The following is a 57,671-nucleotide window of genomic DNA, read 5'->3' on the forward strand; positions in this document are numbered from 1 at the left end:
GCCTTCGCCGTGGCCGTCGGCCTCGCCTACGCGTTCCTGCCGGCCGTCAACGAACTCCCCGCCGACTTCCCCGCCCTGCTGCTCTGGAAGTTCCGGCTCTCCGCACTCGGCATCCAGCTGACCCTGTGGACCGCTTTCGGCCTGCTCTTCGGCGAACTGGCCGAACGGGCTACCGGGGTTCGGGGGGCGGGAGTTTCTCGCGAGGTGGATGGGGGTGTGGTGGCGTCGGGGCGTTGAGGGTGGGTGTTTAGGGCTCGGGGGCGCCGGTGCCCGGGGGTGTTGGCGCCCGGGGAGCTCGGGGGCGCTGTTTCCGGGTGTGGGTATGGGCGTGGGCGTGTGTGTGGGCGTGTGTGTGGGTGTGGGTTCGGGTGTGTGCTTGCGTGCGCTGGTGCGCAGGCCCGGGTCCGGGTCCGGGTCCGGGTCCGTACGGCGTAGCCATACGGCCTCACATGGGGCGGGCCAGCAGCAGCGTCCACCACGGGCCGCGGTCGTCGGTTCCGCTGTTGATGCCCACGCCCGCGTGCCGGAAGGCGCAGTCGGCCAGCACCACTCGGTGCTCCGGACTGCGTGCCCACGCCCGTACCACCTCAGCGGCCCCGCGCTGGCCGCGCGCGATGTTCTCGCCCGCGCGGCGCCAGTCGTACCCCACGGCCGAGAGCCGGCTGCCGGGCCCCGAGCCGCCGCGCTCCCGGTGCGAGAGCGAGCCGTCGCGCGCCATGTGGTCACTGTGCCGCTGAGCGGCCTCGGTGACCGTACGGTGCGCCCGTACGGGACGGCAGCCGGCCTTCGCCCGTTCGCGGTTGACCAGCCGGATGACGGCGGCCCTGGTCGCCGTGACGTTACGGGGAAGGGCCGGCACCCGGAGCCCGTGTGACGCCAGGGCCGCTTTGGTGCTGTCGGGCAGACTCGGGCGCGCGCCCGGAGGCGTGGCGACGGCGGGGCCGCCCGCCGCGGGCCCCGCCAGGACCAGCACGGCCACCGTTGCCGCCAGCACCACCCGTACCGCGTTCCCCTTCGCCCGCCGGTCCGCTCGGCGTACCCGCCACCCGCTCGCTCCCGCCGCCGTGTCCCGGCCCGCGATCCCGTCCGCGCTCCCGCCCATTCGGCCCCTGTCCCTCGGCTGTCCTCGGCTGTCCTCGGCGGTGGCGGTCCGTTGCCGCCACCAGGCACCGGCGCCGTTCCCGGCAGCCGGCCCGGTGACAGTCTTGCCGTCCGCGCCCCCGCCTCTGTCGTCCGCGGCCGATACCCGACCCGTTCGGCTGTACCGGTCGCCCAGGCCGCTGACGTACGCCAGATCCACCCCGCCCCGAACGGGTACCCGCCCGCACATGACCACCCGTACGCCTGACACGCCTGACACCGACCCCAAGGCCGACACCGGCCGTACGCCTGAGACCGGCCGCATGCCTGGCACCGGCCGCACGCCCGGCACCGGCCTCGGGCTCGCCAGCGGGCCTTCCGTCTCCTCCGTCTCCTCCGTCTCCTCCGTCTCCGCCGACTCCGCCATCTCCGCCGTCCGCGGCCCCCTCGTCCGCTTCCGGGCCGACCCCTTCCGCACCGGCAACGCGGAAGCCCTCGTCCACGACCCCGACGGCCTGCTGATCTGCGAGGCCGGCCGCATCACCGCCGCCGGCCCGTACGCGGCGCTCCGCGACCGGCTGCCGGCCGGCACCGAACCCGTGCACTACCCCGGCCACCTCATCAGCGCCGGATTCGTCGACGCGCACACGCACTACGTGCAGCAGGACGCCATCGCCAGTTTCGGCGCTCAACTGCCCGACTGGCTGGACCACACCTACGTCGCCGAGGAACGCTTCGCCGACACCGCCCACGCCCGCCGCGTCGCCGCCGCCTTCTGCGACGAACTGCTGCGCAACGGCACCACCACCGCCCTGGTCTTCGCGTCCGTGCACCCCGGCTCGGCCGACGCCCTCTTCGAAGAGGCCACCCGGCGCGACCTGCGCATCGCCGCCGGCAAGGTACTGATGGACCGCAACGCCCCCGACAGCCTGCTCGACACCGCACAGCGCGGCTACGACGAATCCCTCGACCTGATCCGGCGCTGGCACGGCAAGGGCCGCAACCTCTACGCCGTCACCCCGCGCTTCGCCCCCACCAGCACCCCCGCCCAGCTCGAAGCCGCCCGCGCCCTACGCGCGGCCCACCCCACCACCCTCCTGCACACCCACGTCTCGGAACACCGCGACGAGATCCCCTGGGTCCGCTCCCTTTTCCCCGACCGCGACGGCTACCTGGACGTCTACGACCATTACGGCCTGCTCGGCCCCCACACCGTCCTCGCCCACGGCATCCACCTCACCCCCTCCGAACGCGACCGCTGCGCCCGCACCGGCACGGCCGTGGCCCACTGTCCGTCCTCGAACCTCTTCCTCGGCAGCGGCCTCTTCCCCCTCCGCGAGGCCAAGGAAGGCGACCACCCGCTCACCGTAGCGCTGGGCACTGACATCGGCGCCGGCACCAGCTTCGCCCTCCTCCAGACCATGCGCGACGCCCACTACGTGGCCAAGCTGCGCGACCACGCCCTGGACGCGGTCAAGGCCTTCTACCTCGCCACCCGCGGCGGCGCCGAGGCCCTGGGACTGGCCGACACGATCGGCTCCCTGACCCCCGGCCAGGAAGCCGACTTCACCGTCCTCGACCCGCGCGCCACGCCCCTCCTGGCCGACCGCACCGACCGCGCCGAGGACATCGAGGACCTGCTCTTCGCCCTCAGCATCCTCGGCGACGACCGGGCCGTGCGGGCCACCTATACGGGAGGCCGCCTGGCGTACGAGCGGGACGCGGCGCGGTGACCCACCAGTTCACGAGTTCACGACGTCACAACTGCGGCACCTTCCGCGCGTCACAGCTCTCCACCGAGCCGAAGTACCGCCCCAGCCAGGCACGCCGCCGCTCGTCCCCCATGGACGCGAGGTGGCGCAGAGCCCGGTCACCGGCCTCCGCGGCGGCGACGGCCGCCTGGTCGCCCTGCTCCCGTGCCGCCCGCGCCCAGAACGCCCGGCGGCGCTCGCTGAGGCCGTTCGACACCAGCCAGTCGCGCACGGCGTCGTCGACACGGAGGAACGGTTCCGTACCGCCGCACTCACGCCGCCCGGCCAGCCCCGCCGCGGCCTCCCAGGCGAACCGTTCCGGATCGGCCAGCCGGCCCCGTACGACACTCTGCCCCCGGAAGAGCTGCGGCAGCTCGGCCTCGTCGTGGTGCGGCCCGCGCGGCAGGTCCTCGAACCGGCCCGGTGCGTTCGGCACCCCGGCCAGGCGGCCCGTGACGCCGGACAGGGCCCGGGACACCTGCGGCAGCAGGTCCTTCTCCAGCGCGTTGACGCACACCTGCGGTGCCCCGCCGTCGCACACCTGCTGCCCGGCGACCGGGTCCGGGTGCCACGCACGCTGCCCCGCCTGCACGAGCACCACGGCGGCGCCGGCCGCGACAGCCAGCGGCAGCAGCGCGGCCCACCGCCGGCGCGCCGGACGCGCGGTGTACGCGACGACCGCCGCCGCGGCGAGCCCGCCCGTCCACCCGGCCATCGCCACCGGCTGCCACCAGGCGGGCAGCGCCTCACCGACACCGCCGTCGACAGCCGGGCTCAGGAAGCGGACCGCCTCGTCCCGGTAGGAGGGCAGGCCCAGGGCGACGTACGTGAGGCCGGCCAGCGCGGGTGCCGCGGGCCGCCACCGCACGAGCCGCCCGGCGACCATGGCCGCGGCGGTGGTAGCGGCCAGGAACACCGCGTCCCCCGCCATCGGCAGGAAGAGGGGCCGCCCGGCCGACACGTAGGGCGCCGACGCCAGCAGCGCGCAGGCCGCGGCGAGTACGTAACCGAGCACCACGGCGAGGACGACGGGCAGCACGGCGACCACGAACTGCGCGAGCGGACTCCTGGCTGCGGTGACCCGGAGGCCGGCCGTACGGGAACGGTGCTCCCGGCCCCCGTGCAGGCAGCCGACGGCGGCGGCGAGGGGGCCGCCGAGCAGGGTGGCCACGGCGTGCAGTTCGAACCGCGTCTCACCCCAGCTGCCCTGCCAGCGCTCCGCCGTCACGGCCATCGCCGCCGCGAGGGTGAGGAACACGGCGAGCCCGGCCCAGGGAGCGACACTGCCGCGCGCTTCGGCGCGGAGGGGGTGGGGGGTCACTGGGCTGCTCCCGGGACGGAGCGGGGTGTGCCGCGGGACGCGCCGACGGGCGCGGCGCGGTGCTCACGCAGTACGGCCAGGTACCCGCGCTCGACGGGACCACCGCTCAGGCCACCCGCCGCACCGCGCCCCGCCGCCGCGAGTGACTCCGGCGTACCGCGGTAGACCACCCGACCGCCTTCGAGGAGCGTGACCCCGCCGCACGCCAACGCCACGTCCTCCACCAGGTGGGTCGAGACGATCACCGTCGTCCCGACCCCCAGCTCCCTCAGCAACTCCCGGAAGGCGACCCGCTGTTCCGGGTCCAGCCCGGCGGTCGGCTCGTCGAGCAGCAGCAGGTCCGGATCGTTGACGATGGCCTGCGCGATGCCGACCCGCCGCAGCATGCCGCCGGACAGCGACTTCAGCTTCACGTCGATACGGCCGGCCAGCCCGGCCCGCGCCACGGCGCGCTCGACCGCCGCCTCCGCCGAGCTGCCCGGCACCTGCTTCAGCCAGGCCACGTACGCGACGAAGTCCCGCACCGTGAACCCCGGATAGTACCCGAAGTCCTGCGGCAGATAGCCGATCCGGCGGCGTACGGCGGTCGGTTCACGGTGGCCGGCCAGGTCGTCGCCCAGCAGGACGACCCGCCCGGAGGCCGGGCGGGAGACCGTCGCCAGCACCCGTATCAGGGACGTCTTCCCGGCGCCGTTCGGGCCGAGGAGCCCGTGGACGCCCGGACCGAGAGCGAGATCGACCCCGTCGAGGACGACGGCCTTACGCCGCCGGACCACTAGCCCGGAGACGCGCACGGTGTTCCCGTTGCTCCCGTTGTTCGCGCTGCTCGTACTGCCGGCGCTCCCACTGCGGTTGTTCATACGCGTACGGCTCCTCACAAGTTCCCCAACCGGTCGCGGCGCAGCAGGACCAGCCCCGCGCCCAGCACGGCGGCCGCGGCCCAACTGCCCTGCGCCGCAGCTCCGGACACGTACCGGGCCAGCTGCTCCGCGAGCGCCGCCACCGGAAACGCCCCGGTGCCGCCTCCGCCCCTCGACTGCGCGGCGAGCACCGGCAGCAGTACGGCGGCCGTCCAGCCCGCCGCGACCACCCCGGCAGCCGTACGGCACCCGACGTACGAGCCGAGCGCCAGCGCGCCCAGCGTCAGTGCCAGCCCCGGCAGCAACCAGGCTGGAGCGGCCGGCAGGCCGGGCGTGCCCGGCAGGAAGGAACTCACCGCCGTCAGCAGCGGCAGGCTCACCCCGAGGACGGCCGCAGTCCTGATCAGCAGCAGCCGCAGCCCGCCGGACGGCGACGCGGCGCTGATCTCGTGCATCGGGTCGGCGTGGCGCCCGTACGAGAAGGCCACTCCCGCCACCGGCAGTACGGGCGCGAGCGCCAGCAGCAGCGGCCGCGCCCCGGCGAACCCGGCCCCGTACGCGAGTCCGGCGGCTCCCCCACACACCACCAGCAACGCGACCAGCCAGGATCCACGGAGCGCGGGCCCGGCCGACCAGAGGGCGCGGGTGAGGCGCCGGGGGAGCGGGGCGGTGCCGCGTGCGCGGGTGGCGGCCTGGACAGCGGGTTCAGCCTTGACCGCGGTATTGGCCACGGTCTCGGCCTCGACCGGGATCTCGGCTTCGAACGCGGTCTCGGCTTCCACCGCGGTCTCGGCTCCGACCGCGGCCAGCAGGGCCCCCCGTATCTCCGCCAGCGCCGCCCCGGCAGGCACCGTGGCCCGGACCGCGGCCGACACCGCGTCCGCGCACCGGGCGCAGCCCTCCACATGCTTCTCCAGGGACCACGCCTCGGGTTCCGGCAGCGCCCCCTCGGCATACCGCGCCCCCATCACCACATCCACATGCCAGGAGGCGCACGCGGGCACGGCCCCCTCCGGGCCTCCGGGGTCTTCGGGAACGCGAGGGCCTCCGGGGCCTCCGGGAACTCCAGGGCCGCCGGAGCCTCCGGGGTTTTCGAACACCTCGCCCATCACGCGAGCCCTCCCAACGAAACATCGCTGCCGTGCAGCTGGGCCAGCGCGGCGCGCAGTTCGCGCCGGGCGCGCATGGCGCGGGTCTTGACCGTGCCCTCCGGTATGCCGAGCAGGTGAGCGGCCTCGCGGGTGGTCAGGCCGTCGATGACCGTGGCGCGCAGTACGTCGCGCAGTTCGGGCGAGATCCGGCGCAGGGCCGTGCCCACGTCCCCGTACTCGACCCCGGCCAGAGCGTGTTCCTCGGCGGACGGAACGGGCTCTGACGGCCCCTGCCCGGCCGGCCCGGCACTCTCGGCACGCCGGGCGCGCGCGTGCGCCCGCTGCGCGTCCACCAGGCGGCGCGCGGCGATCACCCACAGCCAGCCGCCGGACGTGCCCTCGCGGCGCGGCCGGCGGTACGAAGCCGCGGACCGCCACACCGTGACGAAGGTGTCCTGCAACACCTCACGTACGGTCTCCGGATCCGCGCAGCGCCGTGTCAGCCGCGCGTGCAGCCATCCGGCGTGCCGGTCGTAGTACGTGGCCAGCGCGCGCTGATCCCCGTGCGCGACGGCGCGCAGCAGCACGGTGTCGTCATCATCGGCACCTGTGCCGGCACCGGCATCCTGGCTGCCGGTGCCGTCTCGGTCTGCCCCCACGGGGCGGAACAGTCTCACGCCCCTTCTATCGCCCCGGCGGGCCTGCCCGGTTCACGACCACCCGTGCCCCCGTATCCAGGTGCCCCCGTATCCCTGTGCCCCGTATCCCCGTACCTCCGTCCCTGCGTAACCGTCCGCACATCGGCCGGAATCAGGCCAGCAGCGCCGCCGCCTGCCCCCGCGCCTCCCGCAGCCACGCCTCCCGCTCCGCCTCGGCCGAGTCGGAGACGGTACGGAAGACATGCCGCCGGACGTCCGTGACCCCCACGTACGGCAGGACGCATGCCGCCCAGATCTGCTGCAACGGGTCGCCGAACTCCCGCTGCTCACGCTCGGCGGGCGTGTCGGACGTGTTCAGCACCAGTGCGCGGCCGGCCCTCAGCAGGCCGACCGGCTCACCGTCCGCCGTCCCCAGCTTGTAGGCGACGCCGGGGACGAACACGCGCTGGACCCACCCCGTCAGTACGGCCGGCGGCATGCCCCACCAGTTCGGGTGGACGAAGACCATGGCGTCGAGCGTCGCCACCTCGGCACGGTGGCGCGCCGTCCAGGCGTCGTCCGGTTCCCCGGATGCCCGTACCGTCTCCGTGCCGTCCGGGGGCAGCAGCGGATCGAACCCCTCGGCGTACAGATCGTGCGTGACGACCTGGCAGCCCCGGCTGCCCAGCTCCGCCGCGACGGCGTCGGCCAGCGCGTGGTTGAAACTGCCCGGACGCGGATGCGCGAGATAGATCGCAGCCTTCACCGATATCCCCCTCAAGAAAACGAACACCCCTGCCTACGCGCCCTATTACACCCGCACTCCGGGGCCACGAGTCCCCGGTCCCCCGGCCCTGGGATCCCAGTCCCCGGCCCCCGTGTCCCGGCCCCCGGCCCACCGGCGGCCCAGGACAGACCCAGCGCCCCTCCTCACCCCTCCCCGGCCGCGGCCCACCTCTTGAGCGCCGCACGGTCGTCGAACCGCGCGACATTCTTGTCCAGCGGACGGTTGGTGTGCTGGTGAATGAGCCACTTTCCCTTGATCCGCGGTTTGCCGGGACTGACGTAATCGGCGATCCACAGACCGTCCGCCGCGTACGACGTGGAGTCGTGCCCTTTCCAGAAGGACACGTTGGTGTAGAGCAGCACGCGATGGTGTGGCGCCAACTTCTTCACCGCCCGCAGGAACTGGTCCTTCTGCGCCCCGCTCGCGTGCGTGCCGGCACTCGTCGTCTCCCAGTCGGCCGCGAGCAGGTCCCCCTCTTTCGCCCCGCATTTCTCGACGAAGTACTTGGCCTGGGCTTCGATGTTCCCGGGCCACAGGAAGTGGTAGAAGCCCACCACACACCCGGCTTTCCGTGCCTTGTCCGCCTGTTCGGCCCGGTGCGGACTGGCATAGGAACGCCCCTCGGTCGCCTTGATGAACACAAAGTCCAGGCCCTGTGCGTCATACGAGGACTGGTGAGCGGAAATGTCGACGCCATGCAGCATGAGATGCCTCTCGACGGACGGTCGTTGGGAATCGAGGCGCCGCATCACGCGAGCCCCCCCGCCCGCCTCAGTACGCCCTCTTCATACATTCCCCTCATCGCCCGCGCGTCATCCCCACGACCCCGCGCAACCGGTAGCACTCACGCGCGCCCCCCACTCCACCCACCCCCGCTCCACCCACTCCCGGCACCCCACCCCACCCCGTGCCCTACACCTGACCAAGCACCTCCCGCATCAACTCCGCAGCCCGTACCGCCGCGTCCGCACAGCAGTTGTTGAACAGCACGTGCACCTCGCCGGCCCGCTCCGCCATTCCCCGGAGCCGCGGAACCCACTCCGACAGCTCCTCCTTCGCATACACGTACCGGAACCGCTCTTCCTTGCTCCCGGACCCCCAGGCCGCATTACGTCCGTGGAAACGCACTACCGCCAACCCGTCATCCGTGACAGGAGCGACCGGGGGTATCGACACCGGCAGCGTCTGCACCATGTCCACGGCCACCGTGGCCACCCCCAGCTCGGCCAGCATCTTCGCCGTCGAGGCCTGCCGTTCTTCGTCCCGCCACCACTCCGGGTGGCGGAATTCGACGGCGACCGGCCACCCTTCCGTACGCTCCCGGCACCGCGCGAGAAACGCCTCCGCCCGCGCGCCCGGCGCGAACCACGGCGGGAACTGAAACAGCAACGTACCGAGCCGCCCGGCCTCCCGCAGCGGTTCCACCGCCGTACTGAAACGCCGCCACACCTCGTCCAGCAATCCGCCGTCCTCCGCGTCGGCGAACTCCCTGCGCCGTACGAATGCGGTCCGCAGATCCACGGGCAGCGCGGCGGGGCGGGTGGGATGTCCGGTGAGCAACGAGAACGCCTTCACATCGAACCGGAAATCCTCCGGCGTCCGCTCGGCCCACAGCCGGCTGTTGCGCTCACTCGGCAGCGCGTAATACGTCGCGTCGACCTCCACCACCGGAAACCGTCCGGCGTAATGCCGCAACCGCCCCTCGGCGTCCCGCCGCCCCGACGGATACCACCCACTGGAGACCAACGCCCGATCCGTCCACGAACACGTCCCGACCAGAATCTCACCCATGCCCCCCGGCTACCCCGTCCCGCCGCCCCCACCAGAACGGGCGGAGGTGTCCGGCCCGGCTCGCTCCTAAGATCACGCCATGACGGTTACGTACGCATGGCGGGGTGACGTCGACGACGAGCTGACCCCCGTCCACTTCGACGCCTGCGGCTTCCCCCCGACAGCCGCCGAAGTGCCCGAACTCTGATTCCCACACCCCACCGCCCCTCCCCCTCACCGCAGCCTGCGCGCCCCAGCCGTCCGGCGACATCAACGCGCCCCCGCCGCCCAAGAGCCGCGCCGACGCGCTCGCCTGGGCGAAGCGCTACACCTCGACCATGGCCACCTGCCCCGCGCAGACCACATCGCGGCCGTACGGAAGCTCCGCTCAGCCCTGAAGGAACGCGACGTGGACGTCTCCGACTACACGACGGAAGAGCCGGCAGAAGCCCAGCCCCAGCCCCAGCCCTGAACCGGCAGGAAACCGGAAAGCGGAAAGCGCTGAAGCCCCCGACACCACACCGGGGGCTTCATGCGTTCCGGAAGGGACCGTGCGCGGTCCTCGCCGGGGTCAGTTGGCGATGCCGACCGGGTGAACCTGGATCTTCTCGTCGTACGGGCCGGCCAGCTTCTGCGCCTCCGCGGGCCACTTCAGGGACACGCTGTGGGTCTCGTTCGGCGGCGTCACGATGATGTTGGTCGGGCTCGCGAGGCTGTCACCGCTGGAGTCGACCTTGTACGAGATGCTGAAGGTGGCGGTGTCACCGGGCATCAGATTGGTGGTGCGGGGCTGCTCACCGCCGCGGTGGACCGGGGCGGAGGTGCCGTCGGCGTCCTTCAGGTCGACACCCGCGAAGCCCGTCACCGAGCAGGACCTGCTGCCCTTGTTCGTCATCTGCACGGTGACGTCGCCCACCGTCTGGTCCGGGGAGCTGTCCACGGCCTCCATGTTCAGCTCCGTCGTCCGGCAGAACTTGTCCTTCCCCGCACCCTTCGCCGTACCGCTCCCGGAACCGGCCCGGGACGGGGCGGTGCCTCCGGAGCCACCGGTCCCGCCGTGGGACGAGCTGCCACTGCCGGCGTTCGGCTTGGCCTTGTCCGTCTGGCCGGCGGAGCCCGCGCCATCGGCACCGGTACCGGTATTGGCACCGGCCTCCGCGGAACCCGCACCGCCGGCCTCGGCGGCAGCGCTCGTGTCCGCCTGGCCCCCGGCCTTGGGGGCGGCGGCGTCCGAACCGGAGCAGGCGGTCAGGGAAAACGCGGCAGCTGCGGTCAGGGCCGCGGCGGCAACGCGCAGGGTGCGGCGACGGGTGGCGCGGGCGGTGGTGTTGGCGCTCATTTCGGGTTCCCCCCGGGAAGTTCGGTGTCGGTCTCTCTGCCGTACGACACCCACTCTGACCACACCCACTACCGCCGCACTGCCGCCCCGCTAACGTCCAACTAATACCCCCGTGACCAGCCCGAACCCACGACCCCCGACCACCCGGAGCCCCCCACGGAACGCGACGAAGGCCCCCACCGCGAACGGTAGGGGCCTTCGACGTAGTGCCCGGTGAGGCACTGGCGGAGGATACGAGATTCGAACTCGTGAGGGGTTGCCCCCAACACGCTTTCCAAGCGTGCGTATAGGTGTGCGCGACTGTTCGTGGATGTTTGTGCAGCAGGCCAGAGAGCATGCGGGAACGCCTGAGGACAGATGAGACCGCCGGCGAACTGAACAACGACCGGGGACAACGAGGCCATCAGGACTCCATCAGATCCGTAAGCGGGTGCGCACCTGTCGACCACGCAGCGCCCAGGTGTCTGCTCCACAACCGCCGCGCTTCTCACGCGGGCGCGGGGCCTTCGACGTCCGTTGTTGTGCGTCGAAGTTGATGTCACCGGTTGATGTCAAGCAGCTCTGATTGCCGTTCTGCCTGTGTCTGTCACTGGCATGGTCTACCGTCCGTTACAACGTCGCCTCGCTAGCTCCGCCTAGGTCATCCCCGCACCGTGCCTCCAGACGTCGCGTGAACGGGGCGCTGCACCCTAAGAGACAGACTAGAACGGAAGTATTGATGAGTTGGGTTACGTGGGTTTTCAGTGGGGTGGGCGTCGCGGCCCCCATCGCATTTGTCGGTTGGTTCTACTTTGACCGAAACAAGAAGGAGGGGCGACAGATCCAGAGATCTGGAAATAATTCAATCAATTATCAAGCAGGGGGAAACATGCGGGTCGACGGGAACAGCGAGACCAACCGGCGGAATTGATGAATCAGCGCCAGACAAGTGGAGGCAACTCCACCAATTATCAAGTTGCCGGAAATCTGCATACGGGAATCTCTTACCGTGACGCCAAGGAGATTGCGGCGGACGTGTTCCGTCAGAACTACATGCACCTCGCCTCCGAGGCTGCGAGCCTCGCAGAGGAGCGCGCCCGGGAGGTATGCGACAAGTTCCTCAATAAGCTTACCGAAGAGTCCCCCGAGTCGCTGAACAATGCGCGAAATCCCGATTTTCAACGCGCCCTCTTCCGGGTGCAGGAGGAGTTTGCCACAACCGGAGACGAGGACCTCGGGGACCTCCTTGTCGATATGCTCGTCGACCGAGCAAAGCAATCCGGCGGGTCGTTCAGGCAGGTAGTGCTGAATGAGGCACTCAAGACGGCTCCCCGCCTCACCAGCGCGCACGTCGCAGTGCTGGCTGCAGTATTCATGGCTCGCTACGTAAACGTGAATGCCGTAAGTATTCCCCAGCTTTACGACACCGTTCGCGAGTACTGGATTCCCTTGGTCAAGGGCCTGAATCATCCGTCAGATGCCAATATGGGGCACATGGCGTACGCGGGATGCGGGTCGATTAGCCTGGGTGTTGTGACTTTCACTCAGCTCTTCCTCGGTAGGTATGCTGGACTGCTTACGTTGGGGTTCGAGGAAGAGCAATACCCATGGGCAACTGACCTCAAGGATAAAGGGGTCGTAATGTCATGCTTGCGCGATCCATCGAAGTTGCAAGTGGCTGCCGTAAGTTTAACCGACCTCGAAAATAAACTGTCGACTATAGGTGTCGGGGTGCATGCTGGCGAGCTTAAGCGGCTCCTCGAGGCAAACCCTATCGCTGGGGAAACAATCCGCGACGAGATCAGTTCCCTTGGTCCAGAGATTAAGAGATTTTCCGAGATCTGGGAGAATTCCTCTATGAAGAGTTTCGACTTGACTAGTGTCGGCATCGCTATCGCTCATGCTCACTGTCGGAGAATCCTTGGGTCCTCCGCCATGCCGCCCGTTGATATTTGGCTGAGCTGATCGCATTTTAGTGACGTGCTTGATTGTGCGCCAAGTAATGTCCGGATACTTTTCCGGAGTGAGCGGTTTCATCCGCGAATCCGTGAGCGGCAGGGCCTGTGGGTCGCTGCGCGAGCCATCCTTAGACCCTGGGACCGCCATTCACGGCGAAACCTTGGTGAACGGTCCGGACGTGTTGAAAACCGTGGCGCAGGTAGTACGACTGCATGCTGACATTGGTTGTCCACGCATCCAGATGCATCCACTCGGCACCTGCTCGATAACCACGGTCCCCGGCCCAATCGAGGAGGCGGCTACCAAGAGCTTGGGCATGCACCGCCCTGCCCGCCACCCGAACCGTGCCAACCACCCGCGGTGAACACTGGATCTACCGGGGCGCGATGCGCTCCGTGAACGCGGTCCGCCCCGGCGTCGACATCAAGTCGACCATGGCCTACGCCCGCTACCTCGGGCCCGGCACCGGTGCGACGGTCGACCTGCCAGACGCCGTGCGCGCGCTGGCGGTCAAGGAGCCTGCCCGGCACCGCATGCGGTCACCGTGCCTGCCGGTGCCGGGGCGAAGAGCGCCTGCACCGCACGCCCGTCCAACTGGAACGCGGTATCCCCATGGCAAGAGCAGCGCATCACCGAGGCATCCAGTCCGGGACGGGCGTCTGCGCGACGCACGGCACGCAGCGGGCACCGTGCTGATGCTGCTCGGGATCCCGGATCGGGTCATCGACCAGATCATGGGTTGGGAGCCGGGCGGTGCCGCGCGGATGCGGGCGCGGTACCTGGACGTGACTGATCCCATGTTCAAGGAGCAGCCCGGAAGATCGAGCGCGCCATCTGGGAAGCCCCGGAGAATCTTGCCGTGGACAAAGATGCAGGACGACGAGCCGTAGGGACAACGTCGAAGGGCCCCACCTTGCGGTGGGGCCCTTCGACGTTAGTGCCCGGTGAGGCACTGGCGGAGGATACGAGATTCGAACTCGTGAGGGGTTGCCCCCAACACGCTTTCCAAGCGTGCGCCCTAGGCCACTAGGCGAATCCTCCGCCGCAAACAATACAAGACGTTGAGGGGTGCTCGCGAACATGATCCGGCGGAGGGGGGTGTGAGTGATCGCGGAGAGGGGTGGAAGTGATCTTGGGGTGGGGCGGGGTCGTGCGGAGGGTGGGGGATCCGCTAGGGTTGGGCACAGCCCCTCACGTGGCGCTATCTCACCGAACTCCCCCAGGGCCGGAAGGCAGCAAGGGTAAGTGAGCTCTGGCGGGTGCGTGGGGGGCGTCTGCGTTCCGGGGATCGGGGGCGGCCCGGTTGTCAGTGCGGGCCGATATCGTCGTATGCGTGTCGTCCCTCGCGCTGTACCGCCGCTACCGCCCCGAGACCTTTGCTCAGGTCATCGGGCAAGAGCACGTGACCGATCCGCTGCAGCAGGCCCTGCGGAACAACAGGGTCAACCACGCGTATCTGTTCAGTGGCCCGCGTGGCTGCGGCAAGACGACCAGTGCGCGCATCCTGGCGCGCTGTCTGAACTGTGAGAAAGGTCCCACGCCCGATCCGTGCGGGGAGTGCCAGTCGTGTGTGGACCTCGCCAGGAACGGGCGGGGGAGCATCGACGTCATCGAGATCGACGCCGCTTCGCACGGTGGTGTCGACGACGCGCGTGAGCTGCGGGAGAAGGCGTTCTTCGGGCCGGCCGGCAGCCGGTACAAGATCTACATCATCGACGAGGCCCACATGGTCACGTCGGCGGGCTTCAACGCGCTGCTCAAGGTGGTCGAGGAGCCGCCGGAGCACCTGAAGTTCATCTTCGCGACGACCGAGCCCGAGAAGGTCATCGGGACGATCCGGTCGCGTACGCATCACTATCCGTTCCGGCTGGTGCCGCCGGGGACGCTGCGTGACTACCTGGCTGAGGTGTGCGGGCAGGAGGACATCCCCGTCGAGGAGGGTGTGCTGCCGCTCGTCGTACGGGCCGGGGCCGGGTCCGTGCGTGACTCGATGTCGGTGATGGACCAGCTGCTCGCCGGGGCGGGCGACGCCGGTGTGACGTATGCCATGGCCACGGCCCTGCTCGGGTACACCGACGGGTCGCTGCTGGACTCGATCGTGGAGGCGTTCGCGGCGGGTGACGGGGCGGCGGCCTTCGAGGTCGTGGACCGGGTCATCGAGGGCGGCAACGACCCGCGGCGGTTCGTGGCCGACCTGCTGGAGCGGCTGCGGGACCTGGTGATCCTGGCGGCGGTGCCGGACGCGGCGGAGAAGGGCCTGATCGACTCGCCCGCCGATGTCGTCGAGCGGATGCAGGCCCAGGCGTCGGTGTTCGGCGGCGCGGAGCTGGCGCGCGCCGCGGACCTGGTCAATGCCGGGTTGACGGAGATGCGCGGGGCCACGTCGCCGCGGTTGCAGCTGGAGCTGATCTGCGCGCGGGTGCTGCTGCCCGCCGCGTACGACGACGAGCGTTCGGTACAGGCACGCCTCGACCGCCTGGAGCGCGGGGCGAGCACGGCCGGGCTGAACCTCGGCGGGGCGGTGGCGACGGGTGTCGGCGGTCCTGAGGTCGAGTACGTGCCGGGGCCGGGGGCGCATCCGGCCATGCCGCCGTCGGCGACCGGTGGTGCTGCGCAGGCTGGGCAAGCTGGGCAGGTTGGGGCTGCGGGGTCTGCGGGGGTCGGTGGGGCTGCGGGACCTGCCGGGCCTGCTGCTGCGCGTGCTGCGGTGCGGGGGATGAGCGGCGGGGGAGGAGGTGCTGGGGCCGGTGCCGGTGCTGGATCCGGTGCTGGAGCTGGGGGCGGCGGAGGTGCCGGGGTCGGCGGAGGTGCCGGGACCGGCGGAGGTGCTGGGGCCGGTGCTGCGGGTGGTGTGACTGCCAGTGATGTGACTGCCGGTGGTGCGCAGGTGGAGTCGGCGGGGGCGGAGGCTGCGGCCGGTGCTGCGCCGGGTGCCTGGCCGGGGGCCGCGAATGCCGGTGCCGGTGCCGGTGCTGGTTCGGGGGCGGCGCAGCCGGCGCCTGGGGCCTGGCCCGGGCAGGGCGGTGGTCAGAGCGCGGCCGGGCAGCGGCAGCCCGGGGCCTGGCCGGGGCAGCAGGCGGCGGGTGGCGCGACCGGGCGGCAGCCGGGCGGGTGGCCCACGGCCGTGGCGCCGGGGCAGGGCGGTCCGGGAGGGGCCGCGGGCTCCGGTGCGCCTGGCCCCGGTGGCGGCGCGCCGGCCGCTGCGGGGCAGTCCGTGCCCGTACAGCCCGGGCAGCAGCCGCAGCAGCCGCAGCAGGCCCAGCAGCCCGCGCAGGGCGGCGGGAACATGGCCCAGGGTGCCGCGCAGGTACGGCAGCTGTGGCCGGAGATCCTGGAGGCCGTGAAGGGCCGGCGGCGCTTCACCTGGATCCTGCTCAGCCAGAACGCGCAGGTCGCCGGGTTCGACGGCACGACGCTGCAGATCGGCTTCCCGAACGCGGGGGCCCGCGACAGCTTCGCCAACGGCGGCAGCGAGGACGTGCTGCGGCAGGCGCTGGCCGAGAAGTTCAACGTGCAGTGGAAGGTCGAGGCGATCGTCGACCCGTCCGGGGGGACCAATCCGCCCGGCGGCCCCGGCGGTGGCGCACCGCAGGGCGGTGGCTTCGGCGGCAACAGCGGCGGCTTCGGCGGTGGCGGTGGCTTCGGCGGTCCTTCTGGCGCTCCGGCGCAGGGTGGCGGCCAGGGCGGGCCGGGTGGCGGTGCGTCCGGTGGTGCGCCGGGCGGCGGCTCCGGGTACGACGCGGGCGGCGGTGCCCCGGGTGGCGGCCAGGGCGCGCAGCTGGCGCGGCAGGCGGTGGCGCCGGCGGGCGCGGCGGCCGGCGGTGGCGGGTACGGCTCCGGCGGCGGCCAGGGTGGTGCCGGTGGCCAGGGCGGATCCGGCGGCTCTTACGGGGCCGGGGCCGGAGCCGGTGCTTCCGGGCATGCGGGCGGTGGCGCCGCGGATTCCGCGTACCGGGAGCCGGAGCCCGCGCCGGTGTCGATCGAGGACGACATGCCGGCCGAGGACGACCCCGACCTGGTCGACTCCGCGCTGAGCGGCCACGACCTGATCGTGCGCGAGCTGGGCGCGACGGTGGTCGAGGAGTTCAACAACGAGTACTGACGAGTAGTGACGAGTACTGACACGCACTGACGGGTGCGGATGAGTGGGGAGAGCACGGGCGAGTACGGGCGAGTACGGGCGTACTGGTCGCGGGCGGCGAGTGCGGACGTACTGGTCGCGGGCGGGGCGTACCGGCTGGTCAGAGGCGGTTGTGTGCCGGTCGGCCGCGGCGCCCGGGTGCCGGTCGTGCGAGGGCGGTCGGGTGCCGGACGGCGGTCGGGCGGGCGTACGGCCGCGCTCCTCCGTACGGCGTAGGGCGTCGCGCCGTTCGAGCACGTAGGCTCGGGCTACCGCACCAATCGTTGTCGTACGGCAGGAGTCACGTAGTGATCCCCGGTGGTCAGCCCAACATGCAGCAGCTGCTCCAGCAGGCCCAGAAGATGCAGCAGGATCTCGCGGCGGCCCAGCAGGAGCTGGCCGAGACGCCCGTGGAGGGGTCGGCGGGAGGCGGCCTGGTCAAGGCGACCGTGAACGGCTCCGGCGAGCTCCAGGGCCTGGTCATCGACCCCAAGGCGGTGGACCCCGAGGCGGGGACCGCCGAGGAGAACGCCGAGACGCTCGCGGACCTCGTCCTGGCCGCCGTACGGGACGCGAACGCCAGCGCGCAGCAGCTCCAGCAGCAGAAGCTCGGCCCGCTCGCCCAGGGACTGGGCGGCGGCATCCCCGGCCTGCCTTTCTGAGCCCGGCCCGGCGTCGGTACCGCCACGGAACGCCCGTTCCGTGGCATTCCGGCGCCGAAGTCGCCGGGGAATGGGTCTCCCTTTCCGGGGAGGAGACAACTAGCGTACGCAGCACGGCAGAAGAGAGAGAAGACGTTCCGTGTATGAAGGCGTGGTCCAGGATCTGATCGACGAGCTGGGCAGACTGCCCGGCGTCGGTCCCAAGAGCGCGCAGCGGATCGCCTTCCACATTCTTCAGGCCGAGCCGACCGACGTCCGCCGGCTCGCGAACGCGCTGATGGAGGTCAAGGCGAAGGTCCGGTTCTGCAGCGTGTGCGGCAATGTCGCGCAGGACGAGCAGTGCCGGGTCTGCCTGGACCCGCGCCGCGATCCGGCGGTCATCTGTGTCGTGGAGGAACCCAAGGACGTCGTGGCCATCGAGCGGACGCGGGAGTTCCGCGGCCGCTACCACGTGCTCGGCGGGGCGATCAGCCCGATCGAGGGCGTGGGCCCCGACGATCTGCGGATACGGGAACTCCTGGCCAGGCTCGCGGACGGCACGATCACCGAGCTGATCCTGGCCACCGACCCGAACCTGGAGGGCGAGGCCACGGCCACGTACCTCGCGCGCATGGTCAAGCCGATGGGCCTGCGGGTGACGCGGCTGGCCAGCGGACTGCCCGTCGGGGGCGATCTGGAGTATGCCGACGAGGTCACGCTCGGGCGGGCCTTCGAAGGGAGGAGACTTCTCGATGTCTGACGCCACGCTGCACGACGCCACGCGGAATCCGGACGATTTCGCCGTACAGATCTCCGACTCGATCGAGAGCTTCATCGTCGCGGTCACCGAGGTGGCCAAGGGCGACGAGCCGGACAGCGCCGTGCCGTTCCTGCTGCTGGAGGTCTCCCAGCTGCTGCTGACCGGCGGCCGCCTGGGGGCGCACGAGGACATCGTGCCGGACGAGCGGTACGAGCCCGACGTCGGCCCGGAACCGGACGTCGACGAGCTGCGGGAGCGCTTCGCGCGGCTGCTGGACCCGGTGGACGTGTACTCCGAGGTCTTCGACCCGTACGTACCGCGCAGCGCGCCCGTGGCGTGCCGGATCTCCGACGACCTCGCGGACATCATCACGGACCTGCGGCACGGCCTGGCGCACTACCGCGCGGGCCGGGTCAGCGAGGCGCTGTGGTGGTGGCAGTTCTCGTACCTGTCGAACTGGGGGCCGACGGCGAGCGCGGCACTGCGCGCCCTCCAGTCGCTGGTCGCCCACGTGCGGCTGGACCAGCCGCTGGACGAGCTGGACGGCCTGGACACGGACAGCGACGCGGCGGACGGCGACGAGGAACAGCTCGCCGAGGAGGCCGGCAAGGTCATGGCGGCGGAGATCGCCGGGCCGCTGGGGCTGCGCGGGGTGTGAGAACGCCGCGCCGGGTGCGGCACCGCCACGCGAGCAGGGGAGTCCCGCGCGGGGTGTGAGACCACCCGGTCCGCGGGTACGCGCTTTCCGGTGCGGCCCACCCGTACGGCCGTCGCCCCCGGTGTGACCTGGGTTACCTTTCCGTGTGCCCTTGTGAGAAGCGGGCATGTGCTCGCCGAGCGGGCGCAACGGCGCGCCCCTGCCGGTCCACGGACGTGCGTGACGTGAGCGCCATGTCTCACCATGTGGTATCGGCGAGGCGGATTCCGCCTGCTCGTTAGACTGAGCCGACCGCAGTACCCCCTTTCCGGGGGTCCGGGAGGAAACTCCCGAAGAGACAGTTGCGAGGAGCGCACGTGGGCCTTGTCGTGCAGAAGTACGGCGGCTCATCCGTTGCGGATGCCGAGGGCATCAAGCGCGTTGCCAAGCGAATCGTCGAGGCCAAGAAGAATGGCAACCAGGTGGTTGTCGTGGTCTCCGCGATGGGCGACACGACGGACGAGCTGATCGATCTCGCGCAGGAAGTGTCCCCGATGCCGTCGGGGCGCGAGTTCGACATGCTGCTGACCGCCGGAGAGCGGATCTCCATGGCCTTGCTGGCGATGGCGATCAAAAACCTCGGTCACGAGGCGCAGTCCTTCACCGGGAGCCAGGCCGGTGTCATCACCGACTCCGTGCACAACAAGGCGCGGATCATCGATGTCACCCCGGGCCGCATCAAGACGTCCGTGGACGAGGGCAACATCGCCATCGTCGCCGGCTTCCAGGGTGTCTCCCAGGACAAGAAGGACATCACCACGCTGGGGCGGGGCGGCTCGGACACCACCGCCGTCGCGCTGGCCGCGGCGCTGGACGCGGATGTCTGCGAGATCTACACCGACGTGGACGGTGTCTTCACCGCCGACCCCCGGGTCGTGAAGAAGGCCCGGAAGATCGACTGGATCTCGTTCGAGGACATGCTGGAGCTGGCCAGCTCCGGCTCGAAGGTGCTGCTGCACCGCTGCGTCGAGTACGCCCGCCGTTACAACATCCCGATCCACGTCCGCTCGTCCTTCTCCGGACTGCGCGGCACCTGGGTCAGCAACGAACCGCAAGGGGACCAGCCCATGGAGCAGGCGATCATCTCGGGCGTCGCGCACGACACCTCCGAGGCGAAGGTCACGGTCGTCGGCGTCCCGGACAAGCCGGGCGAGGCCGCGACGATCTTCCGCGCCATCGCGGACTCCGAGGTCAACATCGACATGGTCGTGCAGAACGTGTCGGCCGCCTCGACGGGTCTGACCGACATCTCCTTCACGCTGCCCAAGGACGAGGGCCGCAAGGCCGTCGCGGCGCTGGAGAAGACCAAGGCCTCGGTCGGCTTCGACTCGCTGCGCTACGACGACCAGATCGCCAAGATCTCGCTGGTCGGCGCCGGTATGAAGACCAACCCCGGCGTGACCGCGACCTTCTTCGAGGCGCTGTCCAACGCGGGCGTGAACATCGAGCTGATCTCGACCTCCGAGATCCGCATCTCGGTGGTCACCCGCGCCGACGACGTCAAGGAAGCCGTGCAGGCCGTGCACAGCGCCTTCGGCCTGGACAGCGAGAGCGACGAGGCCGTGGTGTACGGCGGCACCGGTCGATGACGACCCCCTTCTCGGGTACGGCTACGGGCCGCGTGGGTGACCGCGCGGCCCGTAAGCCGCATCTGGCGGTCGTCGGCGCCACCGGCGCGGTCGGCTCGGTGCTGCTCGGCATCCTCTCCGAGCGGGCCGACATCTGGGGCGAGATCCGGCTGATCGCCTCCCCCCGCTCAGCCGGCCGCAAGCTGGCCGTACGGGGCGAGGAGGTCGAGGTCCTCGCGCTGGGCGAAGAGGTCTTCGACGGTATCGACGTCGCGGTGTTCGACGTGCCGGACGAGGTCGCCGCGCAGTGGGCGCCGGTCGCCGCCGCCAAGGGCGCGGTGGTCGTGGACAACTCCGCGGCGTTCCGGCTGGACCCGGACGTACCGCTGGTGGTCCCCGAGGTCAACGCGCACGCGGCGCGGGTCCGCCCGCGCGGCATCATCGCCAACCCGAACTGCACGACGCTCTCGATGATCGTCGCGCTGGGCGCCCTGCACGCCGAGTACGGGCTCACCGAGCTGATCGTCTCCTCGTACCAGGCCGTCTCCGGCGCGGGCAAGGACGGCGTCGACACGCTCCGCGCCCAGCTCGCCGCCGTCTCCGGTACGGAACTGGGCACCACGCCCGGCGACGTACGGCGGGCCATGGGCGACACCCTCGGCCCCTTCCCGGCGCCGGTCGCGCTCAACGTCGTGCCGTGGGCCGGGTCGTTGCAGGAGGGCGGCTGGTCCTCGGAGGAGCTGAAGGTCCGTAACGAGTCGCGGAAGATCCTGGGGCTGCCGGACCTGCGGGTCTCCGCCACCTGCGTACGCGTCCCCGTGATCACCACGCATTCGCTGACCGTGCACGCCCGTTTCGAGAACGAGGTCACGGTCGCCGGGGCGCACGAGATCCTGGCGTCCGCGCCGGGTGTGGTGGTCTGCGACGATCCGGAGGCCGGCGAGTTCCCCACGCCCGCCGACGTGGTCGGTACGGACCCGACCTGGGTCGGGCGGGTACGGCGGTCCCTGGACGACCCCCGGGCGCTGGAACTCTTCGTGTGCGGGGACAACCTGCGCAAGGGCGCGGCGCTGAACACGGCGCAGATCGCCGAGGTGGTCGCGGCGGAGCTGCCGGGGTAGCGGGGACCGGCGTACGGGGTTCGGACTCGGCGTACGGGGGCCGGGGGCTCGGCGTACGGGCGCCGCGAACTCGGGTCCGGCTCGGTGTCCGGGCTCGGTGTACGGGCGCCGCGAACTCGGGTCCGGCTCGGTGTCCGGGCCCGGCGTGCGATGGCCGGGCCCGGTGTGCGACGCTCGATGGCCGGTAAGCGCCGTTCGTGGCCGAGGAGCACCGCTTCAGGCAGTTACTGACCCGATTGGTGCTGTCACTGATCGGCTCAGGAGATACCTTGTGAGTTGTGTGAAGGTCCTGTGAGCGAGTCGTTGGTCCAAACCACTTGAACTGGCCCGACGCCGTGTTCGACTATTCGCTCCCCCCTTACTGCAACCGGTAGTTGGGCGGGGAGCGTCTTTGTGGCCGCCCCTCGCGGGTGTCCATGGGCCTGCGGGAAAAATGGGGTATTGGGGAAGAGCTGGTACGCATGAGGGCATTTGACCCGCCGTCAAAGACGGTGTCGTGCGCGTACAACCCTGATGGGGGGAAACGTGTCCAACAGGCGTGGCAGAGGTATTCGGCATCGCGCTCGCCCCAGGGGGCTCCGGCGGCACAGCAGTGCGGCCGCTGCGGCCCCGCATGCCCGGGGGTATGCCGGTGATCGCCCCGTGGCCCGCCGCGCAGCCCGCGCAGCTCTCTCCTCAGCGTGGGGACACTGACGACGCGATGGCTGCGGGCACGACTGTCGACCATCTCACCGAGACCTACCGCGCGCACTACCGATCACTGCTGGGCCTGGCCGCGCTGCTGCTGGACGACACCGCCTCGTGCGAGGACGTCGTGCAGGAAGCCTTCATCCGGGTGCACTCCGCCCGGGGCCGGGTGCGCGATCCCGAGAAGACCCTCGCCTATCTGCGCCAGACAGTCGTCAATCTCTCCCGTTCGGCGCTGCGCCGCCGCATCCTCGGGCTCAAGCTGCTCTCCAAGCCGATGCCCGACATGGCGAGCGCCGAGGAAGGCGCGTACGACCTCCTGGAGCGCGACCAATTGATCAAGGCGATGCGGGGGTTGCAGCGTCGCCAGCGCGAGGTCCTGGTCCTGCGCTATTTCGCGGACATGACCGAGGCCCAGGTCGCCGAGACGTTGGGGATATCGCTCGGTTCGGTGAAGGCGTACGGCTCACGGGGTATCGCGGCGCTGCGCGTCGCCATGGAGGCTCCCGCATGAGTGGCAAGCAGTTCGGCCCGTACGACCCGCAGGAACCGCAAGGCCCGCGGAACTCCCGCGACCAGGGGGCATCGCGGCATCCGCACCACCCGCAGGACGCGCAGCAGCAGGACGCACAACGGCAGCAGGACGCGCAGGACCAGCGCGACAGCGAGGACCAGCACGACAGCGAGGACCAGCACAGCGGCGAAGACCGGTACAACACCGAGGACGGGCACGGGACAGGGGATCGGCACGGCACCGAGGACAGGCACGGCACGGGGGACCGGCACGGCACGCAGGACCCGCGCGGCGGCTCCTGTGACGACGGCCTGAGCGACCCCGGCGGCAGCGTCGGCGAGGACGAGCTGCGGCGGCTGCTGCACTCCGCCGTCGGCGGCCTGGAGCCCGCCCCCGACTCGCTCGAACAGTTGCGCCGCGCGGTACCGGCCCGCCGCCGGCGCCGCCGCCACGCCGTGGTGGGCGCCGCCGCGGCCCTGCTGCTCGGCGGTACCTCCATCCCCGCGATGGTGCACGTGGCCAACTTCGCCGACGGCCCCGAGGACCGCCCCGCCAACGCCGCCAGTACGCAGCGCACGCCGGGCGGCACCGAAGGCTCGCACGGCGAGGGCACCGAGCACAGCGGCAAGCCGCCGGCCGGGAACGGCGGGAAGAAGACCGAAGGGGGCAAGCCCACCGGCCCGGGCAAGTCCCCGGAGACCAACGGCAAGCAGCCGGGCCCCGGCACCGGCACGCCGTACCCGTCCGGAACGATGGACGTCACCTCGCCCGCCTGTTCGCGCGCGCAGCTCGGCAACGGTGTCAGCTCGGTCGGTCCGGCCGACGCGGCCGGACGCGTCTACGGCTCCTTCCGGGTGGTGAACACCTCCGACACCGCGTGCTCGGTCGAGGGCGGCGGCGAGATCGGCGTGCTCGCGCCGGGCGGCAAGGACAGTTCGCGCGTCAGTGTCGTCGACCACACGGCGGGCGACGCGGCCCCCGGGCTGCCCGACCCGATCACCACGCCGGACCAGCTGGTCCTCAAGCCGGGGCAGGCGTACGAGGTGAAGTTCGCGTGGGTGCCGGCGGAAGGCGGCGGTACGACGGGCTGCGCCGCGCCGCCCCCGACGCCGACCCCGGCACCGTCCAAGGCCCCCGGTGAGACGTCGCCGGGCTCCTCGTCGTCCTCCTCCGGTGAGGGCGTTGCGAGCACCTCGGGCGGCGGCAGCCAGGCCGGCGGCAGCGAGGGCACGCCGGGCGGCGGCTCCAACCCGCCGGGCGGCGTCGTGCTCAACCACACCCCGGAAGCCGGCGAGCCCGCGGCGGCTGACGCCAAGCTCCCGGACGCCTGCGCCGGAACGGTCTACCGCACCGAAGCCCTGCCGGCGCAGTAGCGGACGGTGGGGCGGGCCTTCGGCGAGCGCCGGGCGCGCCCGTTTCAGGTGCACCGTCCCGTTCCGGCCCGGCTGTCCCGTTCGACCCCGCCGTCCGGTACGACCCCGCCGTCCGGTACGGCCCCGCCGTCCGGGCCGGGCGGCGCTCCCCGTACCGTTGGCCTTGTGTACCGGTTCCTGCTGACCCCGCGGTGGTGGGGAATCAACGTCTTCGCCGTACTGGCGATCCCTTTCTGCATCTTCATGGGCAGCTGGCAGCTGAGCCGCTTCGAGGACCGCGTCGATACGCACCACCAGCAGGAGGACCGGACCGCCGAGGCGAAGACCGCGGCCGCCCGGCCGCTGGCCGAGCTGCTGCCGGTGGACAAGGTCACCTCGGGCCGCCAGGCCACCGCCACCGGCCGCTACGACACCGGGCACCAGCTGCTCGTACCGGACCGCCGCCTCGACGAGCGGAACGGCTTCTACGTGCTGACGCTGCTGCGCACGGACGGCGGCAAGGCGCTCCCGGTCGTACGGGGCTGGCTGCCCGGAGACGCGGACGCGCCGCAGGCCAGGGCGAAGGTGCCCGCGCCGCCGAGCGGTCAGGTCACCGTCACCGGCGCCTTGCAGGCGTCGGAGAACCAGGGCACCGACGGGGTGCGCGCGGGCGGCGGACTGCCGTCCGGGCAGCTCGGCATGATCAGCGCGGCGTCGCTGGTCAACATCGTCCCGTACGACGTGTACGACGCCTGGATCACCGTGACCGAGGCCCAGGCGCCGCTGGTCGCCGTACCGCCGGTGGCGGCGGAGGGCAGCGGGCTGGACCTGAAGGCGTTCCAGAACCTGGGGTACACCGGGGAATGGTTCGTGTTCGCCGGCTTCGTGCTCTTCATGTGGTTCAGGCTCTTCCGCCGGGAGGCGGAGGCGGCCAGGGATGTGGCACTGGGCCTGGTTCCGGAGACGGAGACGGAAACGGAAACGGCCGAGGCTGCCGGGGGCGGTGCCGCCGGTTCCGGTGCCTCCGCGAGCGGTGGCTCCGGAACCGGCGCCTCCGGGAACGGTGCCTCCGGGAACGGCGCCTCCGATTCCGTAGCGCGGTCCTGAACCGCCGGGCGGCCCGCTACTTCCAGTGAGCCGGGCGGCCGAGGTCCTCCGGCAGCTTGGTCGTCGCGTCTCCCTTGGCCGCGTTGAGCTGGGCCTGGGTGAGGAAGATGCTGCCGGTGAGGTCGGCGCCGCTCAGGTTCGCGTCACGGAAGTCCACCCCGATCAGGTCGGCGGTCCGCAGATCGGCGCCCTGGAGATCGGCCGCGATGAGGCAGGCGCCGCGCAGATTGGCGCCCCGCAGGTCGGCTCCCTTGAGGCGGGCGCCGATCAGGTCGGCTCCCCGGTGGTTCTTCTTGCGGCCGGGAACGGTGGCCCGCACCAGTTCGCTGGTACGCAGCAACAGGGCGTTGACGTCCTGCCGTACGGCCGCGACATCCACCTCCGCGAGCGCGTCGGCGCTGCCGCGGGTGAGCCGGTCGGTCTCCTGGAGCGCGCGGCGGAGATCCTTGTGCACAGGGCGGGCGGCCGGCAGCGACAGCGCCTCGCTCAGGTACCGCAGCAGCTCGTGGAGCTGGCGCATGACGGGGAACACGTCGAACATCTGCCGCGCGGTGTCCGGCGCGCTGCGCCAGTCCGTACCGCCGAAGGTGACCTGGGAGACCTTCTGGCCCGCGCCGAAGCAGTCGAAGACCGTACAGCCGGCGAAGCCCTTGTCGCGGAGGCGGGCGTGGATGCCGCAGCTGAAGTCCGCCTGGAGGTTCGTGCACGGCTTGCCGGCGGGCTTGTCGACCGCGAAGTCGGCGGAGGCGGCGAAGGGCAGCGCGACGCAGCACAGCCCGAAGCAGCTGCCGCAGTCGGCCTGCAGGTCGAGACGGCCGCCGCCGGCCGAGGGCGCTTCGTGCTTCTGGGACACCGCGGGTGATCTCCTGCCGCAAGACGAGCGGGAGGCGTCCTCCCGCTCCGTTCCATGATGAGCAGGAGTGCTCTCCCGCCCCGCGGCGGGCACCCTCATGGGCCCGCCACGATCCGTACAAACCTCCATTGTCCCGGACGGGAGGGGCGGAGGGCGTGACGGGGGACACGGGGAGGGGGTAGGAGGGCGGGGCACGGGGGCGGGACGCGGGCGGGCGGGGTGGGGGTGGGAGTGGGAGGCGGCGGGGCCGAGGGCACAGTCTGGGGCCCTCCCCCCCCGGCCCACCCACCTCCACCACCTCCCCCAACGGCTACTCCTTGGCCACCCCATTCCCGTCCAGACCCGACTCCAGGTCCGACTTCAGACCCGGCTCCAGGCCCGACCGCAGGCCCGACTTCAGACCCGGCTCACGGCCCAGGCCCAGGTAGCGGCGCGTGAAGTCCAGTTCCAGGCGGACCTGCTTGATGCGTTCCTCGACGACCAGGGAGCCGTGGCCGGCGTCGTAGCGGTAGACCTCGTGCGGGTGGTCGCGCTGCTTCAGGCGGTCGACGTAGTTCTCCACCTGGCGGATGGGGCAGCGCGGGTCGTTGACCCCGGCGGAGATGTAGACCGGGGCGCGCACCGCGTCCACGTACGTCAGGGGCGACGACGCCTCGAAGCGCTCCGGCACCTCCTCCGGCGTGCCGCCCAGCAGTGTGCGGTCCATCGCCTTCAGCGCCTCCATCTCGTCGTGGTACGCGGTGACGTAGTCCGCCACCGGGACCGCCGCCAGGCCCAGCGCCCACGCCTCGGGCTGGGTGCCCAGCCCGAGCAGCGTCAGGTAGCCGCCCCACGAGCCGCCGGAGAGCACCAGCCGCTCCGGGTCGGCCAGCCCGGAGGAGACGGCCCACTCCCGCACCGCCGCGATGTCCTCCAGCTCGATCAGCCCGACGCGGTGCTTGAGGGCGTCCGTCCACTCACGGCCGTAACCCGTCGAGCCGCGGTAGTTCACCCGCACCACGGCGAAGCCGTGGTCCACCCACGCCGCGGGCGCGGACGCGAAAGCATCGCTGTCGTGCCACGTCGGGCCGCCGTGGATCTCGAAGACCGTCGGGAACGGGCCATCACCGGCCGGCTGTTGCACCAGCGCGTGCACCGTGCCGCCGGGGCCCTCCACCCACGCGTCGGTCACCGGCACCGAACCCGGCGCCTTCATCCCGGGCGGGTCCAGGACGACCTGCCCGTTCGTCGAGCGCACCTCCGGCGGCTGCGCGGCCGACGACCAGAGGTACTCCACCGAACCGTCCGGCCGCGCCGTCGCCCCGGCGACCGTCCCGGCAGGCGTCTCGACGCGGGTCAGCTGCCGGGTCAGCGGCTCGTAGCGCCACAGCTCGGCGCGCGCCCGGAACTCGTGCTCCACCAGCAGCGCCGCGCCGTCCGGATACCAGTCGGCGGCCACATCGCCCGGCAGGTCGATGTCCAGGGCGCACTCCTCGCCCGACAGCGGATCCCAGATCATCGGCTCCCAGCGACCGCGCCGCTGGTGCCCGACCAGCAGCCGGGAGTCGCCGTCCACCGGCGCGAAGCCCAGCACCGACAGGCCCAGCTCCTCGGTGCCGCCCTTGGTGTCGTCCAGCTCGGCGACCGTCGAGCCGTCCAAGCGCACCACCCGGATCGCGGAGTGCATCGCGTCACCGTGCTCGGTGTGCTCGACGGCGATCAGCGAACCGTCGTGCGACAGCGCGCCCACGCCCGCCGACTCGCGGTGCCGGTAGATCTCCACGGGCGGCTGCCCGGGCCGTACGACGTGGAGGGTGGTGCCGTCCTCGTCCGTGGAGCGGCCGATCACCGCCGTGCCGTCCCGGCCGAGCGCCAGGCCCGCCGGGTACGAGGGCTCCAGGCCTGGCGCGGCCGGCTCGTCCGGGCCGCCGCCGAACGGCTGCCGCTGCCAGGTGCCGAACTCGTCACCGTCGGTGTCCGAGAACCACCAGATCCACTCGCCGTCCGGCGTCAGCGTGCCGTCCGTCGTGCCGTTCGGCCGGTCCGTGACCTGCCGCTGCTCGCCGCTCGCCCGGTCCCAGGCGTACAGCTCGAAGGTGCCGGTGGCGTTGGAGACGAACAGTGAGCGGTCCGGGGCGTCCTCGGCCCACTCGGGCAGGCCGACGCGCGGTGCCCGGAAGCGCTTCTCCCAGTCCGGCGCGGCTCCGGGAGAACCGGCTGTCCCCGGGGCGCCCGCCCCGGAACCGTCAGTGTTGGCGTTGGTGGTCTCGTCAGTCATGGCCCCATTCTGCGCAGGCCCGGAAAAAATCCGCTGACACGGCCCCCAGCCTGTGGATAACTTCGCTGGATGCGGACAGATATGGGGTCAGAGGGGCAGACGGGACCAGCGGGGCACAGGAGGGCGACAGGGGAGACGGGGTCGGCAGACCACACGGAGCCGACAGACCACATGGGGCCGGCAGGCCACACGGGGCCGGCAGGCCACACGGAGTCGGCAGGCCACACAGGACCCGAGGACTGGCGGGCGGCCAACCGGGCCATGTGGGACGAGCGGGTTCCCCTCCACCTCGCCAGCGACTTCTACGACCAGGACGGTTTCCGCCGCGACCGCGATGTGATCCGTGACTTCGAGGTGGCGGAGGTCGGTGAGGTCACCGGCCGGACGCTGCTGCACCTCCAGTGCCACATCGGTCAGGACACCCTCTCGTGGGCCCACCGCGGCGCGTCCCGCGTCGTCGGCCTGGACTTCTCCGAGCCCGCCGTCGAAGCCGCCCGCGAGCTGGCCGCCGAGGTCGGCCTCGGCACCGACCGGGCCACCTTCCTCACCGCCGACGTGTACGACGCCGCCGAGGCCGTCGCCGCCTGCGCCGCGGCGCCTGACACGTACGACATCGTCTACACCGGCCTCGGGGCGCTGTGCTGGCTGCCGGACATCCGCCGCTGGGCCGAGACCGCCGCCTCCCTCGTGGCGCCCGGCGGCTTCCTCTACCTCGCCGAGTTCCACCCGCTCACCGACGTCCTGGACGACGAGAGCGCCTCGCGCGTCGCGCACGACTACTTCAGCCGGGACGCCTGGGTGGACGAGAGCCCGGGTACGTACACGGATTTCGCGGCCCCTACGGTCCACAACCGCCGCGTCGAGTGGCAGCACACCCTCGGCGACGTCGTCTCGGCGCTGGCCGCGACGGGTCTGCGCCTGGAGTTCCTGCACGAGCACGACATGACGATGTTCCAGCGCTTCGGGTCGCTGGAACGCGGGGACGACGGCTACTACCGGCTGCCCGCCGGCCGTCCCCGCGTCCCGCTCATGTACTCGCTCAAGGCGACGCGCCCGTAAGGCACGCGGGGCCGGCCGGCCGTACCCGGGGCGGCCGGCCCCGTGGGCTCACACGGACTTCTCCCGTGGGCTCACACGAACTTCTGGGGACGGTGCCACAGGGCCTCGTCGGTTCCGCGGAAGAACAGTTCCAGCCGCCCGTCGCGGTTGGTGCCGATCACCGGGTCGCCGCCGACGTTGCGGACGAGTTCGAAGTGGCCGCTCCAGTCCACGCCGTTGATCTTCGATTCCTCGGCCGCGTACATGTGGCCGTTGGTGCTGTGGTGGAAGACCACCAGCCGCCCGTCGGCCGCGCGCGCCAGCGCGGGCGTGCCCTGGACGCCGCCGCCCAGGCTGGACGCGGAGCTCCAGGAGTCGTAGCCGGCCTTCTGCTGGATGTGCCACAGCTGGGTGTCCGTACCGCGGAAGAACACGTGGATGCGCTGGTCGGAGTCGAGACCGGCCTCGACGCCGCCGCCGATGTTGCGGACCAGCTCGAAGTGCCCGCTCCAGGAGTCGCTGGAGTCGGGGGCCTTCTGCTGGTTGTCGTAGAGGTTGCCGTTGGTGCTGTGGTGGAAGACCTCCAGCTTGCCGTCGCCGGCCCGCGCCACCGCCGGGTTGCCCTGCACGCCGCCGGCCAGGCTGGCCGGCGCCACCCAGTTCTCGTAGTCGACGTTCTGCTGGTAGACGTGCCACAGCTGGGTGTCCGTGCCGCGGAAGAACACGTCCAGGCGTCCGTCGGCGTTCAGGGCCGGGACCGGGTCGCCGCCGATGTTGCGCACGACGATGTCGTCGGGGCTGAAGCCGACGTTGATGGCGCCCTGCCGTACGTGGTGCAGGTGGCCGTCCGAGCCCTTGTAGAAGACCGAGATACGGCCGTCCAGGCCACGGATGGCGTTGGGCTCGCTGCCCAGCGAACCGCCCAGGTTCTCCCAGTCGCTCCAGCCGCCGTCGCGCTTCTGCCAGATGGTCCACAGCGCCTGCTCGTTCTTGCCGCGGGCGAACACCTGCAGCCGGCCGTCGGCGTTCGGGGCCACGGAGGGGTTGCCGACGATCTGCCCGTGCAGGGACGAGGCGTCGTCCCAGGCCATGCCGGGTGTGGTGGGGATGTCGACCATGATCGCTCTCCTTCGTGCGTACGAGTGGAGCAGGTCGGCGCACAGGCTAGCCACGGGAACAGCGCCCGAGAACACGGCTCGGCCGATTGACCGGAACCGCCCGCCATACCCGGCCATGAGCGACATCGACGGCATCCGCCGGAGGGCGGAAGCCGGCGGCCGCCCCCGCCCCCTCAGTCCGGCCCGCCCCCGCCCTCTCAGCCCAGCCCGCCCCCTCCCTCAGTCCAGCCCGCGCGCCTGTTTGAACCGCGCCAGGCTCTCCGTCAGGTCGACCAGCGGCTCCGGGTAGTCCAGCCCCGCCCGTGCCGCGGCCGGCCGCAGTTTCCACGGCTGGTGGACCGCGCCGCCTTCCAGCCCCGGCACGTCCGCCAGCTCCGGAACCCAGCGCCGTACGTACGCGCCGTCCGCGTCGAAACGCTTCGCCTGCGTCAGCGGGTTCAGCACCCGGTTGGGGCGCGTGTCGGTGCCGGTGCCCGCCGCCCACTGCCAGTTCAGCTGGTTGTTGGCCAGGTCGCCGTCGACCAGGAGCGACAGGAAGTGCGCCGCGCCCAGCCGCCAGTCCAGGTACAGCGTCTTGGTCAGGAAGCCGGCGGTCAGCAGCCGCGCCCGGTTGTGCAGCCACCCCTCGTGGGCGAGCTGCCGCATCGCCGCGTCCACGACCGGGTAACCGGTACGGCCGGTGCGCCACGCCTCGGCCTCCTGCTCGTCGCGGCGCCACCGGTCGTGCCGCGTCCGGTAGTCCCGGTGGGCCGCGGACGGGCGGGCCGCGAGGACCTGATGGTGGAAGTCCCGCCACGCCAGCTGCCGTACGAACGCCTCGCCACCGCCCCCGCCCGCCTTACGGGCGCGGGCGACCAGTTCGACGGCCGACAGCGTGCCGAAGTGCAGGTGCGGCGACAGGCGGGACGTCGCGTCGCCGGCGAGGTCGTCCTGCCCCTGGGCGTGACGGCGCAGTGGACTGCCCGTCCAGGCCGTCATCCGGCGGCGGCCCGCCGCCTCGCCGCCCGCCGCCAGCCCGGGGGACACCCCGGACACGTCGCGCCGCCGCGGTACGGGCCCGGAAACGGCCGCCTCGGGCACCGACACGCGCCGGGGCGGCCGCAGTACGTCGCGGAGGCGTTCGGCCTGCCAGCGGCGGAAGTACGGGGTGAAGACCGCGAAGTGGTCCTTGCCGGCCGGGGTGACCTCGCCCGGGGCGAGGGCGGTGACCACCGCGTCGTGCACGTGCAGCCGCCGTCCGTCGGCCTCCAGGGCCCGCCGCAGCCGCTCCTCACGGCGGTGCGCGTAGCCGCTGATCCCGCCCGCCACATGCACGTCACACGCGCCCGTCTCCGCGGCGGCCCGGGCGGTCTCCCGCACGACGTCCCCCGTACGGACGACGAGCCGGCCCCCGCGTGCGCGCAGCGCCTCGTCCAGGTCCGCCAGGCAATCGGCCAGAAAGGCACGCCGGTTGGGCGCGTCGAAGCCCGCCGCCCGTACGCCGTCGTCGAGGACGAACAGCGGCACGACGCCGCCCGTGCCCCTCGCGGCGGCGTGCAGGACGGGGTTGTCGTGCACTCGCAAGTTGGAGGTGAACAGGGCGATCGAGGGGGCACTCACGCGGGTCGCTCCGTACGCGGCGTACGCGCGCCCGGCGCCGGCCACAGCACCCCCGCGACCGACAGCGCCCCCCACCCCAGGGAGACGGCCACCGCCGCCCGCCGCCGGGCCCGGCCCGGCAGCGTCACGCCGAGCAGGGCCGCGTCGCCGAAGTCGGCCGCGATGCGCAGACAGGCGGCGGTACGCAGCGCCGGGCCGGCCGGGGCCAGCGCCAGCGCCAGGCCGCAGGCCGCGTCGCGCCAGGCCAGCGGGCGCAGCGAGGTGCGGGTGGCGGGGGCCGTCCGGCCGTCGGCCGCCGCCAGGCCGGACGGCTTGGCCAGCAGGCCGGGCCAGGCGGTCACCGCCAGGCCGTACACCGCCGTCGTCGCTCCCACCGTGCGCAGCAGTCCCACGTGCATCGTCCGCCTCCTCCTGGCCGCCGTCCCGTACCCACTGTTCCCCTTCCGCCGCCTTCCAGCGGCGCAACGCGCCCGGGCAGGTGGCGGACCGTTCCGGCGGCGCGGCGGGGGACTCAGACGTCCAGTTCCGACTCGACCCTGCGCAGGCTGCGCCGGGCGGCCTCCAGGTCACCGTGGGCGCGGTCCAGGACGAGGTGGACGAAGATGCCCTGGCGGCTGCGCCGGGTCAGCGGGCGGATGAGGTGGTACGCGTCGTCGAGGGTGACGACGATGTCCTCGACGCGCTCGGGGCGGTAGCCGAGGAGTTCCAGGGTGAACAGCTTCGCGCGCACCACGTCGGTGTCCCCGCGGGCCGCCGCTTCGAGGTCGGGACCGGCCGGGTCACCGGCCGCGCCGAGCGTCAGCCGGCTGAAATAGTCGACGATCGAGGCGCCGCGGACGCCTTCGAGCCCGACCAGGTCCCGCAGCGTCTCCTCGATGCCTGCCATGGCCACCTGCCCCGGGCACCCGGCCCCGCTCGCACGTCGAACCGACCGCCGACCAGCCTTCCCGGCACACCAGGAGCGCCCGGTGGCGACTCCATGAGGCCAGTCTGGCACGGAGCTTGGCGGGGTGATGCCGCATCAGGCGCGACAGCTGGGGCAGCAGGGGCGCGCCGGGTCCGGGCGGCTGTCCGGTCCGGCCCTCAGGGGCATCACCCGGCCTTCAGAGGCATCACCCGGCCTTCAGGGGCACCCCCCGGCGCGCAGGGACACCACCGGCCCTCAGGGGCATCTCCCTGCGCCCAGGGGCCCCCGGCGCCCCGGCCGCCTCCCTCAGGCCGCTGCCGTCGCGATGATCTCGTCGGCCGCGCGCTGCCCGCTCGCCACGCAGTCGGCGACGCCCACGCCGTCGTACGCCGCGCCGCACAGCCGCAGCCCCGGCAGCGTGGACAGCCCGTTGCGGACCCGGGTCACCCGCGCCGGGTGCCCGACCGCGTAGTGCGGCAGTCCGCCGATCCACCGGGTCACGTCGGTGGCGACCGGCCGCGCGGTCAGCCCGGTGGCCTCGCCCAGGTCGCGCAGGGCGGCGCTGACCAGGTCGGCGTCCTCCAGGTAGAGCACTTCCTCCTGGCCGTAGCGGCCGATGGACGTCCGCAGGACGAACAGGTCCTTGGCCCGCTCCGACAGCCAGTCCCACTTACGGGTCAGGAACGTGGACGCCTTGATGGTGTGCCCGTCACCCGGCGGCACCAGGAAGCCGCACGGCCCGTCGAACGCCGTCAGCCCCTCCAGGTGCGAACGCCGGAACGCCATCGTGACGAGGGCCATCGACGCGTAGGCGACCTCGGACAGTTCGGCCGCGGCGAGCGGCGCCTCGGCGGCGAGCAGGGTGGCCGCCGACCAGGCCGGGGTCGCGAGGACCAGGCCGTCGCACAGCAGGGTGCGCGCGGCCGTACGGACCTCCCAGCCGTACGGGCCGCGGGTCAGCGCCAGGGCCGGGGTGTTGCGCAGGATCTCACCGCCGGCGGCGCGTACGGCATCGGCCACAGCGCCCGCCAGGGTGCCCGCGCCCCCGTCCAGCCCCAGGTAGTCGGGGCCGCCACGGGACAGATCCGGGATCGTACGGGCGCCTCCGGGGGTGCCGGGGAGGGTGGCCGGGGCCGCCGGCCACCCGGCGCGGTCCGCGTCCGGCCCCGGCCGGGTGAACCCGGATCGGGGACGGGGGACGAGCGGCCCGGACCGCGCCCGGTCGGCCCCCGGCCCGTCGACGGCCTCCGGACGGCCGACGGCTCCCGGGCGGTCGGCGAGGCGCCGCTGCTCGGCGATCCGCCGTTCCTCCAGGAACCGCCGCTCCTCGGCGATCCGCCGCCGCTCGGCCGCCTGCCGTTCCTCGGCGCGGCGCCGCTGCTGCTCGGCCGTCCGCCGCCGCACCCGCCGTACGCCGGTGAGCAGCGCGCCGTCGTCGCGTGCCGCCTCGAAGAGCTGCGGCACGGCGGCACGCAGCGACACCTCGTACGTGTCGGCCGTACGGGCCCTGCCGAGGACGTCCCGCCCGCGGCAGCTCGGGATCGGCCGGAGCGCGCCCCGGGTCCACAGCGCGGCGTCCGTCGCTGCCGGGACACGCAGCCGGTCGCCGAGGCCGACCTCGCGGGCCAGGTCGACCGCTTCCGGCCGGGGCACCCGCAGGGCCTCGGCGCCCAGGTCGACCGGTGTCCCGGCGATGTCGCCGGACCGCAGCTTGCCGCCGAGCCGGCCGGTGGACTCCAGCAGGGTCACGCGCAGACCGGCGCCGGTGAGCCGGTGGGCGGCGGCGAGCCCGGCGATGCCGCCGCCGATGACGACGATGTGCGGTGCGAGCGCCGGGCCGGTCGCGGCCGGCCGCCCGCCGGAGACGACCGGTCCCGCCGCGGCGCCGGGTCCGGGCGGCGAACCGGGGCGTACGGCGGACACGGTCGTCGGCACGCTCATGAGCCGGCTCCTTCGAACGAGGTGCTCGCGGTCGTCGTCCGGCCGGCCACGGCACCCCGGGACCGGGACACCACGGCGGGCCCGCCCGCCGGCGGATCACCGGCCGCGTCCCCGGGCCGGGAGGACGGGCGCAGGATGTCGGAGAGCGGATCGTGTCGGATGCTGCGCGGCGGCACCCCGGCAGCGGTCAGCCGGGCCACGGTGGTGCCGACCACCGCGGTCGGCCCGCTGACGTACGCGAGGTGCCCCGACCAGTCGGCGTGCCGGGTCACGGCCTCGGCCACCGCCTCGGCGAGCGCGTCGTAGCCGCCCGCGTCCGGCGCGAAGGCACCGCCGGTCTCCGGCCGCCGCCCGATCACCGGCGTCACGCGCAGCCAGGGGCGCCCCCGCTCCAGCTCCGACGGCGCGCCCGCGTCGTACAGGTCGGCGAAGCTGTGCGCACCGAGGAACAGCCGTACGCTGCGGTGGCCGCGGCGTGCGGACAGCTCCTCCAGGAGCGCCTTGACCGGTGCCCAGCCGGTGTCGGCCGCCACCAGGACCAGGTCGCTCGCCAGCTCTTCATCCAGCGTCATCGAGCCGCGCGGCGGACCGACCCGCAGCGTGTCACCGGTCCGCGTGTGCGCCACCAGGGCCTCGCTCACGCCGCCCGTGCAGGTCTGCCGTACGTGGAACTCCAGCTCGCCGTCGGACCGGGGCGCGCAGGCGATGGAGTACTGGCGCCACGCCTGCGGCAGCCGCGGCGACTCCAGTGCCGCGTACTGGCCCGCCCGGTAGGGGTACGGCTCGTGCGGCCGCACCCGGAGCACGGCGAGGTCCGGGCGGCGGCGCTCGTGCGCGGTCACCGTGGCCTGCCAGTAGGGCGGTTCGGTGAGCGCGGCCTCGGCACCGCTGACCATGGCGGCGACGGCGAACCGCAGCATCCGCACCCACGCCTGCTCGACGGCGTCGGCCCAGCGCGGCCCCGCCGTCCGGCGCAGCGCCTCACACAGCGCGGCCTCGAACGCCTCGAAGTGCACCGGGCGCACCCCGAGCTTGCGGTGGTCGCGGCCGAGCCGCCCGAAGACCTCCGCGATGTCGTCGGGCCGGTGCAGATTCTCGATCAAGTACCAGAAGGCGCGCGCCAGATGGGCCCGCTGGAACTCCATCGACTCCGGGAACAGCGACCGCAGATAGGGCCACCGCCGGAACATCGCGTCGTAGAGATGGGTGATCAGCTCGCCGAAGGGCGTGACGAGTTCCAGGTACTCGGTGATCACCCGCTGGTCGGCGGCGCCGTCGTACGGGTCGGTGGCCGCGCCCGCACGGTACGGTCCCGTGGACCCGGACACGTTCCCGGAGGGCACGGCGGACGACGAAGCGATGGCCCGGGGGCCGCTGGACGCGCCGCCGTACGCCGGGCGTTCCTGGGGGGCGTCCTCGCGCGGCGACAGGATGCGGCGGCGCAGCCGCATGGCCTCGTGGCGGGCGAGCAGGGCGTGGTAATCGTCGTTGACGCCGCTCATGGGGCCACGACCGGGTTCATGACGGGGGCGGGGGCAGGGGCGGTGGCCGACGGGGGCGTACGGGTGAGGAGGGGGGACGCCGGGAGGGCCGGAACGGCTCGGTGCGCTCTGACCGTGCGGGCGTACGACGCGAGGCGTGGCATGAGCGGACCTCCTGAAGGGGATGGGGCGCGTCAGTATGGCACCAGGCAAAGGTGCCCAAACGGCCCTATTCCCCCGGGACTTTCGACCCTCGCCCCGACCCGGCGCACGGGTGTGTGATGCCCTGGCACCCCTTTGCGCGCGGCGCGCGCCCCTGCCCCGGTCACCGGCGGCGGGCACCCCCAACGCGCGCGGGCACGGCGGGTGTTACGGCGGCGGCGGGCCACCGGTCCGGGCGGCCGCCGACCGGCCCGCCCCGCCGGACCGCCGTACTCCGGACCGGTATCCCCGTACGCCCGGCCGACAGATCGAGAGCCGTATGAACCAGCACACCGGACCCACCGGCCCCATCGGCCCCGCCGCACCGGACGCGCCGCCGCTGCGCGTCTTCATCCTCGACGACCACGAGGTGGTCCGCCGGGGCGTGCGCGACCTCCTCGACGCGGAGGACGGCATCGAGGTCGTCGGGGAGGCGTCCAGCGGCCCCGAGGCGCTGGCCCGGGTGCCCGCCGTGCGCCCGCAGGTCGCGGTGCTCGACGTACGGCTGGGGGAGCGGGGCGAGCCGTCCGGCGGCGACCACGAGGGCATCGAGGTCTGCCGCGAACTGCGCGCCCGTATGCCGGAACTGGCCTGTCTGATGCTGACCTCCTTCGACGACGACGAAGCCCTCTTCGACGCCATCATGGCGGGCGCGGCGGGCTACGTCCTCAAGCAGATCAACGGCTCCGACCTGGTGAACGCGGTACGCACGGTGGCCGCGGGCAAGTCGATGCTGGACCCGCGCACGGCCTCCCGCGTGATGGCGCGGCTGCGCGCCCCGCAGCAGGCCGAGACGTCCCCGCAGTCCGAACTGGACCGGCTCGCGCCCCGGGAGCGCGAGATCCTGGAGCTGATCGGCGAGGGCCTGACCAACCGGGAGATCGCGGACCGCCTGTTCCTCGCCGAGAAGACGGTCAAGAACCGCATCTCCACGATCCTGTCCAAGCTGGGCGTGGGACGCCGGGTGCAGGCCGCGGTGATCGCCGGGCGGATCCGGGGGCAGCAGGAACAGCGGCGGGGCGGCCGGTAGGGGCGCGGTACCGGCCGGTGGGCCCGGCCGGGGCGGCGCTGTCCGCGGCCGGTGGACCGGTGGGCCGGTGGGCCGCTCCGGGCAGGGACGGTCGGCGGCCGGTGGGCGGGTGCGGCCGGGACCGTCGGCGGGCGTCCCGGCCCGCCCGGCCCTATGGCGGCGGACGCGCCGCGAACGACCCTGGTGGGGCCGGGAAGAGCCGGTCTCTCCCCCGTGCTGAGGCTCTTCCCGGCCAGTCGAAGTCATGCGCCAGAGGTGAAGGACACAGCCCGGTGGACGGATCGGATACACGTACGCAGTCAGACCCGGGAGCGGAGGCAGGACGCGACGCTCCGGGCGGGCCCGGTGACGGCCCGCCGGACGCCGCCGTCGCCGGCCCGCCGCCCGCCGTGCTCGGCCCCCGCCCGGTCCGCCGCCGGATCCCGGTGGAGTGGCTGACCACCACCGACCACAAGAGGATCGGGACGCTCTACCTCGTCACGGCGTTCGTGTTCTTCCTGGTGGGCGGCCTGATGGCGCTGCTGATGCGGGCCGAACTCGCCCGCCCCGGCACGCAGATCATGTCCAACGAGCAGTTCAACCAGGCGTTCACGATGCACGGCTCGGTGATGCTGCTGCTGTTCGCGATGCCGCTGTTCACCGGCTTCGCGAACTGGCTGATGCCGCTCCAGATCGGCGCGCCCGACGTGGCCTTCCCGCGGCTGAACATGCTCGCCTACTGGCTGTTCCTGTTCGGTTCGCTGATCGCGGCGGCCGGTTTCCTGACCCCGCAGGGCGCCGCCGACTTCGGCTGGTTCGCGTACGCGCCGCTGTCCGACGCGGTGCACTCGCCCGGCATCGGCGCCGACATGTGGATCATGGGCGTGGCGCTCTCCGGCTTCGGCTCCATCCTGGGCGCCGTCAACTTCATCACCACCATCATCTGCATGCGCGCCCCCGGCCTGACGATGTTCCGGATGCCGATCTTCACCTGGAACGTGCTGCTGACCGCGCTGCTGATCCTGATGGTCTTCCCCGTACTGGCCGCGGCCCTGTTCGCCCTCGAAATGGACCGCAAATTCGGGTCGCACATCTTCGACCCGGCCAATGGCGGCGCGCTGCTGTGGCAGCACCTGTTCTGGTTCTTCGGGCACCCCGAGGTGTACGTGCTCGCGCTGCCGTTCTTCGGCATCATCTCGGAGGTCATCCCGGTCTTCTCCCGCAAGCCGATGTTCGGCTACATCGGGCTGATCGCCGCCACGATCTCCATCGCCGGCCTTTCGGTCACCGTCTGGGCGCACCACATGTACGTCACCGGCGGGGTGCTGCTGCCCTTCTTCGCCTTCATGACCTTCCTGATCGCCGTGCCGACCGGCGTGAAGTTCTTCAACTGGATCGGCACGATGTGGAAGGGCTCCCTGTCCTTCGAGACCCCGATGCTCTGGGCCACCGGCTTCCTCGTGACCTTCGTCTTCGGCGGTCTGACCGGTGTCATCCTGGCCTCGCCGCCGATGGACTTCCACGTCTCCGACACGTACTTCGTCGTCGCGCACTTCCACTACACGCTGTTCGGCACGGTGGTGTACGCGATGTTCGCCGGATTCCACTTCTGGTGGCCCAAGTTCACCGGCAAGATGCTCGACGAGCGGCTCGGGAAAATCACCTTCTGGACCCTCACGGTCGGCTTCAACCTCACCTTCCTCGTCCAGCACTGGCTCGGTGCGGCCGGTATGCCGCGGCGGTACGCGGACTATCTCGCCGCCGACGGATTCACCACCCTCAACACGCTGTCCTCCATCGGCTCGTTCCTGCTGGGCCTGTCGTTCCTGCCGTTCTTCTACAACGTCTGGAAGACCGCCAAGTACGGCAAGAAGGTCACCGCCGACGACCCCTGGGGCTACAGCCGCTCCCTGGAATGGGCCACCTCCTGCCCGCCGCCCCGCCACAACTTCACCTCGCTGCCGCGCATCCGCAGCGAGTCCCCGGCGTTCGACCTGCACCACCCGGAGGTCGCCGCGCTGGAGTCGAGCCGCACCTGACGTCCCCGGCCCACGGCTGCGGGCGTACGCCGATGCCTCCGCAGCCGTGGGCATCGCCTACGGGCCCGTCCCGCGCGCTCGCCGCCCACCCCACCACCCGCCCCTCTCCCCAGAGGGAGGAACCCACCGTGTCCCACGCCACCCTCGCCCTCGGCGCCACCGCGCTCTTCGCCGCCGGCTGCGTCTGGTACCTCCCGGCGGCCGCCGCCCTGCGCGCCGGCGCCGACCGGCCGTACTCGCACCGCATCGCCGCCGCGTCCTGCGTCACCTTCTGGAGCACGCCCGCGCTCGTCGCCGTCCTCCTGCTGACCCCGGCCCCGTGGCCCGCGCTCGGCGCCGTCACGGCCGCCGGGCTGCTCACGGCGGTGGCCCTGCTGGCCGTGGCCCGCCTGCAGCGCTCCCGTGAACAGCACGAGGAGACCGAGCGCTGGTCCACCCTCCACCAGGCCTGCCCGGAGGCGCCCGCACCCGTACCGCCGCGCGACCCGGGCCGGGCCCAGCTGACGTTCCTGCTCTACCTCTTACCCGGCAACATCGTCGCCTCGGTGATCGCCGCCACCGTCCTGCTGACGGCGGAGAGCCTGACCCGGCAGAGCGCCGTCACCGCGACCCTGACCGCCGTCGGCATCTCCGCCGCGTCCCTGGCCGTCGCCGGCACCCGCGCCCAGGCCACCCGCCGCCACTGACCCGTACCGGCCACCGCCACTGACCCGTACCGCCCGCCGGTACGGGCCCGCGGCGGCCCGCCGGTGCGGCTACTCGATCTCCACCCGGCCGCCGCCCTGCTCCGGCACCCGCCCGTCCGCCGTGCCCGCCTCCGGCGCGCCCAGGTTGCGGCGTACGGAGTCCAGGATGGTCAGGCCCTGACCGACCAGGCCGGCGGCGATCTCCCCGAGGCCGTCGGCGCCGTTGAGGACGTTGACGTTGGCGCCGGAGAGACCGGCCGCGGCCTCCTTGACGATCTGCGGGAGCTGGTCGATCAGCATCCGGTCCAGCGCCACCCGGTCGTACGACGCGGCGGCCTCGGCCTGGATCTTCATCCGCTCGGCCTCGGCGAGGGCGAGCACCCGGATGCGCTCCGCGTCCGCCTCGGCGGGCTTGACCACCTCGGCCACCAGCTGCTGCTGGCGCAGCTGTGCGGCCCGCTCCGCCAGTTCGGTCTGCGCGTCCAGCACCTCCTGCTGCGCGTGTGCCTCCGCCAGCGGGCCGGCCTGCGCGGCCTGGGCCTGCGCGCGGTCCACCTCGGCCGAGTACTCGGCCTGGACGACGGCCGTCTGCCGCGCGTACTCGGCCTGCTTGCGCGCCGCCTCCTGCTCCGCCTCCGCCGCGGCCTGCGTGGCCTGCGCCTGCGCGATCTGCGCCTGCCGCTGGATCGCCGCCTTGTGCGGGGCGGACATGGCGTCGATGTAGCCGGTGTCGCCGTCGTCGATCGACTGGATCTGCAGCGAGTCGACGTGCAGACCGATCTTCGCCATCTCGGACTTCGAGGTGTCCAGCACCTCGGTGGCCAGCTTCTGCCGCTCGGTGACGATCTCCTCGACCGTCATCGAGCCGATGATGGACCGCAGGTGACCGGCGAAGATCCGGCCGGTCAGGACCGACATCTGGTCCTGGTCGGAGAGGAACCGCTGCCCCGCGTTGACGATGCTCTCGGTGTCGTTGCCGACCTTGAAGGCGATCACGGCCCGGACCGTCAGCGCGATGCCCTGCCGGGTCACGCAGGTCTCGACGACCTCCGACTCGCACATCGCCAGGGTCAGGAAGCGGGTCTTGCGGAAGATGGGCAGGACGAACTTGCCGTGGCCGGTCACCACGCGGAACGGCGCACCCCCGAGCCCACGCCTGCCACCCGAGATCAGCATCGCCTCGTCGGGGGCGGGAACGCGGTAACCGAACATCCTTCGTCGTCTCCTCAACCGGCGTCGCCGGTGGCACCGGCCGACGCGTCCAATGGATCGGCCCAGCTGATCACGTCGACCTGGCGGCCGCCCCGGGAATCGACCACGAGCACGGCCGTCCCGCGCGGCAGCGGATCGTCGGACCACGCGAGGAACGTCTCGGTGCCGCCCCTGACCCGCACCAGCACCTCACCGGGTCCGGCGGCGCCACGGGTGCCGAGAACCAGCTCTCCGGCGCAGCCGATCACCGCCTCGTCCGGCATCATCGGCGGCCGCCCCCTCGTCGCTCTGGCCTGCGCTTCGACCTTAGCGTCCCCTGGGGCCCGGCCCCACCCCGGCGGCGTCGTGCGCGGCGACTTCATGACGTACGGCAGTCGGCGGGACCTGTTCCGGCACCACCGGCCGATCGGTCGTCCGGCACCCTACGAACGGGTGGCCGGTGTTCCGTCCTGAGGCGTACGGGGACGGCCGCCGCCGCTGCTTACGGTTCCCGCATGGAGCAGCTCAGGGAATTCCTCATGACGCAGAAGATCACGCCGCTGGTGAACCGGTACGTGGTCACGGCGCCGGAAAGCGGCGCGGTCGTCGCGTTCGCGGAACAGAAACGGTTCGCGCTGAAGGAGGAACTGACCCTGTGGTCCGACGAGGACCGGACACGGGAACTGGGCGGCTTCAAGGCCCGCAAGGTGATCGACTTCGGGGCCACGTACGACGTGCGGGGCGCCGGCGGTGAACCCGTCGGGACCTTCCGCAAGGACGTCAAGGCCTCGCTGCTGCGCTCCACCTGGCACCTGACACAGGGCGACCGGGCGGCCGTCGGCAAGGAACGGAGCGTCGGCGTCGCGCTGGCGCGGCGGGCGTGGGAGCTGGTCGACGCGGTGGTGCCGGTCATTCCCGTGCCGCCCGCGCCGTTCGTCTACCACTTCGACTTCGTACGCGACGGACAGCCGGTGCTGGCGGTCGAGCGGAAGTGGGGGATACGGGACCGGTACGTCATCCGGATCCAGGACCCGGAGCTGGACCAGGCCCTCGCGCTGTGCATGGCCGTGGGGCTGGACGCCCTGCAAGGGCGCTGACGGCCGGAGCCCCTACGGACGGGTGGTGCGGACCGGCCGTCCGTAGGGTCCGGAATTGCCAGAACGGCGGGTTTCAGCAGGCCCCGGGGCGTCATTACGTTTCTTCCCGTCCGCCTTCGGAACTCTGCCGGAGTTCCTTTCCCGGCGGTGCTTTTGCACGGAATGAAAGGTGCTTTTGTTTCATGGACGAGTTCAACCTTGACGCCCGCGTGATCGTTTCGGCCGACCCGGTCCAGACGCAGCTGTCCCCGGTGGCCAGCGTCGCCTCCCGCGTCGCCAGCAAGTGGGTCGTCAAGCAGACCATCCGCCAGACGATCAAGATGACGGCCGCCTGCGCCGCCGTCCGCACGAACGGCAAGTGCTGACCCCACTGCCGGTCGCGTCCGATCGCACGGTGGGCCCTCCGGCAGCAGCCGGAGGGCCCCCTCCGGAGAACCCGAGAACCGAGAACCCCGCAGAGCCCACCCCATGCACTCGAAGCCCCTGCTGCCGTACGGACTCGCCGCGCGCGCCCACACCGTCGCCGACCTGATCCGGGAACGCCTCGACAGCCCCGCGAGCGCCGAGGCGTACGCCGCGCGCGCCGCCGGACAGAGTGACGTGTCCTTCTGGCACGGTGCCTCCCTCAGTGAGGGGCACGCCGGGCTGGCGCTCCTGCACCTGCACGCCGCCCGTACCGCCCGCAGCGACGAGGAACGCGAGCAGTCGCTCGACCGCGCCTACGCCTTCGTACGCGCCGCGTTCGCCGCCACCCAGGAGCGCGCGCTGACGCACCCGGGCCTGTTCGACGGCACCGCCGGACTCGCCTTCGTCCTGCGCGAGGTCTCGGCCGACGAACCCCGCTTCCTGCCCAGCCTGGCCGCGCTGGACGGGCAACTGTGCCGGCAGGTCCTCGCCATGGACCTGCCCCAGGACCCGGAAGCCGTCGCCGACCACCACTACGACCTGATCTACGGAAGCGCCGGCCTCCTCACCCACCTGTGCACCGTCCGGCCCGTGACCCCACTGGCCGAACAGGCGCTGCGGCGATGCCTGCGCCACCTCCTGTGGGCCGGCACCGACCGCCGGTGGGCCGTCCAGGGGCGGCTCGACACCGGCCTGTCCCACGGAGCGGCGGGCATCGCGGCCGCCCTCGCCACGGCCTGGCGGCACGGCCACCGGCTCCCCGGACAGCGCCGGGTGACGGACCAGCTCGTCAGGTGGCTGCTGGCGACCGGCACCGGCGACGGGCGACAGCTCCAGTGGCCGCGGTACGTGCCCCTGGAGCCGGGCGCCGAACCGGACCGCACCGGTGGTGCCGAAACCGCCCCGGCCTGGTGCCACGGGACCGGGGGAGTGGCCGCCGGCCTCCTCGCCGTCGCCGGTGCGACCGGTGACCAGGCCCTGGAGGCACAGGCGTACGCCGCGCTCGACGGGCTGCTCGGCCGGGTGGCGGCGGGGGACGTACCGCGCTCGCCCACCGTCTGCCACGGCCGCGCCGGACTCGTCGCCCTGGCGCACGAGTTCGCCGCGCACGGCAGCGCCGGGGCCGCCCGCGCGATGCCCCGGCTCGTGACGGACCTGGTCGCGGCCGCCGACCCCGGGCAGCCCCTGGTCTACCGCGACCACGAAACGACCGGACACCTCGTCGACAACCCCGGCCTGCTGACCGGCGCCGCCGGCATCGCGCTGACCCTGCGCGCCGCCGCCACCGGCACCGGCCACCGGCCGGGCTGGTGGCAGGTGCTCTTCCCGCGGTGAGGACGAGCGGCCGCGGCCGACCCCCAGTGACCATGACGACGACGGACAAGGACCCCACCCGCCCCATGCCGCGGTACGAAGCCCTCGACTTCCACCTCCTGCGCGCCCCCGCCCTCCCGGTCGACGTCTGGCGCCAGGCGCTCGCCGACCAGGACCCCGGCCGGACCCGGGCCCGGCTGCGGGCCATGGCCGACGATCCCCGCGTCCGCCACGGGCTCGTCGCGGCGGGCAGCGGACTGCTCGACGGGCTCGCCAGGACCGGGGGCGCGGACGACGGCACGCAGGGGCGCGCGAGCGGCAAGGAGATACGGCGCGTGCACTCGCGCGCCCTGCGCTACCTCACCCGCATGAGCACCCGCCCCACCCCCTTCGGCGCCTTCTCCGGCGTCGCCCTCGGGACGTTCGGCTCGGCCACCACCGCCCGCCTCGGCGACACCGCCCTCGCCTCCTCCCGCGTGCGGGCCGACATGGGCTGGCTGCTGGCGCTCGTACGGGACCTGGAGGGCGACCCGGACGTGCTCGGGCGGCTCAGCGTGTCCGTGAACGCCATGGCGTACCGGGTGGGCGACCGCCTGGTGCTGCCCTCCTCCGACGTGCACGGCAACGCCGACCGGCGCTCCGTACGGGTGCGGCACACCGCGCCGCTCGACCACATCCGGCGCCTCGCGCCGCCCGCCGCACCCGTGCCCTGCGCCGAGCTGGTCGCCGCGCTGACCGAACGGTTCCCGGCGGCCGGGCAGGAACGGATCACCGCGTTCGTCACCGAACTGGCGGGCCTGGGACTGCTCGTGACCGACCTGCGGCCGCCCGTCACCGAGCCCCGCCCCGAGGCGTACGTCCTCGGCCGGCTCACCGCCGCCGGCGTCGACCACCCCGCCGTCGCCGGACTGCGCGAGGTCGTCGCACTGACCGCCGACGCCGTCCACGACGACACGGGCGCCCTGGAGAAGCTGCGCCTCACCCAGCGCACCCTCGTACCCGATTACCGGCACCAGCCCTTCCAGGCCGACTCGGCCCTCGCCGCCCCCGGCCCCGACGGCCCGGTCCTCAACCGGCAGATCGCCGACGAGGTCGCCGAAACCGTCGGCTGCCTGGCCCGGCTGGCCCAGGCGGCACCCGGCGGATACGACCACCTCGTCCCGTACCACCAGGCGTTCATGGAGCGGTACGGCACCGACGCCCTCGTACCCGTCCTGGAACTCCTCAGCGCCGAACGCGGCCTGGACGCCCCCAACGGCTACCTCAACCCGCCCCGCGCCATGGTCATGCAGCAGCCCGGCGGCGAAGGCGACCCGCACACCGCGCGAGCCCTGCTCGCCCTGGCGTCCGAGGCGTGGCGCAGCGGGGCCGGGGCGGTGGAGCTGAGCGACGAGGTGCTGGACAGGCTGCTGCCGGCCGATGCCGAGAGTGACCACCGGCTCGGCTGCCCGGGGGTCGACGCGTACGTCCAGATCGCCGCCGCCGGACCGGACGCCATCGACGCCGGCGACTGGCGCGCCGTGTTCAACAGCGACGGTCTCGGCGAGGGCGGACGCACCTTCGGACGGTTCTTCCACCTCCTCCCGGAGACCGCCACCGAGCGGCTTCGCGCGTACGCCCGGGAGCGCGAGGCGCTGGAGCCCGACGTCGTGGTGGCCGAGCTGGCGTACCTGCCGGGCAACGGACGCGGCGCCAACGTCGCGATCCGGCCCGCCGTCCACCCGTACGAGATTCCCGTCAACGTCGCCCCCTCCGGGGCACCGGACCGGACCATCGGCCTCGCCGACATCCACGTCGGCGCCACCGACGACGGTTTCCGGCTGTACTCGGCACGCCTGGGCCGCGAACTGGTCGTCGTGCAGAACCACATGCTCAGCCCGCTCGGCGCGCCCAACGTGTGCCGCTTCCTCCTGGAGGTCTCCCGGGCCCGGTACGCCGTCCCCACCGGCTTTACCTGGGGGCCGGCCGAGGGCGCTCCGTACCTGCCGCGCGTGGTGCGGGGGCGGGTGGTCGTGCGGGCGGCGGAGTGGAACCTGTATCCGGGCGCGCGGAGCGGAGCGGGTACGGCTGCGAGCGCCGCCCCCGTACCCGGTCCCGCGCCCCGTACGGCTGCGGAGGTGACCCGGTGGCGCCGTACCTGGAGCGTCCCCCGCCACGTCTACCTGGCCGACGACGACAACCGGCTGCTCCTGGACCTCGACCACCCGGTCTGCGTGGACGAACTGCTGGCCGCGCTGCGCACTCCCGCCGAGCGGATCACGCTCCAGGAGGCGCTGCCGGGGCCGGACCAGGCGTGGCTGCGCGACAGCGCCGGACGCGGCCACCTCTCGGAGGTCGTCATCCCGCTGCTGGCCACCGCACGCGAGGCCGGTGAGCCCCACGAACCCCAAGAGGCCCGTGAAGCCGCGCCGGACCGGATACGCCGCAAGGCCGACCCGGCCGCCCACCCTGTCCACCTCCCCGGCTCCGAGTGGTCGTACCTGAAGCTCTACGCAGCCCGGGACCTGCACGACGAGATCGCCGCGACCGAACTCCCCGGCATCCTGCGGGGAGTGGCGGACGCGGGCGCCGCCGTCGACCGGTGGTTCTACATCCGCTACGCCGACCCCGACCCGCACCTGCGCCTCAGGGTCCGCACCGCGCCCGGTGCGCCGTCCGCCCTGGGCCCGCTCCTGGACCGGTGCGGCCCGCTCGTCGGCCGGGGCCTCGCCGAGCGGATCGAGGTCGCCACGTACCACCCGGAGGTCAGCCGGTACGGCGGCCCCGCCGTGTACGACCAGGTCGAGGAGGTCTTCGCGGCCAACAGCGCCGTCTCCGCCGCCCTGCTGCGCCTCCTCTGGGACGGCGAGCCCGGCCTGCGGCCCGAGGCGGTCACCCTGGCCGCCGTCGACGCGCTGTACGCGCAGTGGGGCCTGGACGTCCGCGCACGGCTCGCCGCCATGCCGCGGCCCGCCGAGGACCCGGAGGCCCGCGAGCAGTACAAGAAGGACCGCGACTACCTGTGCGAGCTGCTCGCCCCCTGGGACCGCCGCCCGCACCCCCTGGGCCGCACCCACCACGGGCGCCTCGCCGCCGTACTCGACGGGCAGGCCGGCGCCGTACGGGCCGCCGCCCGGGCCGTCGCGGCGGCGGAGGCGGCCGGGACGCTGTGGGGCACCCGGGACACGATCCTGGCCAGCCTCGCGCACATGCAGGTCAACCGCCTGCTGCCGATGGACCGGCCCGCCGAGAACCGCTGCTACCTGGTGTGGGGGCACGTCCTGAACTGCCTTCGAGGGAGGCCCCGTGACTGACGGCCCGACGACCGGACACGACCTGCCGGACCAGCAGGACGTCCCCGAGGAACACCGCCGCCTCTCCCGCGACCTGCGCTACTGGGCCCTGGTCCTGCGCTCCTTCTGGAGCCTGAGCCCCCTGCGCGTCTCCGCGCTCGTGGTGGCCACGGCCCTGACCGCGGCCGTGCCCGCGACCGGCATCTGGCTGACCGCCCGGGCCGTGCAGGCTGTGGTCGACGCGGTGCTGCACGTACCGGGCGCGCTGGACCGGCTCACCCCCGCGGCCGCCGGGCTGGTGGCCCTCGCGGTGGCCGAGCACGTCGTCTCCTCGGTCTCGCAGTACCTGAACTCGCTGCTCCAGCTGGAGTTCTCCGCCAAGATCGGGGAGCGGGTGATGGTCAAGGGCACCCGGATGGACCTCAGCGCGTACGAGGACCCCGAGGCGTACGACCGGCTGCAGCGCGCCCTGCGGGAGAGCGGCAGCGGTACGGCGTTCGAGGTCTTCGAGGAGATGATGCGGACGCTCACCTCACTGGCCTCGCTGGTGACGGTCAGCTGGGTGCTGTTCACCTGGAACACCTGGATCGCCCTGGCCATCCTGCTGGCGCCGCTGCCCGCGCTCGCCGCGCACGTGGTGTTCAGCAAGCAGGGCTACGCGATCGAGTACCACCGCGCCCAGGACCGGCGCCGCGCGTTCTACTACCAGGACCTGACGACGACGGACACCTCCTACAAGGAGGTCAAGCTCTACCGGCTCGGCCCGTACTTCGTGGACCGTTACCGCTCCCTCGTCCAGGGCTTCTTCCGCGTCGACCGGTCCCTGGCCCGGCGCCGGCACGGCTGGTCGGCGGCGCTCGGCCTGGTCAGCGTGGCCTGCTCGGCGGGCGCCCTGGTCTTCGCCCTGAAGTCGACGGCGGGCAACGGCAAGCTCGGTGAGCTGGCCGGCTACCTCCAGGCCCTCGGCGCCGTGCACGCGGCGGCCACCGGCCTGCTGCTCGGCGTGGCCACCCTCTACCAGAACACCCTGTTCACCGGGAACCTCTTCGACTACCTGTCGCTGCCCGAGGGCCGCATCACCGGCGGCTCCCGGCCGTTCCCCCGGCGGCTCACGCACGGCATCGAGTTCCAGGACGTCACCTTCCGCTACCCGGGCACCGAGACCACCGCCCTGGACCGCTTCAGCTGCTTCCTCCCCGCCGACACCTGCTGCGCCCTCGTCGGCTCGAACGGCGCGGGCAAGAGCACCATCGTCAAACTGCTCGCCCGCCTCTACGAGCCGACCAGCGGCCGCATCCTCATCGACGGCGTGCCGATCGAGGAGTACGACACCGACGACCTCCAGCGCAACATCGGCGTCGTCTTCCAGGACTTCATCCGCTACGAGATGTCCGTACGGCACAACATCGGCTTCGGCCGCCTCGACGACCTGGACGACGACGCCCGGGTCCGGATGGCGGCGCAGGCCAGCGGCGCCGACGAGTTCATCGACCAGCTGCCGGACCGCTACGACACCACGCTGGGGCGCCACTTCGAGGGCGGCCACCAGCTGTCCGGCGGCCAGTGGCAGAAGATCGCCCTGGCCCGCGCCTTCCTGCGGGACGCGCCGGTCGCCGTCCTCGACGAGCCGACCGCCGCGATCGACCCCGAGGCCGAGGCCGACATCTTCGGCCGGCTGCGCACCATCTGCGCGCAGGCGACGTCCCTGGTGGTCTCCCACCGGTTCTCCACCGTCCGCATCGCCGACAAGATCCTGGTCGTGGAGGGCGGCAGGCTCATCGAGGAGGGCAGCCACGAGGAGCTGCTCGCCCTCGGAGGCACCTACGCCTACCTCTTCCGCCTCCAGGCCGACGCCTACCTGCCGGAGGCCACCGCATGACCGCCGCACCCACCCCAGCCGCGCCGTCCGCCCCACCTGCCACGGAAACCACTCAGGAAGCCCCCGTGAACCGCGCCCCCGCCCTGTCCCTCATGTACCCGCTCATGGCGTACGACCTGGACCACCTCGCCGCGTTCGGCGCGGCCGTCCGGGACCTGCCCCTGGAACGGCTCTACCTGGGGCAGTCGGTGCTGGTCGACACCCACCAGGCCTTCGCCTACCTCGCGGGGCGCGGCATCCGCGTACCCGTCGGCACGAGCGTCGCGCTCACCGCGCTGCGCCACCCGCTGGACGCCGCGGTGCAGGCCAGGTCCCTGGCGCTGCTGACCGGCGCCGAGGTGGTCGCCGGGTTCGGCGCCGGCGACCCGGAGTTCGTGGCGGCGCTGCGCGGGGCGCCGTACGAGAGCCCGCGTACGGCCGTCTCCGAGTACCTGACCGTGGTCCGGCGGCTGCTGGACGGCGAGGTGGTCGAGTACGAGGGACGGTATGTGCGGGTGGACGAGGGGCTGCTCCACGTGCCGCACCCGCCCGTGTCGCTCGGTGCCGGCGTGCTGCGCCCGCGTATGGCGTACACCGCGGGCCAGGTGGCCGACGTGGCGGTCACCCTGCTCACCCCGGCGGACCACCTGAAGGACCACCTCGTGCCCGCGCTGGCACAGGGCGCCGCCTCCCGGAACCGCCCGGCGCCCAGGGTGACGACGATCGTGCCGTGCGCCGTACGCCGGCCCGGCCGGGATCCGCGCAAGCTCGCCTTCGCCGCGCACGAACTGCACCTGACCGGCGAGCACTACGCCTCGATGCTGCGCTCGGCCGGCCTGGACGTGGACGTGACCGACCCGTGGGCCGGGGCGGGCGCTCTGGTCGACGGCGGTGTCTTCGCCTACGGCACACCTGAAGAGGTCGCCGACCGGCTCACCGGCTACGGTATGGCCGGGGCGACGGAGATCGCGCTGAGCTGTGCCGGAGTCCTGCTGACCGAAGGAGCCGAGGCGGCGCTGAACGATGTACGGGCCATCGCCGAGGCGGTGCGGGACCGGACGGTCCCCGCCCGGTGAAGGCCCAGGTTGTCCATTCGAGTCGTCCCGACTGAGGGGAAGAACCCATGCTTCTGGAATTCGCACTGCATTCCCTGATGGATTTGGTGCTGTGGATAGGCGGCAAGGGCCTTGACAGGTCCCGTTCAGCACGGAAGGCCGCCGCTTTCCGGCGCGGCGAAACCGTCACCCTGCGCTGCCGGTTCCGTATTCGGGCACAGGGCCCCGCGATGCACCGGGGCAGCATCACCCTGAACCGTTCCGGCGTCTTCCTGGACGGCCCCGGCGCCAAGGGCCTGCGGCTCTCGGCCCCGGCCGCGTCGGCGACCGGCGGCGGCCGCGGCGGTACGGCCGTGGACTGCACCGTCACCACCAAGGACGGCGTGACCAAGCAGCTCGAACTCCTGCTGCCCACCTGGGACAAGGAACTGCTGAAACTCATCACGGAAACCATGCCCGCCCAGGCCTGACCCCGCTTTCCGGATACACGCCCGCGGCGCGCGCCGTCACGCCCTCCGCCCCAGCCCCCAATTGCCCGGGTCACCCGCCGCATTGGTACCTTGAGCGCAATGTGGCCGAGGGGCCATGCAAACGGGGGCGTGATGATTCGCGTGATGATCGTCGATGACGAAATTCTGCTGCGGACGTGTATGCAGCGCATTCTGGAGTGCGAGCCGGACATCGAGGTGCCGGTGGTCTGCGACGGGCGGGACGTGCTCGAAGCGGTGGACACCCACCGGCCCGACGTGGTCCTGCTGGACCTGAGGATGCCGGACGTCGACGGGCTCACCGCCCTCGAACGGATCCGCTCCCGCCCGGCGCCGCCCGCGGTCGCCATCCTCACGACGTTCCTGACCGACGAGGACATCGCCGCGGCGCTGCGCTCCGGCGCGGCCGGCTTCCTGATGAAGGACGCCACCCCGCAGGAACTGGCGCACGTGGTCCGGGTGCTGGCCGCCGGCGGCACCGTCCTGTCCGCCGCGGCGGCCCGGATCGTCGTCGACGGCTACCTCGACACCGGCCTGCGCCACGGCGAACGGGATCCGCGCCTGGACACGCTGACCGAGCGCGAGCACGAGGTCCTCGAACTGCTCGCCGAAGGACTGACCAACGCGGACATCGGACGCCGCCTGCTGCTGAGCGCGTCCACCACGAAGGAGCACGTCAGCACCATCCTGACGAAGCTGGGCCTGACCAACCGGGTGCAGGCCGCCGTGGTGGCCCACCGCGCCGCTGCCGCCCGGAGACGCCCGCCGGCCGCCCTGGCCGAGGCCCGCTGAGCGACCGGGCGGCACGGGGCGGATCCGGGCGGGCAGCACCACCACCCTCACCCGACCTCCCCACCCCTCGGAGACCACCACCATGACCCTCGGCAACGCGCTCTACGACCAGAAGCTGGCGAGCGTCTACGACCGGATGTACCCGCTCGGCGAGGACACGGACCAGGCGGTCGAGTTCATCGCCGCGCACACCCCGCCCGGCGGCCGCGTCCTCGAACTCGGCGTCGGCACGGGACGGATCGCCGTCCCGCTCGCCGGGCGGGGCCTGACCGTCCACGGCATCGACGGCTCCGAGGCCATGCTCGCCGAGCTGCGCGCCCGGGATCCGCGAGGTGCGGTGACCACGCAGCTCGGCGACTTCACCGAAGAGGGAACCGGCCAGGTCTTCGACACCGTGACCCTGGTCCTCAACACCTTCTTCGTGGCCATCACCAAGGAACAGCAGCTCGGCTGCCTCCGCCTGGCACGCGAACAGCTGGCCCCCGGCGGGCGCTTCATCCTGGAGGCGTTCGACCCGGCGCCGTACCACCACCTCACCAAGCCCGACTTCTCCATGCGGCACCTCGACGAGCGGGCCGTCATGCTGGACACCCTCACCGTGGACCGCTCGCAGCAGCTCATGCTCTCGACCCACACCATCGTCGACGGCGGCGCCCCGGAGACCCGGGAACACGTCCTGCGCTACGCCTTCCCCTTCGAGATCGACCTGCTGGCCGAGCTGTCCGGGCTGCGCCTCCTGGACCGCTCGGAGGACTGGTGGGGCACCCCGTACACCGCCTCCAGCCTGCGGCACGTCTCGGTGTACGAACCGGACCCCGACTCGCCCTGGGCGTCGGCGTCAGCCGGCTGACGCACGTTCCTCCCGGCAGCGGGGCCCCCGAGCGGCAGTTCGGCCCGTACGGCGAACCCGCCCTCCTCGGTGGCCCCCGCCCGGAACACCCCGCCGACGAGCGCTGCCCGCTCCTCCAGCCCCGCCAGCCCGTACCCGCTCACCGGGGCCTCCACCGCGACACCGGCCCCGGCAGCACTCAGCTCCTCAGGCGGCGCCCCGTTACGCACCTCCACCACCAGCACGTCCCCGGCGTCCGACGGCCGCACCCGGACCACGACGGGCGCCCCGGGCGCATGCTTCCGTACGTTCGTCAGCGCCTCCTGAACCGTCCGGTAAGCCACCTGCTCCACCGCGGCAGAACCAGTGGCCCCGTCCGGAGGAAACCTCACCTCCAGCCTGGCCCCCAGCCGGGCCCCCTCCACCAGCTCCGGCAGATTGCTCAGCCGGGCGGTGTCGGACTCCTCCGCACCCTCCGGCCCCCGCCGGCCGTTGCGCAGCACACGCACCACGTCCCGCAGTTCGGCCATCGCCTCCGCGCTGTGCCGCCGGATCGTCTCGGCGTCCTGGCGCACCGTTTCATCAGGCGCGGTCGCCCACAGCGCGCCGGACTGCGCCGCGACGATCCCCAGGTGGTACGAGACGGTGTCGTGCATCTCCCGCGCCATCCGGGTCCGCTCCCGCGCCACCGCCCGCTCGGCCTCCAGCCGGCGCCCGTGCTCCTGCGAGGCGGTCAGTTCGGCGAGCCGCTCCCGCAGCACCGACCGGGTACGGGCCAGCAGCCCCAGCCCGGTCGGCCCCACACTGAACATCAGGGCCACCTCTACGGTGAACAGATGGTCCCCCCAGTGCGTGGCGTCCTCACCCACCGCGTACCCGGACCACATCACCGCCCCGAACAGCGCCAGGGCCGCCGCGCCGACGACCACCCGCCGCCCGCACCGTGACGCCACCGTGAACATCGCGATCATCGGCGCCAGCCACAGATGCCCGGTGGCCATCGACGGCAAGGTGGCCACCAGCACCGCCACCGGGAACCGCCGCCGCACCACCAGCGCCCCCAGCGACGGCACACAGACCACAGCGGAAAAGGCGTCGAGCGCCCCGAACAGCGTGAACAGCTCGGCACCGGCCACCGCCACGAGCAGCACGTCGACCAGCACCGCGGCCCGCCCCCGCCAGACAGCGGGCCACTGGGCAGGCGGCCGCCGGACAGGTCTGGGCAGGATGGACCACATGGTGCTTCTCCGGTTTCACAGCGTGGGGGGTGGAGCGTCCATCGCAGTATCGCTGGGGCGGGAAAAGGGGCGTGGGGGCGGGATGGGGGAGCTACGCGTGGGCGGCCGGCGTACGCAGGCAGGTGCGCCCCGGCGTACACCGAGCGCCCCCTGCTCCCGGACGCCCTGCCTGACCACCGCTGATCGTTTTACGCTTACCACTTCGTGAACAAGGGGGGCGTGGCATGACGGCTGGGGGATCGGCGTCGCGGCAGGCGCAGGAAGCACGGCGGCAGGAACGGTTACTGAAAGAGCAGTGGCTGGCGGCCCGGCAGCAGGCACAACGATGGGAAGCCGCCAGTGAGGGCGAACGGAGGGTGGCCGCCCAGCTGCTGGTCCTGACCGGGCGCGGGTGGCGGCTCCTGGTGGACCGCAGATGGCCGGGAACCCGGTCGGCCAACGTGGACATGCTGCTGGTGGGCCCCGGAGGCGTCTTCGTCCTCGACGTCAAGAACTGGCGTTCGGTGTCGGTCACCCCCGCGGGGCAGCTGTGCGGCAGCGGCCGGCCCCGCGACGACCACGCGGCCAAACTCCTCGCCGTGACGAAGGTGGCCGAGTCGGCGGTGGCCTCCCTGGGCATGTCCCCGGTGGCGGTCCAGCCCCTGATGGTCTTCGCCGGTCACCGCGTGAACGCCGAGCTGGGCAGGATCCGGCTGCTGGGGGAGCACGAAATCGGACCGGCTCTCCTCTCGGAACGCCATCGGCTGCGCGCCGCGTCCGTACGGGCCATAGCCGACCACCTGGAACGGACCTTCCCCGAGTACGAGGAATCCGCCGCGAGGACGGACCCGGCACCGCGCCCGCCCCGGGCCCCCGCCCCCAGCGATCTCCCCGACGGCCTGTTCGACCTCGACGGGCTGCGCGAGGCCGCCATGGCGGAGGCGCTCCGGGCCCCGATCGAACAATGGATGACCTTCCTGCACCCCGACCAGGTAGCCCTGGTCCGCCGCAACTGGGGCGGTCCCGCCCGTATCAGCGGCCCGGCGGGCACCGGTAAGACGGTCGTCGGTCTGCACCGCGCCGCGCACCTCGCCCAGCGCACCACCGGCCGCATCCTGTACGTCACCTACGCCAACAACCTCCCGCGCGTGCAGGCCACCTTCCTCAAGGCCATGTCTCCCGCCGTGGCCCACCGGGTCGACTTCCGCAGCCTGCACTCCTGGGCCAAGGAGTTCCTGAGTGACTGCGGCGTCCAGGTCCGGCTGCACGAGGCCAAGGCCCAGACCGCGTTCAGCATCGCCTGGACACATGTCGGCCGTGACAGCTGCCTGGCCGAGATCGACCCGGCGCCCGGGTACTGGAAGGAAGAAATCGATCACGTCATCAAGGGCCGGGGCCTGACGTCCTTCGAGGCGTACGCGGCGGTACCGAGGCGGCGCCGCCGCGCGAGCCTGCGGCGCCGGCACCGGGAAGCCGTCTGGGCCCTGTACGAAGCGTACGAGGCGGGACGCGTCGAGCGTGGGGTGCACGACTTCAACGACGTCCTCTCCCTCGCCCACGCGGAAGCACAGCGCGGCGCGGCACAGTCGCGCTACGCGGCGGTGGTCGTCGACGAGGTCCAGGACCTGACCCTGGTCGGCGTACGGCTCCTGCACGCCCTGGTGGGTGACGCCCCCAACGGCCTGCTGCTGGTCGGCGACGGCCAGCAGGCCGTGTACCCCGGTGGCTTCCGCCTCGCCGACGCCGGTATCGACATCCGTGGTGACCGCGGACAGGTGCTGCGCACCAATTACCGCAACAGCAAGCAGATCCTCGACGCGGCACTCGCCGTCGTCGCCGAGGACTCTTTCGAGGACATCGACGGACTGCGCACACCGGGCCGCCGCGACGTGGACCTCACCTACCACGACGGACACGTGATCCGTGTCACCAGACCCACGCCGGCCGCCCACGACCAGGCCCTCCTCGACGCCCTGCACAGCCTGCCGCCCGGAGCCCGCGCCGACACCGCGGTGCTGTGCCCCTCCATGCGGGCCATCGGCCACTACCGACGGCTCCTGGAGCGGGCGGGCATCCCCGTATGCCCGCTGGAGAACTACGACGGCCACCACGTCGACGCCGTCAAACTCGGCAGCTACCGCAGGGCCAAGGGCCTGGAATTCAAACGCGTCCATCTCCCCCGACACGACACAGCCCTGTCCCCCCACTCCTACCATCCCGATCCCCCGGCCCCCGAAACCCAGCGCGAACGCACCGAACTGCTCCGCAGCCAACTCTTCGTAGCCATGACTCGGGCGCGCGACGTGCTGTGGCTGGGCAGCGTCGACGGGAATACGAAGGAGTGCTGACAGCGGGCTTCACCGGCACCGCCGGAAGGCCCGTACGTACGGTGCGCACGCACACGGCCCGACCCACGTCAGCGTCTCGGTCCCGCCCGCCCCCGTGCTCTCCGGCCGCCCCGTGCGCGCAGTCCGAAGGCGGCAGGGCGGGCCCTGAGCGGCCGCTGCCGAGGAGGCGCCGTCCGCGCGAGCCGCTCCAGCAAGCAGTGGGACTGTTCGGTCAGCCCGTGCGCCAGAGCCAGAAGCGTGCGCCGTGTCCGCAGCCGGCGCACCCCATGCGTCGCGACGGCACCTGCCGACAGCACCAGCAGCCCTGCGTACCCAGGGAGGGAACGGCGGGTGACACCGTGGCTGATCGCCGGCCAGACCATCAGAACGACCGGGACCACGAGCGACAGGACGACCGTCACCTGCCGCCTCCGTGGCGCCGCGCGGAAGGCCCCGAGCCACGTCTCCGCAGTGACCCGCTCGGCGATCCGGTCGCCGAGGACACCCAGCCTCTCCGCCCGTCTCCGCAGCGCCGACCGCTCACGTCCCGCCGGCACCGGGCCCTCGGAAAGCAGCCGCGCGGTCTCCGCGGCCTGCCGCCACCACCGGGCGTGCGTGACGGGACGCGGGCGCTTGCCGGTGGCCTCTCCGTACTGGTGACGTGCGATGACGTAGACGACGTACACGGTGAGCAGCCCGCCCATGACCGTGGACCAGCGGCCCTCGCCGATCATTCCCGTACTGAGACCGCCGGCCAGGCCACCCACGAAGGCCAGCGTCGGCGTCAGAAAGACAGTGAAGAAGCGGTCGTCCGACACCGCGTGCAGACGCCGTTCGAAGCGCGCGATGGGGCGCCGCAGAGCCAGCAGCACCAGTTCGGACAACAGCACCGGGACGACGTACAGCATTTCGATCCCGCAGAGGGCCAACCACGCATACCTCTCCGTCATCCGGACGTCACCCGCACCAGACCCGCCCGCACGGTGCCTGCTGGCTCACCGACGTGTACACGCAGGCCACGAAGGCGCCGGGCGGTGACAGCCACCGGCATGTCCATGTGCCGGGCGGCCCGGACGAGCTGAGCGAACGGCATCAGCGGATCCACCGGCTGCGGCTTCGGCTGGCCGTCGGCACTGAGCAGACGGAGCGCGTCGCGTTGCGCCAAACTCGGCGGAAAACCGACGCGGGGCACCCACAGACCGCAGGAACGCAGCCTGGTGGCCGGCTCTTCAGGGCGTCGGACAGCTGCTCGCCTCCGGCACCGCCGCCCTCCTGGCGGGCACGCTGAGCGGCGGCCAGACCGTGTTCCTCGCAGAGCCGGGCACCGGTCAGCAAGCCGCGTACCGGCGGTCGTCCAGCCGGAACCGCACCGAGAACCCCGGACCGGCCCACGCGTCCCCCGCGCCCCGCTGCCCGGCGGCGTCCCGAACGGCGCCCGGCCGCCCCGCCTGCCGGGCCGCGTGCTGCCGATGGGCCCCGACACCACGCGGCACCACATGCGCCCAGACGCCCGACCCCAGCACGGCCCTGACCCATACCCCCTCGGCGGCATGGA

Annotated in this window: 47 protein-coding genes, 1 tRNA gene, 1 other RNA gene and 2 pseudogenes (1 of these 51 running past the window's edge); 28 read left to right on the plus strand and 23 right to left on the minus strand. The window is 72.5% G+C overall.

Annotation, left to right across the window (positions count from 1 at the left end; translation table 11 throughout):
* Positions 1 to 237 carry the 3' portion of a CbtA family protein gene (locus AB0L45_RS09020; RefSeq protein WP_365837608.1) on the plus strand. It extends 525 nt beyond the left edge of the window, so only the last 237 of its 762 coding nucleotides appear in the window; the start codon falls outside the window, past its left edge; it ends in the stop codon at positions 235 to 237.
* A 208-nt stretch (positions 238 to 445) separates the two neighbouring features.
* On the opposite strand, the gene AB0L45_RS09025 is transcribed toward AB0L45_RS09020, so the two are convergent.
* Positions 446 to 1,102: a CAP domain-containing protein gene (locus AB0L45_RS09025; RefSeq protein WP_365837609.1), complete on the minus strand. Its 657-nt coding sequence runs from the start codon at positions 1,100 to 1,102 to the stop codon at positions 446 to 448.
* 226 nt (positions 1,103 to 1,328) lie between these two features.
* Here AB0L45_RS09025 and guaD point away from each other — a divergent pair, with 226 nt between their 5' ends.
* On the plus strand, positions 1,329 to 2,813 hold the full coding sequence (gene guaD / locus AB0L45_RS09030; protein ID WP_365837611.1) for a guanine deaminase: 1,485 nt from the start codon (positions 1,329 to 1,331) through the stop codon (positions 2,811 to 2,813).
* A 25-nt stretch (positions 2,814 to 2,838) separates the two neighbouring features.
* Here guaD and AB0L45_RS09035 read toward each other — a convergent pair whose 3' ends face one another.
* The 8 genes from AB0L45_RS09035 to AB0L45_RS09070 form a co-directional block, all read right to left on the minus strand.
* Positions 2,839 to 4,152: a hypothetical protein gene (locus tag AB0L45_RS09035; RefSeq protein ID WP_365837613.1), complete on the minus strand. Its 1,314-nt coding sequence runs from the start codon at positions 4,150 to 4,152 to the stop codon at positions 2,839 to 2,841.
* Entirely contained in the window at positions 4,149 to 5,012 is an 864-nt protein-coding gene (locus tag AB0L45_RS09040; RefSeq protein ID WP_365837615.1) for an ATP-binding cassette domain-containing protein, read from the minus strand. The genes AB0L45_RS09035 and AB0L45_RS09040 overlap by 4 nt, the downstream gene beginning before the upstream one ends.
* Before the next feature lie 14 nt (positions 5,013 to 5,026).
* Positions 5,027 to 5,980 (minus strand): zf-HC2 domain-containing protein, encoded by a 954-nt coding sequence (locus tag AB0L45_RS09045; RefSeq protein WP_365837617.1) that lies wholly within the window; start codon positions 5,978 to 5,980, stop codon positions 5,027 to 5,029.
* A 140-nt stretch (positions 5,981 to 6,120) separates the two neighbouring features.
* Positions 6,121 to 6,690: an RNA polymerase sigma factor gene (locus tag AB0L45_RS09050; RefSeq protein ID WP_365838055.1), complete on the minus strand. Its 570-nt coding sequence runs from the start codon at positions 6,688 to 6,690 to the stop codon at positions 6,121 to 6,123.
* Positions 6,691 to 6,913: 223 nt separating this feature from the next.
* Entirely contained in the window at positions 6,914 to 7,507 is a 594-nt protein-coding gene (locus tag AB0L45_RS09055; RefSeq protein WP_365837619.1) for an NAD(P)H-dependent oxidoreductase, read from the minus strand.
* Between the two features lie 164 nt (positions 7,508 to 7,671).
* Positions 7,672 to 8,232: a GH25 family lysozyme gene (locus AB0L45_RS09060; protein ID WP_365837621.1), complete on the minus strand. Its 561-nt coding sequence runs from the start codon at positions 8,230 to 8,232 to the stop codon at positions 7,672 to 7,674.
* A 208-nt stretch (positions 8,233 to 8,440) separates the two neighbouring features.
* Entirely contained in the window at positions 8,441 to 9,319 is an 879-nt protein-coding gene (locus AB0L45_RS09065; protein ID WP_365837623.1) for a DUF72 domain-containing protein, read from the minus strand.
* A 550-nt stretch (positions 9,320 to 9,869) separates the two neighbouring features.
* Entirely contained in the window at positions 9,870 to 10,637 is a 768-nt protein-coding gene (locus AB0L45_RS09070) for a DUF4232 domain-containing protein (protein ID WP_365837625.1), read from the minus strand.
* Between the two features lie 909 nt (positions 10,638 to 11,546).
* Here AB0L45_RS09070 and AB0L45_RS09075 point away from each other — a divergent pair.
* Positions 11,547 to 12,581 (plus strand): LPO_1073/Vpar_1526 family protein, encoded by a 1,035-nt coding sequence (locus AB0L45_RS09075; protein ID WP_365837627.1) that lies wholly within the window; start codon positions 11,547 to 11,549, stop codon positions 12,579 to 12,581.
* A 124-nt stretch (positions 12,582 to 12,705) separates the two neighbouring features.
* Here the strand turns inward: AB0L45_RS09075 and AB0L45_RS09080 are convergent.
* Positions 12,706 to 12,888, minus strand: a pseudogene (locus AB0L45_RS09080) (GNAT family N-acetyltransferase); the annotation flags it as partial.
* A gap of 82 nt (positions 12,889 to 12,970) precedes the next feature.
* Here AB0L45_RS09080 and AB0L45_RS09085 point away from each other — a divergent pair.
* Positions 12,971 to 13,465, plus strand: coding sequence for a hypothetical protein (locus AB0L45_RS09085; protein ID WP_365837629.1), 495 nt, complete (start codon positions 12,971 to 12,973; stop codon positions 13,463 to 13,465).
* A 63-nt stretch (positions 13,466 to 13,528) separates the two neighbouring features.
* On the opposite strand, the gene AB0L45_RS09090 is transcribed toward AB0L45_RS09085, so the two are convergent.
* A tRNA-Ser gene (locus AB0L45_RS09090) sits at positions 13,529 to 13,616 on the minus strand.
* 141 nt (positions 13,617 to 13,757) lie between these two features.
* On the opposite strand from AB0L45_RS09090, the gene ffs reads away from it, so the two are divergent.
* The 10 genes from ffs to AB0L45_RS09140 all read left to right on the plus strand — a co-directional run bounded on the left by ffs (position 13,758) and on the right by AB0L45_RS09140 (position 25,142).
* Positions 13,758 to 13,854: signal recognition particle sRNA small type (ffs, locus tag AB0L45_RS09095), an RNA gene on the plus strand.
* 54 nt (positions 13,855 to 13,908) lie between these two features.
* A complete protein-coding gene (locus AB0L45_RS09100) occupies positions 13,909 to 16,677 on the plus strand; it encodes a DNA polymerase III subunit gamma and tau (RefSeq protein WP_365837631.1) in 2,769 nt (922 codons plus the stop codon).
* Positions 16,678 to 17,027: 350 nt separating this feature from the next.
* A complete protein-coding gene (locus tag AB0L45_RS09105; protein ID WP_206504511.1) occupies positions 17,028 to 17,357 on the plus strand; it encodes a YbaB/EbfC family nucleoid-associated protein in 330 nt (109 codons plus the stop codon).
* Between the two features lie 139 nt (positions 17,358 to 17,496).
* The gene (gene recR / locus AB0L45_RS09110) at positions 17,497 to 18,096 is read left to right on the plus strand and encodes a recombination mediator RecR (protein WP_003984655.1); all 600 of its coding nucleotides are present in this window, start codon (positions 17,497 to 17,499) and stop codon (positions 18,094 to 18,096) included.
* Complete coding sequence (locus AB0L45_RS09115; protein WP_365837633.1) at positions 18,089 to 18,754, plus strand: DUF5063 domain-containing protein; 666 nt, start codon at positions 18,089 to 18,091, stop codon at positions 18,752 to 18,754. The genes recR and AB0L45_RS09115 overlap by 8 nt, the downstream gene beginning before the upstream one ends.
* Before the next feature lie 356 nt (positions 18,755 to 19,110).
* Positions 19,111 to 20,382 (plus strand): aspartate kinase, encoded by a 1,272-nt coding sequence (locus tag AB0L45_RS09120; RefSeq protein ID WP_003984653.1) that lies wholly within the window; start codon positions 19,111 to 19,113, stop codon positions 20,380 to 20,382.
* Positions 20,379 to 21,482, plus strand: coding sequence for an aspartate-semialdehyde dehydrogenase (locus AB0L45_RS09125; protein WP_365837635.1), 1,104 nt, complete (start codon positions 20,379 to 20,381; stop codon positions 21,480 to 21,482). The genes AB0L45_RS09120 and AB0L45_RS09125 overlap by 4 nt, the downstream gene beginning before the upstream one ends.
* Before the next feature lie 613 nt (positions 21,483 to 22,095).
* The gene (locus AB0L45_RS09130) at positions 22,096 to 22,683 is read left to right on the plus strand and encodes a SigE family RNA polymerase sigma factor (RefSeq protein ID WP_174856558.1); all 588 of its coding nucleotides are present in this window, start codon (positions 22,096 to 22,098) and stop codon (positions 22,681 to 22,683) included.
* Positions 22,680 to 24,056, plus strand: a complete 1,377-nt coding sequence (locus tag AB0L45_RS09135; RefSeq protein WP_365837637.1) for a DUF4232 domain-containing protein — start codon at positions 22,680 to 22,682, stop codon at positions 24,054 to 24,056. The genes AB0L45_RS09130 and AB0L45_RS09135 overlap by 4 nt, the downstream gene beginning before the upstream one ends.
* 165 nt (positions 24,057 to 24,221) lie before the next feature.
* Positions 24,222 to 25,142, plus strand: a complete 921-nt coding sequence (locus AB0L45_RS09140; RefSeq protein WP_365837639.1) for an SURF1 family protein — start codon at positions 24,222 to 24,224, stop codon at positions 25,140 to 25,142.
* A gap of 16 nt (positions 25,143 to 25,158) precedes the next feature.
* Here the strand turns inward: AB0L45_RS09140 and AB0L45_RS09145 are convergent, their stop codons facing one another.
* Positions 25,159 to 25,995, minus strand: coding sequence for a pentapeptide repeat-containing protein (locus tag AB0L45_RS09145; protein WP_365837641.1), 837 nt, complete (start codon positions 25,993 to 25,995; stop codon positions 25,159 to 25,161).
* Between the two features lie 310 nt (positions 25,996 to 26,305).
* Entirely contained in the window at positions 26,306 to 28,252 is a 1,947-nt protein-coding gene (locus AB0L45_RS09150; RefSeq protein ID WP_365837643.1) for a prolyl oligopeptidase family serine peptidase, read from the minus strand.
* A 171-nt stretch (positions 28,253 to 28,423) separates the two neighbouring features.
* On the opposite strand from AB0L45_RS09150, the gene AB0L45_RS09155 reads away from it, so the two are divergent.
* Positions 28,424 to 29,311 carry a class I SAM-dependent methyltransferase gene (locus AB0L45_RS09155; protein ID WP_365837645.1) on the plus strand — a complete coding sequence of 296 codons (888 nt, stop codon included), beginning with the start codon at positions 28,424 to 28,426 and terminating at the stop codon, positions 29,309 to 29,311.
* Between the two features lie 71 nt (positions 29,312 to 29,382).
* Here the strand turns inward: AB0L45_RS09155 and AB0L45_RS09160 are convergent, their stop codons facing one another.
* The 6 genes from AB0L45_RS09160 to AB0L45_RS09185 all read right to left on the minus strand — a co-directional run bounded on the left by AB0L45_RS09160 (position 29,383) and on the right by AB0L45_RS09185 (position 36,357).
* The gene (locus AB0L45_RS09160) at positions 29,383 to 30,408 is read right to left on the minus strand and encodes a hypothetical protein (protein WP_365837647.1); all 1,026 of its coding nucleotides are present in this window, start codon (positions 30,406 to 30,408) and stop codon (positions 29,383 to 29,385) included.
* A gap of 219 nt (positions 30,409 to 30,627) precedes the next feature.
* A complete protein-coding gene (locus tag AB0L45_RS09165) occupies positions 30,628 to 32,007 on the minus strand; it encodes a deoxyribodipyrimidine photo-lyase (protein ID WP_365837649.1) in 1,380 nt (459 codons plus the stop codon).
* Positions 32,004 to 32,405: a hypothetical protein gene (locus AB0L45_RS09170; RefSeq protein WP_365837651.1), complete on the minus strand. Its 402-nt coding sequence runs from the start codon at positions 32,403 to 32,405 to the stop codon at positions 32,004 to 32,006. The genes AB0L45_RS09165 and AB0L45_RS09170 overlap by 4 nt, the downstream gene beginning before the upstream one ends.
* A gap of 113 nt (positions 32,406 to 32,518) precedes the next feature.
* The gene (locus AB0L45_RS09175; protein WP_365837653.1) at positions 32,519 to 32,893 is read right to left on the minus strand and encodes a hypothetical protein; all 375 of its coding nucleotides are present in this window, start codon (positions 32,891 to 32,893) and stop codon (positions 32,519 to 32,521) included.
* Positions 32,894 to 33,220: 327 nt separating this feature from the next.
* On the minus strand, positions 33,221 to 34,855 hold the full coding sequence (locus tag AB0L45_RS09180; RefSeq protein ID WP_365837655.1) for an FAD-dependent oxidoreductase: 1,635 nt from the start codon (positions 34,853 to 34,855) through the stop codon (positions 33,221 to 33,223).
* The gene (locus AB0L45_RS09185; protein ID WP_365837657.1) at positions 34,852 to 36,357 is read right to left on the minus strand and encodes a globin domain-containing protein; all 1,506 of its coding nucleotides are present in this window, start codon (positions 36,355 to 36,357) and stop codon (positions 34,852 to 34,854) included. The genes AB0L45_RS09180 and AB0L45_RS09185 overlap by 4 nt, the downstream gene beginning before the upstream one ends.
* 460 nt (positions 36,358 to 36,817) lie before the next feature.
* Here AB0L45_RS09185 and AB0L45_RS09190 point away from each other — a divergent pair, with 460 nt between their 5' ends.
* The 3 genes from AB0L45_RS09190 to AB0L45_RS09200 all read left to right on the plus strand — a co-directional run bounded on the left by AB0L45_RS09190 (position 36,818) and on the right by AB0L45_RS09200 (position 40,271).
* Positions 36,818 to 37,567, plus strand: a complete 750-nt coding sequence (locus tag AB0L45_RS09190) for a response regulator transcription factor (RefSeq protein WP_365837659.1) — start codon at positions 36,818 to 36,820, stop codon at positions 37,565 to 37,567.
* Between the two features lie 272 nt (positions 37,568 to 37,839).
* Positions 37,840 to 39,585, plus strand: coding sequence for a cytochrome c oxidase subunit I (gene ctaD / locus AB0L45_RS09195; protein ID WP_365837661.1), 1,746 nt, complete (start codon positions 37,840 to 37,842; stop codon positions 39,583 to 39,585).
* A gap of 128 nt (positions 39,586 to 39,713) precedes the next feature.
* Positions 39,714 to 40,271 (plus strand): hypothetical protein, encoded by a 558-nt coding sequence (locus AB0L45_RS09200; RefSeq protein WP_365837663.1) that lies wholly within the window; start codon positions 39,714 to 39,716, stop codon positions 40,269 to 40,271.
* Positions 40,272 to 40,340: 69 nt separating this feature from the next.
* On the opposite strand, the gene AB0L45_RS09205 is transcribed toward AB0L45_RS09200, so the two are convergent.
* Complete coding sequence (locus AB0L45_RS09205; RefSeq protein WP_365837665.1) at positions 40,341 to 41,483, minus strand: SPFH domain-containing protein; 1,143 nt, start codon at positions 41,481 to 41,483, stop codon at positions 40,341 to 40,343.
* 14 nt (positions 41,484 to 41,497) lie between these two features.
* On the minus strand, positions 41,498 to 41,749 hold the full coding sequence (locus AB0L45_RS09210; protein ID WP_365837667.1) for a hypothetical protein: 252 nt from the start codon (positions 41,747 to 41,749) through the stop codon (positions 41,498 to 41,500).
* A 228-nt stretch (positions 41,750 to 41,977) separates the two neighbouring features.
* On the opposite strand from AB0L45_RS09210, the gene AB0L45_RS09215 reads away from it, so the two are divergent.
* The 9 genes from AB0L45_RS09215 to AB0L45_RS09255 all read left to right on the plus strand — a co-directional run bounded on the left by AB0L45_RS09215 (position 41,978) and on the right by AB0L45_RS09255 (position 52,593).
* Positions 41,978 to 42,559, plus strand: coding sequence for a hypothetical protein (locus tag AB0L45_RS09215; RefSeq protein WP_365837669.1), 582 nt, complete (start codon positions 41,978 to 41,980; stop codon positions 42,557 to 42,559).
* Between the two features lie 182 nt (positions 42,560 to 42,741).
* Positions 42,742 to 42,924 carry a hypothetical protein gene (locus AB0L45_RS09220; protein WP_365837671.1) on the plus strand — a complete coding sequence of 61 codons (183 nt, stop codon included), beginning with the start codon at positions 42,742 to 42,744 and terminating at the stop codon, positions 42,922 to 42,924.
* Positions 42,925 to 43,027: 103 nt separating this feature from the next.
* Entirely contained in the window at positions 43,028 to 44,299 is a 1,272-nt protein-coding gene (locus tag AB0L45_RS09225) for a lanthionine synthetase LanC family protein (protein ID WP_365837673.1), read from the plus strand.
* A 32-nt stretch (positions 44,300 to 44,331) separates the two neighbouring features.
* A complete protein-coding gene (locus AB0L45_RS09230) occupies positions 44,332 to 47,571 on the plus strand; it encodes a lantibiotic dehydratase (RefSeq protein ID WP_365837675.1) in 3,240 nt (1,079 codons plus the stop codon).
* Positions 47,564 to 49,429: an ABC transporter ATP-binding protein gene (locus AB0L45_RS09235; RefSeq protein ID WP_365837677.1), complete on the plus strand. Its 1,866-nt coding sequence runs from the start codon at positions 47,564 to 47,566 to the stop codon at positions 49,427 to 49,429. Before AB0L45_RS09230 ends, AB0L45_RS09235 begins: the two co-directional genes overlap by 8 nt.
* 65 nt (positions 49,430 to 49,494) lie before the next feature.
* A complete protein-coding gene (locus AB0L45_RS09240) occupies positions 49,495 to 50,484 on the plus strand; it encodes an LLM class flavin-dependent oxidoreductase (RefSeq protein ID WP_365837679.1) in 990 nt (329 codons plus the stop codon).
* A 47-nt stretch (positions 50,485 to 50,531) separates the two neighbouring features.
* A complete protein-coding gene (locus tag AB0L45_RS09245) occupies positions 50,532 to 50,933 on the plus strand; it encodes a hypothetical protein (protein WP_365837681.1) in 402 nt (133 codons plus the stop codon).
* A gap of 132 nt (positions 50,934 to 51,065) precedes the next feature.
* Positions 51,066 to 51,743, plus strand: a complete 678-nt coding sequence (locus AB0L45_RS09250; RefSeq protein WP_365838057.1) for a response regulator transcription factor — start codon at positions 51,066 to 51,068, stop codon at positions 51,741 to 51,743.
* A gap of 82 nt (positions 51,744 to 51,825) precedes the next feature.
* On the plus strand, positions 51,826 to 52,593 hold the full coding sequence (locus AB0L45_RS09255) for a class I SAM-dependent methyltransferase (RefSeq protein ID WP_365837682.1): 768 nt from the start codon (positions 51,826 to 51,828) through the stop codon (positions 52,591 to 52,593).
* 41 nt (positions 52,594 to 52,634) lie between these two features.
* Here AB0L45_RS09255 and AB0L45_RS09260 read toward each other — a convergent pair.
* A pseudogene (locus AB0L45_RS09260) lies at positions 52,635 to 53,810 on the minus strand (histidine kinase); the annotation flags it as partial.
* A gap of 224 nt (positions 53,811 to 54,034) precedes the next feature.
* Here AB0L45_RS09260 and AB0L45_RS09265 point away from each other — a divergent pair.
* Positions 54,035 to 56,137: a UvrD-helicase domain-containing protein gene (locus AB0L45_RS09265; protein ID WP_365837684.1), complete on the plus strand. Its 2,103-nt coding sequence runs from the start codon at positions 54,035 to 54,037 to the stop codon at positions 56,135 to 56,137.
* 68 nt (positions 56,138 to 56,205) lie between these two features.
* On the opposite strand, the gene AB0L45_RS09270 is transcribed toward AB0L45_RS09265, so the two are convergent.
* Positions 56,206 to 57,066, minus strand: coding sequence for a hypothetical protein (locus AB0L45_RS09270; RefSeq protein WP_365837686.1), 861 nt, complete (start codon positions 57,064 to 57,066; stop codon positions 56,206 to 56,208).
* Positions 57,067 to 57,671: the final 605 nt, after the last annotated feature.

It is taken from the genome of Streptomyces sp. NPDC052496, assembly GCF_040679095.1.
In the GTDB taxonomy this organism is placed as follows: Bacteria; Actinomycetota; Actinomycetes; order Streptomycetales; family Streptomycetaceae; genus Streptomyces.

Coding starts and splice junctions, on each gene's coding strand:
- AB0L45_RS09045 (WP_365837617.1), bottom strand. CDS start 5,980: ATGGGGGCGCGGTATGCCGAGGGGGCGCTGCCGGAACCCGAGGCGTGG.
- AB0L45_RS09070 (WP_365837625.1), bottom strand. CDS start 10,637: ATGAGCGCCAACACCACCGCCCGCGCCACCCGTCGCCGCACCCTGCGC.
- AB0L45_RS09160 (WP_365837647.1), bottom strand. CDS start 30,408: ATGGTCGACATCCCCACCACACCCGGCATGGCCTGGGACGACGCCTCG.
- AB0L45_RS09065 (WP_365837623.1), bottom strand. CDS start 9,319: ATGGGTGAGATTCTGGTCGGGACGTGTTCGTGGACGGATCGGGCGTTG.
- AB0L45_RS09210 (WP_365837667.1), bottom strand. CDS start 41,749: ATGATGCCGGACGAGGCGGTGATCGGCTGCGCCGGAGAGCTGGTTCTC.
- AB0L45_RS09190 (WP_365837659.1), top strand. CDS start 36,818: ATGAACCAGCACACCGGACCCACCGGCCCCATCGGCCCCGCCGCACCG.
- AB0L45_RS09250 (WP_365838057.1), top strand. CDS start 51,066: ATGATTCGCGTGATGATCGTCGATGACGAAATTCTGCTGCGGACGTGT.
- AB0L45_RS09155 (WP_365837645.1), top strand. CDS start 28,424: ATGGGGCCGGCAGGCCACACGGGGCCGGCAGGCCACACGGAGTCGGCA.
- AB0L45_RS09060 (WP_365837621.1), bottom strand. CDS start 8,232: ATGCTGCATGGCGTCGACATTTCCGCTCACCAGTCCTCGTATGACGCA.
- AB0L45_RS09225 (WP_365837673.1), top strand. CDS start 43,028: ATGCACTCGAAGCCCCTGCTGCCGTACGGACTCGCCGCGCGCGCCCAC.
- AB0L45_RS09255 (WP_365837682.1), top strand. CDS start 51,826: ATGACCCTCGGCAACGCGCTCTACGACCAGAAGCTGGCGAGCGTCTAC.
- AB0L45_RS09130 (WP_174856558.1), top strand. CDS start 22,096: ATGCCCGGGGGTATGCCGGTGATCGCCCCGTGGCCCGCCGCGCAGCCC.
- AB0L45_RS09230 (WP_365837675.1), top strand. CDS start 44,332: ATGACGACGACGGACAAGGACCCCACCCGCCCCATGCCGCGGTACGAA.
- AB0L45_RS09185 (WP_365837657.1), bottom strand. CDS start 36,357: ATGAGCGGCGTCAACGACGATTACCACGCCCTGCTCGCCCGCCACGAG.
- AB0L45_RS09115 (WP_365837633.1), top strand. CDS start 18,089: ATGTCTGACGCCACGCTGCACGACGCCACGCGGAATCCGGACGATTTC.
- AB0L45_RS09215 (WP_365837669.1), top strand. CDS start 41,978: ATGGAGCAGCTCAGGGAATTCCTCATGACGCAGAAGATCACGCCGCTG.
- AB0L45_RS09180 (WP_365837655.1), bottom strand. CDS start 34,855: ATGAGCGTGCCGACGACCGTGTCCGCCGTACGCCCCGGTTCGCCGCCC.
- AB0L45_RS09175 (WP_365837653.1), bottom strand. CDS start 32,893: ATGGCAGGCATCGAGGAGACGCTGCGGGACCTGGTCGGGCTCGAAGGC.
- AB0L45_RS09245 (WP_365837681.1), top strand. CDS start 50,532: ATGCTTCTGGAATTCGCACTGCATTCCCTGATGGATTTGGTGCTGTGG.
- AB0L45_RS09135 (WP_365837637.1), top strand. CDS start 22,680: ATGAGTGGCAAGCAGTTCGGCCCGTACGACCCGCAGGAACCGCAAGGC.
- AB0L45_RS09270 (WP_365837686.1), bottom strand. CDS start 57,066: ATGACGGAGAGGTATGCGTGGTTGGCCCTCTGCGGGATCGAAATGCTG.
- AB0L45_RS09125 (WP_365837635.1), top strand. CDS start 20,379: ATGACGACCCCCTTCTCGGGTACGGCTACGGGCCGCGTGGGTGACCGC.
- AB0L45_RS09150 (WP_365837643.1), bottom strand. CDS start 28,252: ATGACTGACGAGACCACCAACGCCAACACTGACGGTTCCGGGGCGGGC.
- AB0L45_RS09205 (WP_365837665.1), bottom strand. CDS start 41,483: ATGTTCGGTTACCGCGTTCCCGCCCCCGACGAGGCGATGCTGATCTCG.
- guaD (WP_365837611.1), top strand. CDS start 1,329: ATGACCACCCGTACGCCTGACACGCCTGACACCGACCCCAAGGCCGAC.
- AB0L45_RS09105 (WP_206504511.1), top strand. CDS start 17,028: ATGCAGCAGCTGCTCCAGCAGGCCCAGAAGATGCAGCAGGATCTCGCG.
- AB0L45_RS09075 (WP_365837627.1), top strand. CDS start 11,547: ATGAATCAGCGCCAGACAAGTGGAGGCAACTCCACCAATTATCAAGTT.
- AB0L45_RS09170 (WP_365837651.1), bottom strand. CDS start 32,405: ATGCACGTGGGACTGCTGCGCACGGTGGGAGCGACGACGGCGGTGTAC.
- AB0L45_RS09040 (WP_365837615.1), bottom strand. CDS start 5,012: ATGAACAACCGCAGTGGGAGCGCCGGCAGTACGAGCAGCGCGAACAAC.
- AB0L45_RS09025 (WP_365837609.1), bottom strand. CDS start 1,102: ATGGGCGGGAGCGCGGACGGGATCGCGGGCCGGGACACGGCGGCGGGA.
- AB0L45_RS09220 (WP_365837671.1), top strand. CDS start 42,742: ATGGACGAGTTCAACCTTGACGCCCGCGTGATCGTTTCGGCCGACCCG.
- AB0L45_RS09265 (WP_365837684.1), top strand. CDS start 54,035: ATGACGGCTGGGGGATCGGCGTCGCGGCAGGCGCAGGAAGCACGGCGG.